Source organism: Pseudorhizobium marinum (assembly GCF_000705355.1).
GTDB classification, from domain to species: Bacteria; Pseudomonadota; Alphaproteobacteria; order Rhizobiales; family Rhizobiaceae; genus Neorhizobium; species Neorhizobium pelagicum.
Genome location: NZ_JMQK01000002.1, coordinates 55,740 through 111,583, shown reverse-complemented (window position 1 = coordinate 111,583; position 55,844 = coordinate 55,740). Strand labels below are relative to the sequence as shown.

The 55,844-nt window shown below is 65.1% G+C and carries 54 protein-coding genes and 2 tRNA genes (1 of these 56 only partly in view); 30 read left to right on the top strand and 26 right to left on the bottom strand.

Translation table 11 applies throughout. The features are described from left to right. Nucleotides 1–3: 3 nt before the first annotated feature. Nucleotides 4–1,302, bottom strand: a complete 1,299-nt coding sequence (locus tag EO99_RS0102690; protein ID WP_029617104.1) for a M16 family metallopeptidase — start codon at nt 1,300–1,302, stop codon at nt 4–6. A 27-nt stretch (nt 1,303–1,329) separates the two neighbouring features. Then, entirely contained in the window at nt 1,330–2,727 is a 1,398-nt protein-coding gene (gene thrC, locus EO99_RS0102685; protein ID WP_029617103.1) for a threonine synthase, read from the bottom strand. Between the two features lie 112 nt (nt 2,728–2,839). Between thrC and EO99_RS0102680 the strand changes: the two genes are divergently transcribed. Next, a complete protein-coding gene (locus EO99_RS0102680) occupies nt 2,840–3,409 on the top strand; it encodes a hypothetical protein (protein ID WP_051679678.1) in 570 nt (189 codons plus the stop codon). A gap of 22 nt (nt 3,410–3,431) precedes the next feature. On the opposite strand, the gene EO99_RS0102675 is transcribed toward EO99_RS0102680, so the two are convergent. Together EO99_RS0102675 and EO99_RS0102670 are read right to left on the bottom strand one after the other, a co-directional pair. After that, nucleotides 3,432–4,121, bottom strand: a complete 690-nt coding sequence (locus EO99_RS0102675) for an HAD family hydrolase (protein WP_029617101.1) — start codon at nt 4,119–4,121, stop codon at nt 3,432–3,434. A 125-nt stretch (nt 4,122–4,246) separates the two neighbouring features. Further along, a complete protein-coding gene (locus tag EO99_RS0102670) occupies nt 4,247–4,948 on the bottom strand; it encodes an ArsR/SmtB family transcription factor (RefSeq protein WP_029617100.1) in 702 nt (233 codons plus the stop codon). 70 nt (nt 4,949–5,018) lie between these two features. Between EO99_RS0102670 and EO99_RS0102665 the strand changes: the two genes are divergently transcribed. Together EO99_RS0102665 and EO99_RS0102660 are read left to right on the top strand one after the other, a co-directional pair. Further along, a complete protein-coding gene (locus tag EO99_RS0102665; RefSeq protein WP_029617099.1) occupies nt 5,019–5,348 on the top strand; it encodes an NIPSNAP family protein in 330 nt (109 codons plus the stop codon). Beyond that, nucleotides 5,345–5,692 carry an antibiotic biosynthesis monooxygenase family protein gene (locus EO99_RS0102660; RefSeq protein WP_029617098.1) on the top strand — a complete coding sequence of 116 codons (348 nt, stop codon included), beginning with the start codon at nt 5,345–5,347 and terminating at the stop codon, nt 5,690–5,692. The genes EO99_RS0102665 and EO99_RS0102660 overlap by 4 nt, the downstream gene beginning before the upstream one ends. Before the next feature lie 16 nt (nt 5,693–5,708). Here the strand turns inward: EO99_RS0102660 and EO99_RS0102655 are convergent, their stop codons facing one another. Continuing rightward, nucleotides 5,709–6,047: a HepT-like ribonuclease domain-containing protein gene (locus EO99_RS0102655; RefSeq protein ID WP_037110918.1), complete on the bottom strand. Its 339-nt coding sequence runs from the start codon at nt 6,045–6,047 to the stop codon at nt 5,709–5,711. Further along, nucleotides 6,047–6,343, bottom strand: a complete 297-nt coding sequence (locus EO99_RS0102650) for a nucleotidyltransferase family protein (protein WP_029617096.1) — start codon at nt 6,341–6,343, stop codon at nt 6,047–6,049. The genes EO99_RS0102655 and EO99_RS0102650 overlap by 1 nt, the downstream gene beginning before the upstream one ends. A 147-nt stretch (nt 6,344–6,490) precedes the next feature. Here EO99_RS0102650 and EO99_RS0102645 point away from each other — a divergent pair, with 147 nt between their 5' ends. Next, nucleotides 6,491–7,621 carry a site-specific DNA-methyltransferase gene (locus tag EO99_RS0102645; protein ID WP_029617095.1) on the top strand — a complete coding sequence of 377 codons (1,131 nt, stop codon included), beginning with the start codon at nt 6,491–6,493 and terminating at the stop codon, nt 7,619–7,621. A gap of 112 nt (nt 7,622–7,733) precedes the next feature. Here the strand turns inward: EO99_RS0102645 and EO99_RS0102640 are convergent, their stop codons facing one another. Both EO99_RS0102640 and mutY read right to left on the bottom strand, forming a co-directional pair. Beyond that, nucleotides 7,734–8,348, bottom strand: a complete 615-nt coding sequence (locus EO99_RS0102640; protein WP_029617094.1) for an HAD family hydrolase — start codon at nt 8,346–8,348, stop codon at nt 7,734–7,736. A 12-nt stretch (nt 8,349–8,360) separates the two neighbouring features. Further along, on the bottom strand, nt 8,361–9,425 hold the full coding sequence (gene mutY, locus EO99_RS0102635; RefSeq protein ID WP_029617093.1) for an A/G-specific adenine glycosylase: 1,065 nt from the start codon (nt 9,423–9,425) through the stop codon (nt 8,361–8,363). Between the two features lie 155 nt (nt 9,426–9,580). On the opposite strand from mutY, the gene EO99_RS0102630 reads away from it, so the two are divergent. The 4 genes from EO99_RS0102630 (at nt 9,581) to ppdK (ending at nt 17,246) form a co-directional block, all read left to right on the top strand. Next, entirely contained in the window at nt 9,581–10,090 is a 510-nt protein-coding gene (locus EO99_RS0102630) for a DUF721 domain-containing protein (RefSeq protein WP_029617092.1), read from the top strand. A gap of 132 nt (nt 10,091–10,222) precedes the next feature. Next, a complete protein-coding gene (locus EO99_RS0102625) occupies nt 10,223–10,921 on the top strand; it encodes a DsbA family protein (protein WP_029617091.1) in 699 nt (232 codons plus the stop codon). Nucleotides 10,922–10,984: 63 nt separating this feature from the next. Beyond that, nucleotides 10,985–14,446, top strand: a complete 3,462-nt coding sequence (locus tag EO99_RS0102620; RefSeq protein WP_029617090.1) for a chromosome segregation SMC family protein — start codon at nt 10,985–10,987, stop codon at nt 14,444–14,446. Nucleotides 14,447–14,570: 124 nt separating this feature from the next. Then, nucleotides 14,571–17,246, top strand: a complete 2,676-nt coding sequence (ppdK, locus tag EO99_RS0102615; RefSeq protein WP_029617089.1) for a pyruvate, phosphate dikinase — start codon at nt 14,571–14,573, stop codon at nt 17,244–17,246. A 24-nt stretch (nt 17,247–17,270) separates the two neighbouring features. Here ppdK and EO99_RS0102610 read toward each other — a convergent pair whose 3' ends face one another. After that, nucleotides 17,271–17,537, bottom strand: a complete 267-nt coding sequence (locus EO99_RS0102610) for a hypothetical protein (RefSeq protein ID WP_029617088.1) — start codon at nt 17,535–17,537, stop codon at nt 17,271–17,273. A 110-nt stretch (nt 17,538–17,647) separates the two neighbouring features. Between EO99_RS0102610 and EO99_RS0102605 the strand changes: the two genes are divergently transcribed. Next, entirely contained in the window at nt 17,648–18,601 is a 954-nt protein-coding gene (locus EO99_RS0102605) for a DUF1499 domain-containing protein (RefSeq protein WP_029617087.1), read from the top strand. Nucleotides 18,602–18,656: 55 nt separating this feature from the next. Here the strand turns inward: EO99_RS0102605 and EO99_RS26205 are convergent, their stop codons facing one another. Continuing rightward, nucleotides 18,657–19,070, bottom strand: a complete 414-nt coding sequence (locus EO99_RS26205) for a PRC-barrel domain-containing protein (protein ID WP_051679677.1) — start codon at nt 19,068–19,070, stop codon at nt 18,657–18,659. A gap of 120 nt (nt 19,071–19,190) precedes the next feature. After that, complete coding sequence (locus EO99_RS0102595; protein WP_029617085.1) at nt 19,191–20,117, bottom strand: MBL fold metallo-hydrolase; 927 nt, start codon at nt 20,115–20,117, stop codon at nt 19,191–19,193. 216 nt (nt 20,118–20,333) lie between these two features. Between EO99_RS0102595 and EO99_RS0102590 the strand changes: the two genes are divergently transcribed. The 3 genes from EO99_RS0102590 to EO99_RS0102580 all read left to right on the top strand — a co-directional run bounded on the left by EO99_RS0102590 (nt 20,334) and on the right by EO99_RS0102580 (nt 21,799). Further along, a tRNA-Gln gene (locus EO99_RS0102590) sits at nt 20,334–20,408 on the top strand. A gap of 83 nt (nt 20,409–20,491) precedes the next feature. Beyond that, the gene (locus tag EO99_RS0102585) at nt 20,492–21,160 is read left to right on the top strand and encodes a pseudouridine synthase (protein WP_029617084.1); all 669 of its coding nucleotides are present in this window, start codon (nt 20,492–20,494) and stop codon (nt 21,158–21,160) included. A gap of 12 nt (nt 21,161–21,172) precedes the next feature. Continuing rightward, entirely contained in the window at nt 21,173–21,799 is a 627-nt protein-coding gene (locus EO99_RS0102580; RefSeq protein ID WP_029617083.1) for a class I SAM-dependent methyltransferase, read from the top strand. Between the two features lie 9 nt (nt 21,800–21,808). On the opposite strand, the gene EO99_RS0102575 is transcribed toward EO99_RS0102580, so the two are convergent. From EO99_RS0102575 to EO99_RS0102555, 5 genes are all read right to left on the bottom strand, one after another. Then, nucleotides 21,809–22,270 (bottom strand): nuclear transport factor 2 family protein, encoded by a 462-nt coding sequence (locus EO99_RS0102575; protein ID WP_029617082.1) that lies wholly within the window; start codon nt 22,268–22,270, stop codon nt 21,809–21,811. 68 nt (nt 22,271–22,338) lie between these two features. Beyond that, complete coding sequence (cynS, locus tag EO99_RS0102570; RefSeq protein ID WP_051679676.1) at nt 22,339–22,821, bottom strand: cyanase; 483 nt, start codon at nt 22,819–22,821, stop codon at nt 22,339–22,341. 33 nt (nt 22,822–22,854) lie between these two features. Further along, nucleotides 22,855–23,748: an ABC transporter ATP-binding protein gene (locus EO99_RS0102565; protein ID WP_051679675.1), complete on the bottom strand. Its 894-nt coding sequence runs from the start codon at nt 23,746–23,748 to the stop codon at nt 22,855–22,857. A 2-nt stretch (nt 23,749–23,750) separates the two neighbouring features. Beyond that, nucleotides 23,751–24,590 (bottom strand): nitrate ABC transporter permease, encoded by an 840-nt coding sequence (ntrB, locus tag EO99_RS0102560; protein ID WP_029617079.1) that lies wholly within the window; start codon nt 24,588–24,590, stop codon nt 23,751–23,753. Between the two features lies 1 nt (nt 24,591). Beyond that, complete coding sequence (locus tag EO99_RS0102555) at nt 24,592–25,962, bottom strand: CmpA/NrtA family ABC transporter substrate-binding protein (protein WP_029617078.1); 1,371 nt, start codon at nt 25,960–25,962, stop codon at nt 24,592–24,594. A gap of 228 nt (nt 25,963–26,190) precedes the next feature. Here EO99_RS0102555 and EO99_RS0102550 point away from each other — a divergent pair, with 228 nt between their 5' ends. Continuing rightward, nucleotides 26,191–28,026 (top strand): sigma 54-interacting transcriptional regulator, encoded by a 1,836-nt coding sequence (locus EO99_RS0102550; protein ID WP_408002858.1) that lies wholly within the window; start codon nt 26,191–26,193, stop codon nt 28,024–28,026. A 13-nt stretch (nt 28,027–28,039) separates the two neighbouring features. On the opposite strand, the gene EO99_RS0102545 is transcribed toward EO99_RS0102550, so the two are convergent. From EO99_RS0102545 to EO99_RS0102535, 3 genes are all read right to left on the bottom strand, one after another. After that, a complete protein-coding gene (locus EO99_RS0102545; RefSeq protein ID WP_029617076.1) occupies nt 28,040–29,422 on the bottom strand; it encodes a M20 family metallopeptidase in 1,383 nt (460 codons plus the stop codon). 110 nt (nt 29,423–29,532) lie between these two features. Next, entirely contained in the window at nt 29,533–29,721 is a 189-nt protein-coding gene (locus EO99_RS0102540) for a hypothetical protein (RefSeq protein ID WP_029617075.1), read from the bottom strand. Nucleotides 29,722–29,813: 92 nt separating this feature from the next. Next, nucleotides 29,814–29,999 (bottom strand): CsbD family protein, encoded by a 186-nt coding sequence (locus tag EO99_RS0102535; protein WP_029617074.1) that lies wholly within the window; start codon nt 29,997–29,999, stop codon nt 29,814–29,816. A 286-nt stretch (nt 30,000–30,285) separates the two neighbouring features. Here EO99_RS0102535 and EO99_RS0102530 point away from each other — a divergent pair, with 286 nt between their 5' ends. The 5 genes from EO99_RS0102530 to EO99_RS0102510 all read left to right on the top strand — a co-directional run bounded on the left by EO99_RS0102530 (nt 30,286) and on the right by EO99_RS0102510 (nt 35,402). Next, nucleotides 30,286–31,431, top strand: a complete 1,146-nt coding sequence (locus tag EO99_RS0102530; RefSeq protein ID WP_029617073.1) for an ABC transporter ATP-binding protein — start codon at nt 30,286–30,288, stop codon at nt 31,429–31,431. Continuing rightward, a complete protein-coding gene (locus EO99_RS0102525) occupies nt 31,428–32,354 on the top strand; it encodes a carbohydrate ABC transporter permease (protein WP_029617072.1) in 927 nt (308 codons plus the stop codon). Before EO99_RS0102530 ends, EO99_RS0102525 begins: the two co-directional genes overlap by 4 nt. After that, nucleotides 32,354–33,175: a carbohydrate ABC transporter permease gene (locus tag EO99_RS0102520; RefSeq protein ID WP_029617071.1), complete on the top strand. Its 822-nt coding sequence runs from the start codon at nt 32,354–32,356 to the stop codon at nt 33,173–33,175. Before EO99_RS0102525 ends, EO99_RS0102520 begins: the two co-directional genes overlap by 1 nt. A gap of 58 nt (nt 33,176–33,233) precedes the next feature. Continuing rightward, a complete protein-coding gene (locus EO99_RS0102515) occupies nt 33,234–34,523 on the top strand; it encodes an ABC transporter substrate-binding protein (protein ID WP_029617070.1) in 1,290 nt (429 codons plus the stop codon). 78 nt (nt 34,524–34,601) lie between these two features. Beyond that, nucleotides 34,602–35,402, top strand: coding sequence for a phosphodiesterase (locus tag EO99_RS0102510; protein ID WP_029617069.1), 801 nt, complete (start codon nt 34,602–34,604; stop codon nt 35,400–35,402). A 70-nt stretch (nt 35,403–35,472) separates the two neighbouring features. Here the strand turns inward: EO99_RS0102510 and EO99_RS27290 are convergent, their stop codons facing one another. Beyond that, nucleotides 35,473–35,694, bottom strand: coding sequence for a hypothetical protein (locus tag EO99_RS27290; RefSeq protein WP_156034601.1), 222 nt, complete (start codon nt 35,692–35,694; stop codon nt 35,473–35,475). A 79-nt stretch (nt 35,695–35,773) separates the two neighbouring features. On the opposite strand from EO99_RS27290, the gene EO99_RS0102500 reads away from it, so the two are divergent. Further along, on the top strand, nt 35,774–36,838 hold the full coding sequence (locus EO99_RS0102500; RefSeq protein ID WP_051679674.1) for an AI-2E family transporter: 1,065 nt from the start codon (nt 35,774–35,776) through the stop codon (nt 36,836–36,838). Between the two features lie 18 nt (nt 36,839–36,856). On the opposite strand, the gene EO99_RS0102495 is transcribed toward EO99_RS0102500, so the two are convergent. Further along, nucleotides 36,857–37,831 carry a transglycosylase SLT domain-containing protein gene (locus EO99_RS0102495; protein ID WP_029617067.1) on the bottom strand — a complete coding sequence of 325 codons (975 nt, stop codon included), beginning with the start codon at nt 37,829–37,831 and terminating at the stop codon, nt 36,857–36,859. A 118-nt stretch (nt 37,832–37,949) separates the two neighbouring features. After that, nucleotides 37,950–38,306 carry a hypothetical protein gene (locus EO99_RS0102490; RefSeq protein WP_029617066.1) on the bottom strand — a complete coding sequence of 119 codons (357 nt, stop codon included), beginning with the start codon at nt 38,304–38,306 and terminating at the stop codon, nt 37,950–37,952. A gap of 221 nt (nt 38,307–38,527) precedes the next feature. Here EO99_RS0102490 and EO99_RS0102485 point away from each other — a divergent pair. The 11 genes from EO99_RS0102485 (at nt 38,528) to EO99_RS0102435 (ending at nt 50,919) form a co-directional block, all read left to right on the top strand. Beyond that, nucleotides 38,528–38,604: transfer RNA gene (locus EO99_RS0102485), tRNA-Pro, on the top strand. A gap of 298 nt (nt 38,605–38,902) precedes the next feature. Then, nucleotides 38,903–39,865: a prolyl aminopeptidase gene (gene pip / locus EO99_RS0102480; protein WP_037110913.1), complete on the top strand. Its 963-nt coding sequence runs from the start codon at nt 38,903–38,905 to the stop codon at nt 39,863–39,865. Then, nucleotides 39,862–41,670, top strand: coding sequence for a S9 family peptidase (locus tag EO99_RS0102475; protein ID WP_029617064.1), 1,809 nt, complete (start codon nt 39,862–39,864; stop codon nt 41,668–41,670). The genes pip and EO99_RS0102475 overlap by 4 nt, the downstream gene beginning before the upstream one ends. Before the next feature lie 28 nt (nt 41,671–41,698). After that, on the top strand, nt 41,699–43,129 hold the full coding sequence (locus EO99_RS0102470; protein ID WP_029617063.1) for a M20 family metallopeptidase: 1,431 nt from the start codon (nt 41,699–41,701) through the stop codon (nt 43,127–43,129). A gap of 80 nt (nt 43,130–43,209) precedes the next feature. Then, a complete protein-coding gene (locus tag EO99_RS0102465) occupies nt 43,210–44,826 on the top strand; it encodes an ABC transporter substrate-binding protein (protein ID WP_029617062.1) in 1,617 nt (538 codons plus the stop codon). Nucleotides 44,827–44,836: 10 nt separating this feature from the next. Beyond that, on the top strand, nt 44,837–45,913 hold the full coding sequence (locus tag EO99_RS0102460; RefSeq protein WP_081851965.1) for an ABC transporter permease: 1,077 nt from the start codon (nt 44,837–44,839) through the stop codon (nt 45,911–45,913). Nucleotides 45,914–45,920: 7 nt separating this feature from the next. Beyond that, nucleotides 45,921–46,853 (top strand): nickel transporter permease, encoded by a 933-nt coding sequence (nikC, locus tag EO99_RS0102455; protein ID WP_029617060.1) that lies wholly within the window; start codon nt 45,921–45,923, stop codon nt 46,851–46,853. Further along, complete coding sequence (locus EO99_RS0102450; protein WP_029617059.1) at nt 46,846–47,712, top strand: ABC transporter ATP-binding protein; 867 nt, start codon at nt 46,846–46,848, stop codon at nt 47,710–47,712. The genes nikC and EO99_RS0102450 overlap by 8 nt, the downstream gene beginning before the upstream one ends. Next, entirely contained in the window at nt 47,709–48,494 is a 786-nt protein-coding gene (locus EO99_RS0102445; protein WP_029617058.1) for an ABC transporter ATP-binding protein, read from the top strand. The genes EO99_RS0102450 and EO99_RS0102445 overlap by 4 nt, the downstream gene beginning before the upstream one ends. Beyond that, nucleotides 48,491–49,501, top strand: a complete 1,011-nt coding sequence (locus tag EO99_RS0102440) for a serine hydrolase domain-containing protein (protein ID WP_235776744.1) — start codon at nt 48,491–48,493, stop codon at nt 49,499–49,501. The genes EO99_RS0102445 and EO99_RS0102440 overlap by 4 nt, the downstream gene beginning before the upstream one ends. A gap of 77 nt (nt 49,502–49,578) precedes the next feature. Beyond that, entirely contained in the window at nt 49,579–50,919 is a 1,341-nt protein-coding gene (locus tag EO99_RS0102435) for an MmgE/PrpD family protein (RefSeq protein ID WP_029617056.1), read from the top strand. A gap of 20 nt (nt 50,920–50,939) precedes the next feature. On the opposite strand, the gene EO99_RS0102430 is transcribed toward EO99_RS0102435, so the two are convergent. The 4 genes from EO99_RS0102430 to EO99_RS0102415 form a co-directional block, all read right to left on the bottom strand. After that, the gene (locus EO99_RS0102430) at nt 50,940–51,875 is read right to left on the bottom strand and encodes a LysR family transcriptional regulator (protein ID WP_077067026.1); all 936 of its coding nucleotides are present in this window, start codon (nt 51,873–51,875) and stop codon (nt 50,940–50,942) included. Nucleotides 51,876–52,103: 228 nt separating this feature from the next. Next, entirely contained in the window at nt 52,104–53,555 is a 1,452-nt protein-coding gene (locus tag EO99_RS0102425; protein ID WP_029617054.1) for an amidohydrolase family protein, read from the bottom strand. After that, nucleotides 53,552–55,120 carry a gamma-glutamyltransferase family protein gene (locus EO99_RS0102420; protein WP_081851964.1) on the bottom strand — a complete coding sequence of 523 codons (1,569 nt, stop codon included), beginning with the start codon at nt 55,118–55,120 and terminating at the stop codon, nt 53,552–53,554. The genes EO99_RS0102425 and EO99_RS0102420 overlap by 4 nt, the downstream gene beginning before the upstream one ends. Nucleotides 55,121–55,214: 94 nt before the next feature. Further along, nucleotides 55,215–55,844 carry the 3' portion of an ABC transporter substrate-binding protein gene (locus EO99_RS0102415; protein ID WP_029617052.1) on the bottom strand. It continues 393 nt past the right edge of the window, so 630 of the gene's 1,023 nt are visible here — the last part of the coding sequence; its start codon lies beyond the right edge, outside the window; the stop codon is at nt 55,215–55,217.

The window sequence follows — 55,844 nt, the reverse complement described above, 5'->3', positions numbered from 1 at the left end:
TCCCTAGCCGGCGGCCCGCTGCTTCTTGGTCGCCTGAAGGGTGAGCGCTGCGGACAGTTCCTCCATCGGCGGAAGCTTCTCGATCGGACCGACGGCCGAGAGCGTTGGAACAGTGTCGAAGAACAGCCGGCCGGACAGGTCCGTCAGGCGCTCGGAGGTGATGCCCTCGAGCCGCTCCATCAGTTCATTGTTCGGAATCGGGCGCCCGTAGAGGATCATCTGCCGGGCGATCTGGCCCGCCCGTGCGGCGGGGCTTTCCTGGCCCATCAGCAGCTGGGCGCGGATCTGCGCCCGGGCCCGGTCGATTTCCTGGGTGTGGATGGTTTCCGACGCCTTGCGCAGTTCCTCGATGATCACCGGAACGAGGCTTGGAATATCTTCGCCGCCGGTCGCGGCATGGATGCCGAAGATGCCGGTATCGGAGAAGCCCCAGTGGAAGGCGTAGACGGAATAGCAAAGGCCGCGGTGCTCGCGCACCTCCTGGAACAGCCGCGAGGACATGCCGCCGCCCAGCACATTGGCGAGGATCTGCGAACAGTAAAAGTCCCGCATGTGGTAGGCCTTGCCCTCGAAGCCGAGCAGGATCTGTGCGTCCATGAGATCGCGCACTTCGCGCGTCTCGCCGCCGAGATAACGGGCCGCCTCCAGAACGGGAGGCGCGCTCGGCGTTTGCGGCAGCGTCGCGAAGCGCTCCTCCACCTGCTTGCAGAAGACGTCGTGATCGACGGCGCCGGCAGCCACGACGAACATCCGGTCGGTGGTGTAATTGCGCGACAGATAGTTGCGGATCTGCCCGGACGCGAAGCTTTGCACTCTTTCGGGCGTGCCGAGGATCGGCCGGCCGATCGTCTGGCCGAGATAGGCGACCTCGGAGAACTTGTCGAAGACGACGTCGTCGGGCGTATCGTTCGCCGCGCCGATCTCCTGCAGGATCACATGCTTCTCGCGTCGCAGCTCTTCCTCGTCGAAGAGCGATTCCGTTAGGATGTCGGCGAGAAGATCGACCGCCAGCGGAACATGGTCCTTCAGCACGCGGGCATAATAGGAGGTCGTTTCGGTCGAGGTTGCGGCATTCAGTTCGCCGCCGACGTTCTCGATTTCTTCGGCGATGTCGCGGGCGCTGCGCCGCGCCGTTCCCTTGAAGGCCATGTGCTCGAGGAGGTGGGCAATGCCATGCTCCTCTTCCGTCTCGTTACGCGATCCGGATTTGATCCACACTCCGAGGGCAACGCTCTCCAGATGGGGCATGGCCTCGGTTACGACCGTCAACCCGGAAGAAAGCCGAGTCATTTGCACATTCATTGCTTGTCTTTCTGGCACCGCCGCCACTCACTTGCCTGCTCGGGCGTGTCCGCCGATGAAGTTTTCGACGTCCTTCAGCTCTGCAGGCAGGATGTCGAAGTGCTCCTCCCTGGTCATGAGATCGGCGAGCCATGATGGAAGCGCCGGGTCAATTCCGCAAGCGGATTTTACCGGCGCCGGGAATTTGGCCGGATGGGCCGTCGAAAGCGTCACCATCGGGCTGTTGCTCCGGGCGTGCTTCCTGGCAACGAAGACGCCCGTCGCCGTATGCGGGTCGATGAGGTAGCCGGTCTCGGCCAGCGTCTCCCGGATCGTCTCGGCCACCTGCTTCTCCGTGGCCCGGGCAGCCCGGAACTCCTTGCGGATCGCCTTCAGCGCCTCCGGCTGGATTTCGAATGCTCCGGATTGCCGAAGGCTCGCCATGGCCGAGCGCACGGCGGCGGGATCACGCCCATAGGCCTCAAACAGCAGCCGCTCGAAGTTCGAGGAGATCTGGATGTCCATCGAGGGCGAGGTCGTCGCCTTGACGCCGCGCATCTCGTAGCGCCCGGTCTTCAGTGTCCGGGCAAGGATGTCGTTGTCGTTGGTGGCGATCACCAGCCGGTCGATCGGCAGGCCCATGCGCTTGGCCACATAGCCGGCGAAGATGTCGCCGAAATTGCCGGTCGGCACCGTGAAGGACACCTTCCGGTCCGGACCGCCGAGCGCAACGGCTGCCGTGAAGAAGTAGACGACCTGCGCCATGATCCGACCCCAGTTGATGGAGTTGACGCCGGAAAGCTGCACGCGGTCGCGAAAGGCGACATCGTTGAACATCTCCTTCACCAGGTGCTGACAATCGTCGAAATTCCCCTCGATCGCCAACGCATGGACATTGGCCTCGGTCGACGTGGTCATCTGGCGCTGCTGCACCGGCGAGACCTTGCCCTTGGGGAAAAGGATGAAGATATCGGTCCGATTGCCGCCGGCAAACGCGTCGATCGCTGCGCCGCCGGTATCGCCGGAGGTGGCGCCGACGATGGTGGCACGCTCGCCGCGCTCCGCCAGCACATAGTCCATCAACCGGGCCAGCAACTGCATGGCGACATCCTTGAATGCCAGCGTCGTGCCATGGAAGAGTTCGAGCACGAAATCGTTCGGTCCCGTCTGCACCAGCGGTGCGACTGCCGGATGCCGGAAGGTCGCATAGGCGTCGTCGATCATCGACCGCAGCTTCTCGGCCGGAATTTCGTCGCCGGTGAAGTGGCTCAGGATCGTGAAGGCGACCTCCTGGTAGGTCTTGCCACGCAGGTCGCGGATCTGCCGCTTGGTCAGCACCGGCCACTCGCGCGGCACGTAGAGCCCTCCGTCGCGGGCAAGTCCGGCCAGCAAGGCGTCACGGAAGCCGAGTGCGGGAGCCTCTCCACGGGTAGAAATGTATTCCACGACCTTGAATCCCTAATCGATTTTTGTTTGCGCCGCTGATATAGACCATGAAAATCCACGGCGAAAGGCCGGAAGAACTCATCTTCCGTACGCCGCAGGTGGACAGGATAAGATGTTGAGAAGGGTGAGTTCAGTGTTTGGCACGGTAACGCGCAGGCTTTTGTCGGTTTCTCTCCTGGCCCTGGTTGCCGGTTGCAACTCCTCTTCGCCCACCTCGGGGCTGACCTCTGCAGCGCCAGGCGCACAGGCCGAGACGGCGATGCCCGTCGTACAGGCCTTCTGCCCGCCGGTGGTGATGCGCGAGGAGACGGCGGTCTACCAGACCTATGCACGCGGCGGCCAGGACGACCCGGAGAAGCTGATCTACCAGGCCTCGCTGGCCGACGCGACGCGCCAGTGCACCGCCAATGAAACCACGATCACCATCAACGTCGTGGCCCAGGGCCGTGTCGTTGCGGGTCCTGCGGTGACCGCCGGCCAGATCACCCTGCCGGTGCTGGTGGAAGTCGTCGATGGCGACAACGTCATCTACTCGCAGAAGGTGAGCTTCCCGGTCGAAATGCCGGCCGCCGGTACGCAGTTCATCTTCAGCAAGCCGGATGTGCAGATCCCCAATGCGCAGGGGGGCGCCTCGCGCTTCACTCGCGTCCGACTCGGCTTCGACATTCCCGCGAAAAGATAACGCGCCGCGAAGGCGCCTGCCGTCAGACCGCGTCGGCCCACTCGCCGAGCGCCGCAACCACCGCAGGCAGATCCGTCATGCGCGCGATCACCGTTTCGGCGCCGGCCTCCGTCAGGCGGTCGGCGTGGCTCGGGTAGGTATGCGAGGCGCCGGTAAAGCCGACGACGCGCATGCCCGCCGCAGCGGCTCCGTGGATGCCGTGGACCGAATCCTCGATCACCAGCACCTTCTGCGGCGAGACGTCGAACTGCTTGGCCGCATGCAGGAAGATATCCGGCTTCGGCTTGACGCGGTCCGGCCCGAGATCCTTCGCAGAAAAGATGTGCGGCTCGAAATACGGCTTCAGCCCGACCTTCTCCAGCATCATGTCCAGCCGGTGCATGCTGGAATTGGAGCAGATGCAGCGCTGCGTCGACAGGCGCGCCAGCGCGAATTTGACGCCCTCGATGATCTTCACGTCGCGGGCAAGCCGCGCGTCGAGCAGCTTTTCCGACTTGTCGATCAGCGAGGCCGAGAGCGGAATATCGGCTTCCTTCTCCACCTGCAGCAGGATGTTGCGCCAGGTCATGCCCGCAAAGCGCTCGCCCATTTCCTCGGTGCTGATCGGATAGCCGGCTTCCGTCAGCAGGCGTGATTCCACCTGTGCCGCGATGATTTCGGAATCGACGAGCACGCCGTCGCAATCGAAGATGATGAGGTCGAAGCCGTTCATGGAAATGCCTTTTCGAAGCTGAGGCGGGTCTTTTATACGATGGGGTCCCGATGCTCAACTCTCGCGCCGGCAGGGCAGGGAAGAGCGCAGCGGGAGGCTCGGAGGGTTTTGGCCGGCTGCCGGCCTCAGGCGTCGGGGCCGATCGGTCCCGCGGGAAAGAGCGACAGGAACATCCGCTCTCCCTCGGGCTTGAACAGCACCGCGCGGCTGTCGCCGCTGCGCCGTGCCCAGCCCTCCGCCAGAAAATGCGCCAGCAATGCCTTGCCGACCACGCCCGCCAGATGCGAGCGCCGCTCGCTCCAGTCGAGGCAGGACTTGCAGAGCGGCCGCCGGGAGGAGGTCGGCGCGTTCAGGGTGATGCCGACCTCGGAAAGCCGTCGCTTGCCCTCGGGCGTCAGGCTCAGTTCCGTGCCGTCGGCGCGGATCGCGCCGCTGGCGATCAGGCTGTCGAGCATCCGGACGCCATAGTCGCCGGCGAGGTGATCGTAGCAGACGCGCGCCTTGCGCAGCGCCGGATCCTTGGGTCCCGGCCGGTGGCGCAGATGGCCCCGGCTGGCGGCAAACCCCATGATCGCCTCCAGCAGTGCGCCTGTCTGCGCGTCCGCCAGCGCAAAATAGCGGTGCCGTCCCTGCTTGCGCTGCGAGATCAGCCCGCCGTCCTCGAGCTTCGAGAGGTGCGAACTGGTCGTCTGCAGGGTCACCCCGGCCGCCTGCGCCAGCTCCGTCGCCGTCAGCGCCTGACCGCCCATCAGCGCCGTCAGCATGTTGGCGCGGGCGGGATCGCCGATCAGCGTTCCGATGCGGGCAATGTCTGGACCTTCTTTCATGGTTCGATCGTAGCCGAAGCATTCCCGCCGATCAACAGGCTATCGTGGCAGGACATCAAAGGAGACGACCATGATCACCTGCTTCATCCGCTATGAGATCGACCCCTTTCGCAAGGACGCCTTCGCGGCCTATGCCCGCACCTGGGGTGAGGCGATCCCGCGCTGCGGCGCCGGTCTGATCGGCTACTTCGGCCCGCACGAAGGCTCCGCGACGACCGCCTACGGCGTCTACAACATAGAAAGCCTCGCCGCCTACGAAGCCTATCGGGCACGGCTTGCCGCCGACCCGCTTGGCCGCGAGAACTACGAGTTCGCGCAGCGGGAGCGCTTCATCCTGAAGGAGGATCGCATCTTCCTGAAGAACCTGTCCCTGCCGCACGGCCCGCAGGTGAAGCCATGATCGCCGTCATCTTCGAAGTCCTGCCCTACATGGGGGAGCGGCACCGATACCTGGATCTCGCCGGTGACCTGCGCGCCGAACTGGAGAAGGTCGATGGCTTCATCTCCATCGAGCGCTTCGAAAGCCTGACTCTGCGCGGCAAGCTCCTCTCGCTCTCCTTCTGGCGCGACGAGGAGGCGGTCCGCCAGTGGCGCACCCTGGAGGTGCACCGGGCGGCGCAGCAGGCCGGCCGCAACGGCATCTTCGCCGACTACCGCCTGCGCATCGGCCACGTCGTGCGCGACTACGGCATGTTCGAACGCGCCGAGGCGCCGGAGGACAGCAAGGCAGTGCATGCGGCGTGATCAGGGATGCTCCGCGCTACAGCCTCGTCTTCATTGAAAGAATTGCGAACCGCAGGATTGGCAGGTCATGGATGACGACATCCCAGATCACATCGTTTACGATGCGATGATACTGGTGTCGCAGGATGTTACCCATGCCGCGTATCGAGGGCCATGGAACTTCCGGAGCCTGCTCCAGGAGCTCAGACGGTATGTGCCTACTGGCTTCCGATACGATTTCGATCGCCCGCTGTATGGCAAGTTGCAGCATGTAGTCGTTGTCGAAATCGACGCGGCCCTTTCCGACCAGCGATCGATCGATCACCGCAATCATGTCCAGGATGTCGTCAAGAAACAGTTCGATATCGCGTGCCATCAGAAGATCCGGATCGCAGAGTTTTCGATCCTGTCTTTCAGTCGAGCGTGCAAGCTGTTTCGCGTCGTCAGGTCCACCTCGGTATCAAGTTCCTCCTCGAGGAAGAGCTTGATACCGGTCAGGTCGACAAGTGAGAACTTCTTCGCCGGGTCATAATCGATAAACAGATCCAGATCGCTCGAGGCGCTTGCCTCGTCGCGGGCCACCGATCCGAAGAGATAAAGCGACGTGGCGCCGAGCGCCCGGATGGCGTCGGCCTGTGCCGTCAGCTTCTCGATCGCCTCTCTTTTCCTCATGCGCTGATTTTACAGCAGTCGCGGTCTGGTGGCCATAGCGCCAAATATTCCCGAAATCCGACGCCACCTTCAGGCTTTGGTAACCAACATAGGTAACCATAACAGTCAGTAAAAACAGTCCCGAGTAAGCGTAAGAGCGAGTATCCCATGGCAGCAGTCCTTCCGATTGCCGATCTGCGTCAGCAGGCTCGGCCATCCACCTGGCTCAATACCATCATCAAGGGCGATTGCGTCGCCGCACTCGAGGCGCTGCCCGACCAGTCGGTCGATGCGATCTTTGCCGATCCTCCGTACAACCTGCAGCTCGGCGGTGCGCTTCACCGTCCGGATCAGTCGCTGGTCGATGCGGTCGACGACGAATGGGACCAGTTCGCCTCCTTCGAGGTCTATGACGCCTTTACCCGCGCCTGGCTGCTCGCCTGCCGCCGCGTGCTGAAGCCGAACGGCACCATCTGGGTGATCGGCTCCTACCACAACATCTTCCGCGTCGGCGCCATGCTGCAGGACCTGAACTTCTGGCTCCTGAACGACATCGTCTGGCGCAAGACCAACCCGATGCCCAACTTCAAGGGCCGCCGGTTCCAGAACGCTCACGAGACGATGATCTGGGCCAGCCGCGATGCCAAGGCGAAGTCCTATACCTTCAACTACGATGCGCTGAAGGCCTCCAACGACGACGTCCAGATGCGCTCCGACTGGCTGTTTCCGATCTGCTCCGGCGGCGAACGCCTGAAGGGCGAGGACGGCAAGAAGGTGCATCCGACCCAGAAGCCCGAGGCGCTGCTCGCCCGCGTCATCATGGCCTCCACCAAGCCCGGCGACGTCATCCTCGATCCCTTCTTCGGCACCGGCACCACCGGCGCCGTCGCCAAGCGTCTGGGCCGCAACTTCGTCGGCATCGAGCGCGAGCAGGACTACATCGATGCCGCCACCGCCCGCATTGCAGCCGTCGAGCCGCTCGGCAAGGCGGAACTGACGGTGATGACCGGCAAGAAGGCCGAGCCCCGTGTCGCCTTCAACACGCTGGTCGAAAGCGGCCTGGTCAAGCCCGGTCAGGTGCTGACGGACGCCAAGCGTCGCTGGAGCGCCATCATCCGCGCCGACGGCACGCTGGCTGCCGGCGGCGATGCGGGCTCCATCCATCGCCTCGGTGCAAAGGTCCAGGGGCTCGACGCCTGCAACGGCTGGACCTTCTGGCACTTCGACGACGGCAAGGCGCTCCGCCCGATCGACGACCTGCGGGCCGTCATCCGCAGCAATCTCGGCAATCTCGGCTGACGATCCACCGGCCGCGAGCAGATATTCGCCTTCCGGTTTTTGTACCTCCAGTCCCGGAAGGGAATAAAATGACGCCCGGAGGAGGTTGACCTCCGGGCGTCATGTCTTGTCGTCAGGCGGCGATCCCGAAGGAGGCAAGGTCCGTCTTCAGTTTCGCCGCATCGGTGAAATGCACCGCCTGCCAGCCGGCGGCCCTGGCTCCCTCGACGTTGGCAAGAGAGTCGTCGATGAAGAGCGTCGACTGCGGTTCCAGGCCGAAATCCCGCGCATGCTTTTCGTAGATCTCGCGGTCCGGCTTGATCAGCGCGATCTCGCCCGAGACCGTGACGCCGCGCGGCTTGTTGAGGAACGGATACATTTCGCGGGCGTGGCGGAAGGTGTCGGCCGCGAAATTCGTCAGCATCGTCACGTCCCGGCCTTCCTCGATCAGCCCTTCCATGATCTTGACGCTGTCCTCATAGGCATAGGGCACCATCTCCGGCCAGTATTTGCGGAAGGCGCGGATCTGCTCCTCGCGCTCCGGAAACGTCCCGATCAGCAGGGCCTCGGCCTCGCTCCACGAGCGGCCGCGGTCCTGCTCCAGGTTCCATTCATGGGTGCAGACGTTGGCGAAGAACCAGGCGCGCTCCTCCGCGTCGGGAATGACCCGGCTGAAGGGGAGGTTGGGGTCGTAGTGGATCAGCACCTTGCCGATGTCGAAGACGATATGTTTGATCGGGCCTGCCATCTGGGTTCCTTGCTAGCTTGGGTGTGGTTCGAAGGCGCGTGGAATAGCCTGCGCGATTACCTTTTTCATGACGGTCGGCAGCGCCTGCGCATGAAGATTGGTCACCGGCTCCCACCAGCCCGGATCCGGAAGTCCCACCTCGGCAGTCACTGCGCGAAATACGCTGAGGCGGAGCTCGAAATGGGTAAAGACGTGGACGATGGTGCCGCAGCTTTCCCACCCGGCGGGGAAGGGCGCATGCTCGATCGTCTGGCCGCCGTCGAGCCGTGCGGTCCAGGCGGTGGTCGGCACTTCCGTCATGCCGCCCAGCAGCCCGCTCTCCACGCGCCGCCGCAGCAGGATGGCGCCCTCCGGATTGACCGCGACGAAGGCTGCACCGAACCGCACCGGCTTCTCCTTCTTCGCGGCCTTCACCGGAAAACGTTCCGGATCGTGCTCGGCAAGAGCCAGGCAGCGATCGTTGAGAGGACAGAGGGCACAGGCCGGACGCTTCGGCGTGCAGATCGTCGCGCCGAGATCCATCATCGCCTGCGCAAAGTCGCCGGGCCGATCCTGGGGCGTCAGCTCCGCCACGTGCCGCTTCATCTCCGGCTTCGAACCGGGCAGGGGCGCGTCGATTGCGTAGAGCCGCGAGATCACCCGCTCGACATTGCCGTCCATCACCGCCGAGGGCCGGTTGAAGGCGATGGCGGCAACCGCAGCAGAGGTATAGTCGCCGATGCCCGGCAGGCGGCGCAAACCCGCCTCGGTGTCCGGGAAGACGCCGCCATGCTCGCTGGCGACGGCCTCGGCGCATTTCTTCAGGTTGCGGGCGCGGGCATAGTAGCCAAGCCCCGCCCAGGCCGCCATGACGTATTCGGTGGGCGCCGCCGCGAGATCGGCGACCGTCGGCCAGAGCCCCAGGAATTTGGCGAAATAGGGCTTCACTGCCTGCACGGTCGTCTGCTGCAGCATCACCTCGGAAAGCCAGATGTGATAAGGGTCCGGCCGCAGCCCCTGTGCGGAAGCCTTGGGCGGCACACGCCAAGGCAGTTCGCGATGGTGCCGGTCGTACCATGCGAGAAGTGTCCGGTTCATGGCCTGAAGATCGTTCACGCGCGCTGGAAAAGCCTGTGCTTCTGTTCTAAAGGCTCTCTATCGCCGAGATGCCTTGGAGCGTCAACGATAGAGCCGGCCTCAGTCCCATCCAGAGAACTGCCTTAGCCGCACAGACCTTATGACGGAGATCGAGCATGGCCCGTGATGCAAAGCCGTTTCGCCCCCGGCGCGAGATGCAGATCGCCGAATTGGCCAACGGCATCATCGATCCGGTGCTGGCGCGCCGCGCCGGCATTTCCACGGCGCTCCTCGGCTCCTGGGACGAGATCGCCGGCGAGCAGTTTGCCGATTGCAGCCGCCCGGAGAAGATCGCCTGGCCGCGCCGGGATGCCTCCGACGAGGCGGGAGGTTATCGGCCGGGTGTCCTGACGATCGCCTGCGAGGGCGCGCAGGCGCTCTTCCTGACCCATGCCCAGGGCGAGCTGATCGCCCGCATCAACGCCTTCTTCGGCTTTCCGGCCGTCCATCAGATCCGCATCGTCCAGAAGCCCGTCTCCCAGACGGCGAAGCATCGTCCCCGGCCGCAGCCGTTGAAGGGCGAGGCGGCAAGACGCCTGGACGGGATGATGGAGGGGATCGAAGGCGATGCACTGAAAAAGGCGGTTGCCCGTCTCGGCACCGCCGTCCTGCAGAAGAAGCGCTGATCCCGTACAGCTGCCGTTCAGCTGGCGCGTGTCACAAAGCTTTGAAGGATTTAACTCTTCGCCACCTTGTTCCTGTCTTGAGGGCACGATACGGAATGGCGACCTTTATTTGCACTCTAAGGCAGGTGTCCGATGACGATGACCGAAACCACCATCACCCGGCGCGCACTCATGGGCGGCGTCGCAGCGGCAGCCCTGGTGCTGGCGTTGCCCCTCTCGGCGACCGAAGCCTTCGCCCAGGAAATGCCCGAGTCGCAGGGCGAAGTGGATATGACCGAGGCTCTGAAGCTCGGCCCGCTGCCGGAAATGGCGATCGGCGAGGAGAACGCCCCGGTTCAGATTATCGAGTACATGTCGATGACCTGCCCGCATTGCGCGACCTTCCACAACACGACCTTCGACGAGATCAAGACGAAGTACGTCGACACCGGCAAGGTCCGCTTCATCATCCGCGAGTTCCCCTTCGATCCGCGCGCGGCGGCCGCCTTCATGCTCGCCCGTTGCAACCCGTCGAACCCGCAGGAAGCGAGCACGCCGGAGCAGTATTTCCCGATGGTCTCGATGCTGATGAAGCAGCAGAACACCTGGGCGGCGGCGGAAGACGGCCGTGCGGCACTCCTGCAAATGTCCAAACTGGCCGGTTTCTCACAGGAGACTTTCCAGGCCTGCTTGACGAACCAGCAACTTCTCGATGATGTGAACGCAACGATGAAGCGTGGTGCCGATGAATTCGGCGTCAATTCGACGCCGACCTTCCTCATCAACGGCGAACGCTATGCGGGGGCCATGTCTGTTGAAAGCATGTCGGCTCTTATCGACAGCTTGCTCTGAGACCGTTCATGATCTGACCGGCGGCGGCACCCCTGTGTCCGCCGCCCGCCCTTGGTGCGCCGCATGAAGTTCAACAAGCTGCGCGTCCTCGGTTTCAAGTCCTTCGTCGAACCGACCGAGTTCATCATCGAGCGCGGCCTGACCGGCGTCGTCGGCCCCAACGGCTGCGGCAAGTCGAACCTCGTCGAGGCGCTGCGCTGGGTGATGGGGGAAAACTCCTACAAGAACATGCGCGCGTCCGGCATGGACGACGTGATCTTTTCCGGCTCCGGAAACCGGCCGGCCCGCAACACCGCCGAAGTTGCCCTCTTCCTCGACAATTCGGATCGCACGGCGCCTGCCGCCTTCAACGATTCCGACGAGATCCAGGTGTCGCGCCGCATCGAGCGCGAGAACGGCTCCGTCTATCGAATCAATGGCAAGGAAGCCCGCGCCAAGGATGTCCAGCTCCTGTTTGCCGACGCTTCCACGGGCGCCCGCTCGCCCTCGATGGTCGGGCAGGGGCGCATCGGCGAGCTCATCAACGCCAAGCCGCAGGCGCGCCGGCAGTTGCTGGAAGAGGCCGCCGGCATTTCCGGCCTGCATTCGCGCCGTCACGAGGCCGAACTGCGGCTGCGCGGCGCCGAAGGCAATCTCGAACGGCTGGAGGACATCACCGCCCAGCTCGAAAGCCAGATCGAGAGCCTGAAGCGGCAGGCGCGACAGGCCAACCGCTTCAAGATGCTGTCGGCCGACATTCGCGCCCGCGACGCCATGCTGCTCCACATCCGCTGGGCGCAGGCGAGTGAAGCCGAGCTCGAGGCGGAAACGGCGCTTAACCAGGCCACCATGGTCGTCGCCGAAAAGGCGCAAGGACAGATGGAGGCGGCAAAAGCGCAGGCGATTGCCAGCCTGAAGCTGCCGGAACTGCGCGAGGAGGAGGCGAGGGCGGGCGCCGCCCTGCAGCGCATCCAGATCGCCCGCACTCAACTCGACGAGGAGGCGGGCCGCCTCCTGAAACGTCGCGACGAACTGTCCCGCCGGCTCCTGCAGCTGGCCGAAGACATCCGCCGCGAAGAACAACTCGCCGCCGACAATGCCGGCTTCCTCGCCAAGCTCGACGAGGAAGAGCAGGAGATCAACGACATTTTGGCCGATCCCGGCGCAGAAGCCGAGGAGGTGCGGGAAGCCTTCGAGGCCGCAGCGGCAGCGCTGGCGGAGAGCGAGCGGCTGTTTGCCGCCGTCACCGCCGAACGCGCGGAGGCGGCCGCCTCCCGCACCCAGCTGGAGCGGCAAATCCGCGACCTCGCTGAGCGCCGCCAGCGGCTCGACCGGCAGATGCAGGATGCTGAAGCGGAACTGGAAGCGATATCGGAACGGCTGTCGGCGCTCGACGACCCGGCCGAACGCCGTGAAGTGGTCGACGCGGCGGAATATGCCGTTGAGGAAGCCGCCGCCGCGGCCGAAGACGTCGAGGGCGCCCTGGCCGGCGCGCGATCCGCAGAGGTCGAAGCCAGGCGGCCCGTCGATGCGGCCCGGTCGCAGTTGAATGGCCTTGAGACCGAGGCGCGCACGATCTCCCGCATGCTGGCGGCCGGTGAAGTGTCCGGCGGTTTTCCGGCGGTCGCGGAAGCGATCCGGGTCGATCGCGGCTACGAGGCCGCCCTTGGCGCCGCGCTGGGTGACGACCTGGAGAGTTCCACCGACCCGGCAGCACCCGCCTTCTGGACCGTCAATGGCGACGCCTCGGCCGACCCCGCGCTTCCAGGCGGCTGCGAGCCGCTGCTGTCTCGGGCCTCCGCGCCGCCGGAACTGACGCGCCGTCTGGCGCAGATCGGCGTGGTCGCCGCAGAAGATGCCGCCCGCCTGATGGCGGAGCTCAAGCCCGGCCAGCGGCTGGTGACGCCGGAGGGGGCGGTCTATCGCTGGGACGGGCATGTCGCGGGGTCCGAAGCGCCCGGTGCGGCAGCCCTCAGGCTTTCCCAGAAGAACCGCCTCTCGGAACTGGAGACCGAGCTGGACGAGGCAAGGATCATCCTCTCCGACGCCGAGGCGGCTCTCTCCGACGCCGCGGGGCGCATTGCTGCCGAGGAAGCGCGTCTTGCCGATGCCCGCGACCGCAGCCGCATCGCCACCCGCCAGCTTGCCGAAGCGCGCGAGGCGCTGGCTGCGGCCGAGCGCGCCGCCGGCGATCTGCTGCGCCGCCGCGACGTGGTGACGGAGGCCGCCAGTCAGGTCCGGTCGCAGATCGAGGACGTTCACCTTCAGGAGGAGAACGCCCGCATCGAACTCGAAGACGCGCCCGACCTCTCCGGCATCGATCAGCGCCTGCGCGACCAGCAACTGGCGGTGGCGACGGACCGCAGTGTGCTGGCGGAGGCCCGCGCCCGTTACGAAGGCCTCAGCCGCGAGACCGAAGCCCGTCGCCGCCGCCTGGCCGCCATCGCCCAGGAGCGCTCTGCGTGGCAGGCGCGTGCGGAGAGCGCCGAGAACCATGTCGCGACGCTGCGCGACCGCGAGCAGGAGGCCCGCGAGGAGATCGCCGATCTGGAGGCGGCGCCGGAAGAATTCGACGAGAAGCGCCGCAGCCTGCTGTCGGAATTGCAGAAGGCGGAGGAGACGCGCCGCACCGCCGCCGATCGCCTCGTCGAAGCCGAGACCCGCCAGCGCGACGCCGACCGCGTCGCCACCACGGCGCTCGCCGAACTGGCGGAAGCCCGCGAAAAGCGCGGCCGCGCGGAGGAGCGCCTGGTGTCATCGGCGGAGCGGCGCCACGAGGCTGAACTGCGCATTCAGGAGACGCTGAGCGTCGCCCCGCATGAGGTTCTGCGGCTGGCCGGTGTCGCTCCCGGTGCGGCGCTTCCCGATGTCCGCGACATCGAGCGCGAGGTCGACCGGCTGAAGATGGAGCGCGAGCGTCTCGGCGCCGTCAACCTGCGTGCGGAGGAGGAGCAGAAGGAGCTTTCCGACAAGCTCGACGCGCTGATCCGCGAGCGCGACGACGTGATCGATGCGATCCGCAAGCTGCGCGGCGCGATCCAGAGCCTCAACCGCGAGGGCCGTGAACGCCTGCTCGCGGCCTTCGAGGTGGTCAACGCGGAGTTCCAGCGCCTCTTCACCCACCTGTTCAACGGCGGCACGGCCGAGCTGCAGCTGATCGAAAGCGATGACCCGCTGGAAGCCGGCCTCGAGATCCTCGCCCGCCCGCCGGGCAAGAAGCCGCAGACGATGACGCTGCTTTCCGGCGGCGAGCAGGCGCTGACCGCCATGGCGCTGATCTTTGCCGTCTTCCTCACCAATCCCGCGCCGATCTGCGTCCTCGACGAGGTCGATGCGCCGCTCGACGACCACAATGTCGAGCGCTACTGCAACCTGATGGACGAGATGGCGGCCTCCACCGAGACCCGTTTCGTGATCATCACCCACAACCCCATCACCATGGCCCGCATGAGCCGCCTGTTCGGCGTCACCATGGCCGAACAGGGCGTCAGCCAGCTGGTCTCTGTCGACCTGCAGACGGCCGAACTGCTGCGCGAGGCAAGCTGAGCGCCACCGGCGCCTCGCGTCATTTGTTGCATTGCAACATAATCCCGCCGCCCTACGTTTCCAAACTGACATAAAGTCTGTATTCGTAGCAAAAAGCATGCTGCGATGGGTGGAGAGCAGTCGAATGAAGAAGTGGGCCTACCGCTTCGGTGGCGGAACGGCGGAGGGAAGCGTTGCCGATGTCGCCCTTCTGGGCGGCAAGGGAGCGAATCTGGCCGAGATGGCAAGCCTTGGCTTGCCGGTACCGCCGGGCCTGACCATTCCCGCCGACGCCTGCTCCTGGTACTTCGAGAATGGCCGCTGCCTGCCCGAGGACCTGAAGGCCCAGGTGCTCGAGGGCATCGCCGCCATGGAGGTCGAAACCGGCCGCAGTTTCGGCGGCAGCGCCAAGCCGCTTCTCCTGTCGATCCGTTCCGGCGCGCGCGCCTCCATGCCCGGCATGATGGATACGGTGCTCAACCTCGGCCTCAACGACGAGACGGTCCAAGCGCTCGGCCATGATGCCAGCGACGCGCGCTTTGCCTGGGACAGCTACCGGCGCTTCATCCAGATGTACGGCGACGTCGTCATGGGCATCGACCACGAGGTCTTCGAGGAGATCCTTGAGGACGAGAAGGCGCGCCACGGCCACGACTACGACACCGATCTTTCGGCGGTCCAGTGGCAGCATGTGGTCGCGCTCTACAAGAAGATGATCGAGGAGGAGTTCGGCGAGACCTTCCCGCAGGATCCGCACGTGCAGCTCTGGGGCGCCATCGCCGCCGTCTTCGCCAGCTGGATGAACCCGCGCGCCGCCACCTACCGCATGCTCCACCGCATTCCCGAAGCCTGGGGAACGGCCGTCAACGTCCAGGCCATGGTGTTCGGCAACCACGGATCCTCCTCGGCCACCGGCGTCGCCTTCACCCGCAACCCCTCGACGGGGGAGAAGGCGCTCTACGGCGAATTCCTGGTCAACGCCCAGGGCGAGGACGTCGTTGCGGGCATCCGCACGCCGCAGTCGCTGACGGAAGAGGGCCGGCAGGCATCCGGCTCGGAAAAGCCGTCGATGGAAAAGCTGATGCCGGAGACATTTCGCGAGTTCGTGGCGATCTGCGAGCGTCTGGAGACCCACTACTGCGACATGCAGGACGTCGAGTTCACCGTCGAGCGCGGCAAGCTCTGGATGCTGCAGACGCGCTCCGGCAAGCGCACCACGCGCGCCGCCATGAAGATCGCGGTCGACATGGTCGCTGAAGGGTTGATCGGCGAGGAGGAGGCGGTGGCCCGCATCGAGCCGTCCTCGCTCGACCAACTGCTGCATCCGACCATCGATCCGCGTGTCGAACGCACCGTCATCGGCTCGGGCCTGCCCGCATCTCCAGGGGCGGCCGTCGGCGAAATCGTCTTTACCCCCGAAGAGGCGGTGGCGGCGGAGGCGGGCGGTCGCAAGGTCATTTTGGTGCGCGTCGAGACCAGTCCGGAAGACATCCACGGGATGCATGCCGCCGAAGCGATCCTCACGACGCGCGGCGGCATGACCAGCCATGCGGCCGTGGTGGCCCGCGGCATGGGTATTCCCTGCGTCGTCGGCGCCGGCACCATGCGCGTCGACCTGCGCAACGAACAGCTGATCTGCCCCGGCGGCATCGTCCTGAAGAAGGGCGACATCATCACCGTCGATGGCTCCTCCGGCCATGTCCTGAAGGGCGCCATTGCCATGGTTCAGCCGGAACTGTCGGGCGATTTCGCCCGGCTGATGGACTGGGCCGACAAGGCCCGCCGTATGCGCGTGCGCACCAATGCCGATACGCCGCAGGACGCCCGCGCCGGGCGCTCCTTCGGCGCCGAGGGCATCGGCCTCTGCCGCACCGAACACATGTTCTTCGAGGGTGACCGCATCCATGTGATGCGCGAGATGATCCTCGCCGAGGACGAGGCCGGTCGGCGCGCCGCCCTCGTGAAGCTCCTGCCGATGCAGCGATCCGACTTCGTCGAGCTGTTTTCGATCATGCACGGCCTGCCCGTGACCATCCGCCTGCTCGATCCGCCGCTCCACGAGTTCCTTCCGAAGTCGGACGAGGAGATCGACGAGGTCGCAAGGGGCATGGACATGGAGCCGGGCCTTCTGCGCCGCCGGGTCGAGGCGCTGCACGAGTTCAACCCGATGCTCGGCCATCGCGGCTGCCGGCTTGCCATCTCCTATCCGGAGATCGCGGAAATGCAGGCGCGCGCCATCTTCGAGGCGGCCGTCGAAGCCGGCCGGGAGACGGGCGAGCCGGTGACGCTCGAAATCCTGGTGCCGCTCGTCGCCCTGCGCGCCGAACTCGACTACGTCAAGGCCTGCATCGACGGCGTCGCCGCCGAGGTTGTCCGCGAGACGGGGGTGGAGATCGCCTATCTGGCCGGCACCATGATCGAACTGCCGCGGGCAGCACTCAGAGCCCATGTGATCGCCGAGACCGCCGAATTCTTCTCCTTCGGCACCAACGACCTGACGCAGACCACCTTCGGCATCTCCCGTGACGATGCGGCCTCCTTCATCCCGACCTATCAGCGCAAGGGCATCATCGACCAGGATCCCTTCGTGTCGCTCGATTTCGATGGGGTCGGCGAGCTGATCCGTCTGGCATCCGATCGCGGCCGCCAGACGCGCCCCGACCTGAAGCTCGGCATCTGTGGCGAACATGGCGGCGACCCGGCCTCCATCACCTTCTGCGAGGACGCCGGTCTCGACTACGTCTCCTGCTCGCCCTTCCGCGTGCCGATCGCGCGGCTCGCGGCGGCCCAGGCGGCGATCGCAGGCCGTCGGGCCAAGTGACCGCAGCCGGTTTCGGCGCGGCCGTCAGTCTTCGCGGATGATGACCCGCCGCTCCACGTACATCGGTCCCCACATGGTGCGGTTCTGCTGGTCGCGCCAGCTGCGCATGTCGGCGCGGCGGTCGAGATCGAGGTCGAGCAGGCAGCGCGCCATCGCATCCGTGCCTGGCTTGAAGCCATAGCCGGCGCAGGTGCGCTGGTCGATGGCGCGGCGTTCCTCCGGCGTCACCGTCTGGCAGCCGGACAGCACGAGCGGCAGCACCGCCGCAGCGAAGAGAAGATGATGGCGCATGACGAACTCCGTATCGGCCTTGCCTTGGGCAATATGCGATTTGCATATCACCCGTCCTGTTCTACACAAGCGCGCATGAAGTGGCCAATTCCAGATGTTGTGATGATTCCATGACCGTCCGCTTTGTCCGGCCCATTTCCCGTTCCGCCTATGCCGCCCGCCGGATTGCCCTTGCGGCCTTGCTGCTGTTTGCGCTGGCCGTGATCGGGCACCGCTTCGGGCCGCTGCGCACGCCGGACATGCTGGCCCTTGTGCTGCTGTCGGCGGCGATCGCCGCTGCCGCCGTGCCGCTGGCACTGATCGGTCTCGTCCGCCTCTGGCAGAAGGGCGCCGAAGGCGGCATCGCCGCCGCCAAGGCGCTTGTTTATGCGGCCGTTCCGCTGGCGGTGGTCGCGGCCGGTGCGATCGCCTACCTCACGCAGCCGGCGATCTACGAGGTGGCGACGGATCTCGAGGATCCGCCGGAATTCCTGGCCCGTCCGGACTACGCCCAGGAATGGCTGGTGCGGCCAGCCTCCGTCAGCGCCGCCGATCGTCGTGCGCAGCTTGCCGCCTATCCCGGCCTGACCGGGCGCCGCTACGAAGGCGCCCTGGACCGTGTCCTGCAGGGTGTCCAGGCGGCAGCGCTCTCGGCGCGCGTCAGCATCCTGGATCGGCAGGGTGAGGGCCAGATGGCGCCGCAGGAGCCATCACCGCCTGTATCCGTGGACGATGTCGAGGAGGTTCTGCCGGAGGAAGGGGCTCTGCCGGTCACGGCGCCCGTTCCCCTGCCGCGACCGACTCTGCCGGGGCAGCTCGCGCCAACGGCGGAAACGCCGGATGACGCCGACGATGCCTTCCTGCCAGCTGCGCAAGATGTCTTGCTGCAGGGTGAGGTGCGCACGCTGGCACTCGGACTGCCTTTTGATATCGTCATACGCTTGCGGGAGGACGCCGAAACGACCTCCGTCGATCTCCGCGTCGCGTCCCGCTACGGCCCCCACGACCTCGGGCTGAGCGCCGAGATCGCGGAGGATTTTCTGGATCGGCTGGATGCCGAGCTGCTGGGCATCGCCGGCGGCTGAGGACGGGCCACTGCACCGTCACCCGTGACGCCGGCGATCGCCCGCTGGCTGAAGATCAGTCGTCGCCGAGGCCGATGGCATCCAGATCGACGGCGCCGGCGCCTTCCAGGATTTCGCGCGTCAGCGTCGGTGCCGTCACGCGGATGTCGTCATCGCCATCGGCGGTGATTTCCAGCGTGCTCCAGTCGACCAGCACGTCCTTTTCACCGATGCCGAGGAAACCGCCGACTTCCAGTGCGACCGCAGCGACGGTGCCGTCGACGTTCAGCAGCACGTCTTCGATCTCGCCGATGACATTGCCGTCCGCGCCGTAGACGTCTTCATCGTCAAGGTTGCCGGAGAAGACATAGCCGGGTGCCGCACCCTGGACGGCCTCCGGAAGCACGACGATCGGTGCCGTGATGGGCGCCTGGGCAAAGGCGGTTCCGGCGACGAGCACGATGGCGGCGGCGAAGGGGATCGATTTCATGACTGACCTCGTTGTTCTGGTGAATTCGCGACCGGAGCGGTCGCTCCGGGCATGGTCAGACAACGGCAGGACGGGAGAGGATGTTCCATCCCCCCGACGGAGTCGGTCGGCAGATGCCCTCTAGGCCGGGAAGAACGTGCCCGCCAGCGACGGCGGCCCGTCGCTCGTCACCTGCCCCTTTTCCACCAGATCCTCCAGGTGCGCGAGCACGGAGAGGGCGGCTGCGCCGTGAAGCCGCGGATCGGTGCGGGTGTAGATCGCCCGCACCATGTCCGGGATCACCCGGTCGCCGCCCCGCACCCGCTCCAGCACGGCCCGCTCGCGCATGCGCCGGTGGGCTCTGAGCCCGCGCAGGAAGGAGGCAGGCTCGCGCACCGGCCCGCCGTGGCCAGGCAGGAACATCCGGTCGTCGCGCGCCAGAAGCTTTTCGACGGAGGCCATGAAGTCGGCCATCGAGCCGTCGGGTGGCGCCACGATCGTGGTGGCCCAGGCCATCACATGGTCGGCGGAGAACAGGAGCCCGCTGCCGTCGAGCGCGAAGGCGCTGTGGTTGGCGGTATGGCCGGGCGTGTGGATGGCCGACAGGCTCCAGCCGTCGCCGGCGATCGTCTCGCCGTCGCCGATGGCGATGTCGGGGACAAAATCGCTGTCGGCGCTCTCGGCAAAGGGATTGACCTCGCCGGCAAACAGCGGCCGTGCCGCCCGGTGCGGCCCCTCCGCCACCGTCAGCGCCCCGGTTTCCGTCTTCAGCCGGCGGGCGAGCGGGGAATGGTCGCGGTGGGTGTGGCTGACGAAGATATGCGTCACCTCGCGCCCCTTCAGCGCCGCCATCAGCGCCTCGAAGTGCGCCTCGTCCTCCGGACCCGGATCGATGACGGCGACGGAGGAGCCTCCGACGATATAGCTGTTGGTGCCGTGGAAGGTGAAGGGCGAGGGGTTGTTGACGGTGAGGCGTTCTACACCCTCGGCCACCGGCACCGCCTGCCCGTAGGCGGGCTGGAACGTCAGGTCGAATTCCGGGTCTCCAGCATCGTCCTTCTCGGCCATCGGCATGTCCCTTTCGGCGCGTGTCCACGGACCCGCGGTGTCACAGGCTCCGCACCCTTGCGGTCCGTTGCGCAAGTGCCGGCGCAGCTAGCATGATCTGGCCCCGGAAATCTGCAAAAAACCACCCCGCCACCGATTGCCGCCGCATCGAAGCTTTGCTAGAGCAGCCCCACCCGCCAGCGACGCGCCTTGCCCGCCGCTGACGACAGGTCACGGTGGGGCGTCGCCAAGCGGTAAGGCACCGGTTTTTGGTACCGGCATTCCCAGGTTCGAATCCTGGCTTCTCAGCCAAGGCCTTAAGGCCAGAGTGCTTCGGATTGCTGGATTCACCCTTGCAACCTTCCCGACCACTCAAAATGTGATAAACGCCCGCCATGGCTGACCTTCCCGACGCAGACCCGATCTACCATCCGCCGCTGGATCCCTATCTGACGTGCCTCCACCAGGACGCGGATCTGCTGGTGTTTAACAAGCCGAGCGGTCTGCTGTCGGTGCCGGGGCGCCATCCGGCGCTGTCCGACAGTCTCCTGACGCGGGTGCAGAAGGAGTTTCCGCAGGCCCTGATCGTCCACAGGCTGGACAAGGATACCTCCGGGGTGGTGCTGATGTCGCGCAACCGCAGGGCGCACGCCTTTGTCGCGGCGCAGTTCGAGGCGCGCACCACGAAGAAATCCTATGTCGCCGAGGTCTGGGGCCGGGTGGCGGAGACGGAAGGGTTGATCGACCTGCCGTTGGCGATCGATCCGCACAACAAGCCCCGCCACCGGGTCGATCTTGAGCACGGCAAGCCGGCGCAGACGCGGTGGCAGGTCATCGGCTATGGCGAGAACTGCACGCGCTTGCGCCTGTTTCCGCAGACGGGGCGCACCCATCAGCTGCGCGTGCACCTGCAGGCGCTCGGTCACGTCATTCTCGGCGATGAATTCTATGCCGAGGGGGAGGCGCTCGCCGCCGCAGACCGCTTGCTTCTCCACGCCGAGGAATTAGGCTTCCGCCATCCTAACGGGTCCGAGGTCACCTTCACGGCCCCCACGCCCTTCTGAGAACGGACACCGGTGCAGAAACTCGAGAAAACGCCCCTGATCGTCGATTTCGTCGGCGGCGCCGTCGGCCATAGGTTTCGCGCCGGCGAGGGGCGCCGGCAGGACCTGCCGAAGGCGGCCGGCTTTGCCAGCGGCGTGACCCCAGAGATCGTCGATGCCACCGCCGGCCTTGGCCGCGATGCCTTCTTCCTGGCCTCGCTCGGCGCCTGCGTCACCCTCGTCGAACGGTCCGAGGTCATGCATGATCTGCTGGCTGAAGGCCTCGAGCGCGCGCGGGCGGAAGGCGGGCGCTACGCCGAAACGGTCGCCCGCATGACGCTGATCCATGGCGAGTCCCGCATTCTGCTGCCGCAGCTGAACCCGCAGGTCGTGCTGATCGATCCCATGCACCCACCGCGCGACAAGACGGCCCTGGTGAAGAAGGAGATGCGGCTGATCCGCGAGATCGTCGGCACGGATTCCGATTCCGTCGAGCTCATGCAGGTCGCGCTGGAGGCGGCGCAATACCGTGTCGTCTTGAAGTGGCCCCTGCGCGGCGAGCCGATGCCGGGCGTGCGCAAGCCCTCCTATCAGATCCTCGGAAAGAGCACCCGCTACGATGTCTTCGTCAAGGCGAAGATCCCGGAGACGGCGGCCTAGGTTGATCGGTCAGAGCCCGAGGTCGGAAAGACCCGGGTGGTCGTCCGGGCGGCGTCCGAGCGGCCAGTGGAACTTGCGGTCCGCACTGGCGATCGGCATGTCGTTGATCGAGGCGAAGCGCCGCTGCATCAGGCCCTCGGCGTCGAATTCCCAGTTCTCGTTGCCGTAGGAGCGAAACCAGTTGCCGCTGTCGTCGTGCCACTCGTAGGCAAAGCGCACCGCGATGCGGTTGTCGGCAAAGGTCCACAGCTCCTTGATCAGCCGGTAGTCCAGCTCTCTCGCCCATTTGCGGGTGAGGAAAGCGACGATCTCGGCGCGTCCCACCGGAAAATCCGTGCGGTTCCGCCAGCGGCTGTCGGGGGTATAGACGAGCGACACCCGCTGCGGGTCGCGGCTGTTCCAGCCGTCTTCGGCCATGCGCACCTTGGCCGTTGCCGTGTCCAGCGTGAAAGGCGGTACGAGCTTCACCATGATCCTGTTTCTCCTCCCAGAAATATGGCTTCGGTCCGGCGCCTCGGCCGGACCGAAGGTGATGGCGGCTATTCTTCCTTGAAACCATACTCCGGCACATTGCCGGTCGCGCCGTAATATTTGTAGGGCAGGAACTTGCCCGACATCACCATCTTGACGCGGTCGCCGCGCGGGTTGGGTAGCCGTTCCATGGTCATGTCGAAGTCGATGGCCGACATGATGCCGTCGCCATATTCCTCTTCGATCAGAGCCTTCCAGGCCGGACCGTTCACCATCACCAGCTCGTAGAAGCGATAGATCAGCGGATCGGTGGGCGGCATCGGCATGCCGCGCATCGGCGTTTCATTGAGCATGCGGATCTCCGGCCGCGACAGGCCGAAAAGCTCGCCGGCATTTTCCGCCTGCGGCTTGGCAAGCTTCATCTGGCCGAGGATGGCGCCGACGATCAGCACCTCCGAGGAGCCGCCGATCGTCTCGCAGATGTATTTCCAGGTCCAGCCCTTCTCGCGCTTGATGTCGAGCAGTTTTTCCGTGAGGTCTTCGCGCTTCATGGGTGTCTCCTATCGTTTGGTGAAGCTTGAGGGTCAGCTGAGGACGGCTGCCGCAGCGGGATTGGGAAAGGGGGCGTCGACCGAAGCGCTCGGACTGACGACCGGAACCTTGCGCGGGTCGTGGTCAGGAACCGTGTCGCGGAACGTCCGGCTGCGGGTGACCAGAAAATCGACGATGTGGTTGCGCATCGGGTAGTAGTCCGGGTGCCGGTGCAGATCGACGCGGGTGCGGTCCTTCGGCAGCGGATTGGCGACCACTTCGGCAAGCACGGCGCCCGGGCCATTGGTCATCAGGAAGATCTTGTCGGCGAGATAGATCGCTTCGTCGACATCATGGGTGATCAGCAGCGAGGTCTGCCCGGTTTCCAGGCAGATGCGCCGGACCTCGTCCTGCAGGGTGCCGCGGGTCAGGGCATCGAGCGCGGAGAAGGGCTCGTCCATCAGCAGGATCTTCGGGGTGATCGACAGCGCCCGGGCAATGCCGACGCGCTGCTTCATGCCGCCCGAAAGCTCCGACGGGCGCTTGTGCTCGGAGCCCGAGAGGCCGACGAGATCGATGAAGCTCCCGGCATGCGCCGCAACCTGGCTTCGCGTCCATTTCGGCCATTTGGACGAGACGGCGAAGGCCACATTGCCGAGAACCGTGCGCCAGGGCAGCAGCGCATGGCTCTGGAAGATGACGGCGCGGTCGAGGCTGGTGCCCGAAATCGCCTGGCCGTCGACGATGACCTCGCCTTCGCTCGGCGCATCAAGACCAGCAAGGATGTTGAGGATCGTCGTCTTGCCGCAGCCCGAGTGACCGATGACGCAGCCGAACTCGCCGCGGTCGAGGCTAAGCCAGAGGTCGTCGAAGATCGTCGTCGGCGGCGAGCCGGGCTTGCCGGGATAGCGACGCGCGATCGCCTCTATGGAAATGAACTTGCTCATGGCTACTCCGGAAATGTCACGAGGCGCGTCAGGCGGGCGAGGATCTGGTCGAACAGCATCCCCACCACGCCGATCACCAGGATCGCGATGATCACATTGGTGATCGAAAGGTTGTTCCACTCGTTCCAGACGAAGTAGCCGACCCCTGTGCCGCCCACGAGCATTTCGGCGGCGACGATGACGAGCCAGGCGATGCCGATCGAAATCCGCATGCCGGTCAGGATTGTTGGCGCGGCCGCCGGCAGGATCACCGCATAGGCGCGGCGGATCGGACCGACCTCCAGCGTGCGGGCGACATTGATCCACTCCTTGCGCACGGCAGAGACGCCGAAGGCGGTGTTGATCAGCATCGGCCAGAGCGCGCAGATGAAGATGACGAAGATCGCCGAGATGTTGGAATCCTTGATCGTGTAGAGCGCAAGCGGCATCCAGGCGAGCGGCGAGATGGGCTTCAGGATCTGCACGAAGGGATCGACCGCGCGGCTGACGAGCGGCGACATGCCGATCAGGAAGCCGAGCGGAATGGCAACGAGGACCGCCAGCGAATAGCCGAGCAGCACGCGGGCGATGGAAAAGCCCAGCTGGATGCCGAGACCCTTGTCGTTCGGTCCATTGTCGTAAAAGGGATCGCTGAGGTGCTCCCACAGCTTTACGCCGACATCCAGCGGCCCCGGCATGGCCGAGACCCCGGTGGTCGCCGTGGCGCCCATCAGCCGCGCATATTCCGGGTCCATGTCCGCGACCGGCCCCGTCGACTGCGTGGCAAGGTGCCACGCAGCGAGGAAGAGGGCGAGGATGAGAGCCGACAGCAGCGCTGCCCGCACGGGAAGGGATGCGGTCACCTCAGTTCACTTTCTTGATGGCGAAGCTGTCGAGATAGGCTTCGGGCTCGGCCGGATCGAAGGTCTTGCCCATCACCACGAAGGTCTTGTTCGTCTCCTTCGGCGGCGTCATGCCGAGCTCCTCCATCATCTTCGAGGTGTCGGTGGCGAGGAACACCTGGGCGGCGATCTCGTCGTAGTTGATGTCGCCCTCAACCTGTCCCCAGCGCTTCATCTGGGTCATGATCCAGACGGCGAACGACTGGTACGGGAAGGGGTCGAAGTCGACGCGGTTCGGCTGCTGCACGATGTTGCCGAGGCCGTCGGCGAAGGTGCCGGTCAGGATCTGCTCCAGCACCACTTCCGGCTGGTTGAGGTAGTTGGCCGGCGCGATGGCGGCCGCGATCTCCTTGCGGTTGTCCGCCTCATGGGCATAGGCCGTCGCGTCGATGATCGACTTCAGGAGCGCGCTGTAGGTATTGGGCATCGTGTCGATGAATTCCTTCGATGCCGCAAAGGCGCAGCACGGATGGCCATCCCAGATGTCCTTGGTCAGGATGTGGATGAAGCCGACGCCGTCATAGACGGCGCGCTGGTTCATCGGGTCGGGGCCGAGGAAGCCGTCGAGGTTTTCGGCTCGCAGGTTGGCGACCATCTCCGGCGGCGGCACGGCGCGGATCTGCACGTCGGCGTCCGGATCGATGCCGTGTTCGGCCAGATAGTAGCGCAGCAGGTAGTTGTGCATCGAATAGTCGAAGGGAACGCCGAACTTGAAACCCTTCCAGTCCTTCGGGTCGCGCCGGTCCTTGTGCTTCATCGCCAGCGTGATGGCCTGCCCGTTGATGTTTTCGACGGCCGGCATCGCATAGGGCTGCGGATTGGAGCCGATGCCCATGCTGATGGCGAGCGGCATCGGCGACAGCATGTGCGCGGCGTCATATTCCTTGTTCAGCGTCTTGTCGCGAATGACGGCCCAGCCGGCCGTCTTGATGACCTCGACGTTCAGCCCGTGCTTCTCGTAGAAACCCATGGGCGAGGCCATGATGATCGGCGTGGCGCAGGTGATCGGAATGAAGCCGACCTTCAGGTCCGGCTTCTCGATCGGGCCGGTGTCGGCGAAGGCTTCCGTGGCGGTCGCCAGCGGAAAGAACTGCGCCACGGCCGCCGCCGCCGTGCCGGCGCCGACCGCCTTCAGGAAGGCGCGGCGCGAGGCGTCCTGCGGAAACATGGCGCGCAGAACGGCGGTCGCCACAACGTTCTCGTATTGCTTGTCGGTGCTGGAGGAGACCTCCTGCGCCCGCATCTGCTGGTCGTGTTCGCTCTGGCTTGTGTGGCGGCCGCAGTTGCAGCCGGATCGAAAGACGGTACGCGCATCAAATGGATTATCGAACATTGCACTGTTCCCCTTGTGCCATTGACTGGAACCATCCTTGCAATGGGCGTGCCAAGTAGGCCGATCGCCGCGAGATCGTTGATCGGTAGGCAGTTCCGTGCGCAGCAGGTTCGGGTGGCGGGTCACGACATTTCATGATACACGAGATTTCGTAACTCAATTTCACGAGAATTCGTCATGACGCAGGCGCTCACCGGCTCGATCTTCGATCTGTCTCCGCAGCCGGAGATGATCTTCGATCCGATGGCGGACCGGGTGCTGGCCGCCAATTCCGCCGCCTGCCGTCTCCTGGGTTATGATCATGCGGCACTTCTGCAGATGACGGTGACGGAGCTGCACGACGGGCAGGTGCCGACCCTCATCGTCTTCACCCAGGCGATCCTCGACAAGGGCTCCTACTGGACGACGACGCTGCGTCCGCGGCATGCGACGGGCCGCGAGGTGGAGGTGGAATACATCGGTTCGCGTCTGCCGATCGACGGCAGCCGGCAGCTGATCATCGTCTGCCTTCACGACCTGCAGGAGCGCCGGCGCCGCTCCATCGATGCCGCAGCGGACGATTTCATGGGCGGCGGCCTGACGGAATGGCAGCGGGCCGAGCGCGTCTTTCGCGACATTGAACGGGAAAACCGCCTGATCCTGCGCGCCGCAGGGGAGGGGATCTACGGCGTCAATGCCGAGGGCAAGACGACCTTCGTCAACCCCGCGGCCGAGCGCATGCTGGGCTGGAGCGCCGAGGAGCTGGTGGCGCGCGACATTCACTCGATCATGCACCACACGCGGCCCGACGGAACCCATTACCCGCACGAGGACTGCCCGATCTACGCCGCCTTCCGGGATGGTGCGGTCCATACCGTCGTGGACGAGGTCTTCTGGCGCAAGGACGGCTCACCGGTCTGGGTGGAATATACCTCCACCCCGATCCGCGACCGTAACGTCATCGTCGGTGCCGTCATCGTCTTCCGCGACGTGACGGAGCGCCGCGAGGCCGACAGCCGCCTGCGGGCAGCGCTCGCCGAGGTCGACCAGCTGCGCGAGCGGCTGGAGCATGAGAACGCCTACCTGCAGGAAGAAATCCGCATCGAGATGAACGCTTCCGGCATCGTCGGCGCGTCCGAGCCCGTCCAGGCGGTGCTGCGGCAGATCCATCTGGTGGCGCCCACCAGCGCGACGGTGCTGATCACCGGCGAGTCCGGTACAGGCAAGGAGCTGATCGCCCGCGCCATCCACGAGGCGAGCGACCGCCGCGACCGGCCGCTGATACGGGTGAACTGCGCGGCGATCCCGCGCGAACTCTTCGAAAGCGAGTTCTTCGGCCATGTCAGAGGAGCCTTCACCGGCGCCATCCGCGACCGGATCGGCCGCTTCGAGCTTGCCGACGGCGGCACGCTGTTCCTGGACGAGGTCGGCGAGATCCCGCTGGAACTGCAGAGCAAGCTCCTGCGCGTCCTGCAGGAGGGCGTCTTCGAGCGGGTCGGCGAGGAGAAGACCCGCAGCGTCGACGTGCGCCTGATCGCCGCGACCAACCGCGATCTGAAGCAGGCCGTCCAGCGTCGGCAGTTCCGCGAGGACCTCTATTTCCGGCTGAACGTCTTCCCGATCGTCTCCGTGCCCTTGCGCGAGAGGCGCGACGACATTCCGCTGCTGGCGCAGCATTTCCTTGATCGCGAAAGCCAGTCGAAGCGCATGGACCTGCGGTTTTCGGAAGCCGATATCCGCGAGCTCTGCCGCTACGACTGGCCGGGCAATGTGCGCGAGCTTCAGAACGTCATCGAACGGGCCGCCATCCTCTCGCAGAACGGGCGGTTGACGATCGACCTCCCGGACACGCATCGCCGAGAGGTGACGGCCACCCGGGCGAACCAGAAGCCTGCGGCGGACGAAATCCTGACGGACGCGCAACTGCGCGACCTGGAGCGCAACAACCTCGTCGCGGCGCTGACGGCCTGCGGCTGCAAGGTATCCGGCCCCAGCGGCGCCGCGCGCCTTCTCGGCATGAAGCCGACCACGCTGGCATCGCGCATCAAGGCCTTCGGGTTGGAGCTGGAGGGGCTGACGCGATAGGGCCTGTAGCCGGTCACTTGGCCTGCTTCAGATCGCCCGCATGCGCCGCAATGTCGAGAAACAGTGCCGTCATGATGAGCATTCCCTCTTTCGCGATGGAAAGAAGGGCATGCTCGTTGGGCCCATGCTGCCCGCATTCGGCGTGGGAATGGGGGATCCAGATGGTGGGAAGGCCCAGAATGTCCGTGAATGCATCGTTCGGAAGCGAGCCGGCGAGGTTCGGCAGCACATGCGGCTTGCGGCCCGCCGAGGCGGTGATCGAGCGCTCGACGAAGGCGACCCAGGGATGATCGGGCGGAAAGCGGGTGGCCTTGAACGGCTCGCCTTTGGACGCCCGCACCTCGACCATCGGAAACCCATGGTCATCGAGATGGCGGCGAAGCGCCGGCAGGATCTCGTCCATCTCGGTGCCGACCACGAACCGCAGCTGGCAGGTGGCCCGTGCCGAGCCGGAAATGGTGTTCTGCGGCGCGTCGATATTGCCGGCGGAAATGGCCAGCACTGCCAGCGAATTCCAGCCGAACACCCGTTCCGAAGGTGTCAGCGTGCTCTCGCCCCAGTCCGCATCGTGCCGGCGCGGTGGCAGATCCTTCAGCGTCGCGCGGATTTCCGGCGTCAGGCTCGTCGGCCGCCATTCGGCGATCTTGATCTGGCCGCGCGCGTCGACGATCGAGGCGATGGCATGTGACAGGAGGATCACCGGATCGGCCAGCAGGCCGCCGAAGTTGCCGGAGTGATGGTCGCTGTCCCGGAGGTGGACGACGAGATCGAAGGAGAGGCCGCCGCGCGAGCCCATGAACATGGTCGGCGTATCGATGGCGAGCCGCGGCCCGTCGGAGGCGATCAGCACGTCGGCCGATAGCGCGTCCTTCTGCAGCGCGAAGAATTCGCGAAGGCCGTAGGAGCCGGTCTCCTCGGCCATCTCGATGATGATCTTGGCGTTGAAGCCGAGCCGGGCCTGCGCCCGGATGATAGTCTCAAGCGCCTTGATGTTGATGAGATGCTGGATCTTGTTGTCCGCCGTGCCGCGGCCGTAGAGCTTGTCGCCCTCGACGGTGAGCACGAAGGGATCCAGCCCTTCCCGCCACCGATGCGCTTCGCCGTTGCAGACGTCGCCATGGCCGTAGACCAGCACGGTCGGCAGGGCTTCGTCCTCGATGCGGCTCGCGATCATGAGGGGCGCACCGCCCTCGCGCGGATTGTCGAAGATCTCGCAGGAGAAGCCGATTGCCTGCAGCATCGGCTGCATGTCGGTCTCGAGATAGGCCAGGAGCGCCTCCGGCTGCCCTTCCGACTGGCTCACGGACCGGCGTGCGACAAGCTTCGCCAGATCAACGGCAAGCGCGCCGGTGGAAACATAGGTCGAAGCCTGATCAAGAATATCATGTCTATCCATCCGACTTTCGTATCCGAGGCTGCACCTTTGGACAACTGTCGTCAGGAGGGCGTTATGGCCGCCCGGGACGGAACAGGAAAAGGGAGGGATGTGCGGACTGCTGCGTTGGCCTAGCCGCCGGCCGGCTGCTCCCGGGCAGTGGGCTCCATCGTTGCATCCCCATTCTCGTCCTCATCGAGCAGCATGCTGCCGACGAAGAGATAGACAGTGATCGCAAGCACGACGCTGCCGAGGATGGCGACCGGCAGCAGGGGGGCTGCCCGTCGTTCTGGAGTGTCTTCGCGCTTCTCGATCATCATCGGACCCTCACAAGCAGTTGTCCTCCCCCACGCAAGCCTCCCCGGGGCCTGGCCAGCGGCCTGCCCCGGAAGGTGGGCGGTGAAGCGCGCGGTTACTCGGTCACCTTCTTCGCGGCGTCCTTGGCATCGCCCTTGGCCTGCTGCAGATCGCCCTTGGCTTCCTGCTTTGCGCCGCCTGCCTTCATGTCGTCGTTGCCGGTGGCGTCGCCGGCGGACTGCTGTGCCTTGCCGGCCAGCTCGTTGCCCTTGCCCTTCATCTTGTCCATCGTGCTGTTCATTTGGCTTCTCCTTTTTTGTCTGTCTGAGACCAACGACGGCGGTGGCGCATGGTTCCTGACCTTCCGTCCGGCGACCCCACGGAAAGCCGGGTGCGGCTGTCGACGCCCTGTCCGCTGCCAACCCGAAAGCGGCGGCGGTGAATATTAGAAAGATCGCGATAACTGCTTGAGACCATGGAGCAAAACGGGGAGGGATCCGTCCGCGCCGCGTCATGAAATCTTCGTGAAACCGTTGTCTCTCTGTCACCTGAAGGCCCCATACGCGCCGCTGAAACAGGAGTGCAGTATGACGCCGCAATCGGTAGAACTTCGGGGCATCGGCAAGAGCTTCGGGACGGAAAACGTTCTGAAGGGGATCGATCTCTCTGTCCGCCCGGGCGAATTTCTCTCTCTCGTCGGCATGTCGGGCTGCGGCAAGTCCACCCTTCTGCGGATGATCGCAGGCCTCGAGGCGCCGGATCGCGGCACCGTCTCGATCGGCGGCAGCGACGTCACCGACATGGACCCGAGCGAGCGCAACCTCGCCATGGTCTTCCAGTCCTACGCGCTCTATCCGCATATGAACGTCCGCCAGAACATCGCCACGCCGCTGCGCATGCGCCGCCTGCCGCTGTCGGCACGCCTGCCGTTGATCGGCGGGCTGTTTGCACCGTCGCAGACGCTGCGAGACATTGACGCAGCCGTCGAACAGGCGGCCGAGACGCTCCACATTCCCCATCTGCTGGACCGCAAGCCGGCGCAGCTGTCCGGCGGCCAGCGCCAGCGCGTGGCGCTGGCACGCGCCCTGGTGCGCTCGCCTGCCGCCTTCCTGATGGACGAGCCGCTGTCCAACCTCGACGCCAAGCTGCGCGCCCACATGCGCGAGGAACTGGCCTCGCTGCATCGCCGCCTCGGCGCCACCTTCATCTATGTCACGCACGACCAGATCGAGGCGATGACCATGTCCGACCGCATCGCGCTGATGTCGGAGGGCCGGATCGAGCAGCTCGGCACGCCCGACGAACTCTACCGCAGCCCCGCGACGCTGACGGTCGCGCGCTTCATCGGCACGCCGTCGATCAACCTCCTGCCGGTCGAGATCGACGCCCAGGGCAAAGTGACAGCCTTCGGGCAGGACCTCGGGCTGCAGACGGCGGCGGCTCACTCCGGTCCCGCAACCCTCGGCATCCGCTCGGAAGACCTGCGCCCGGCCGCAGAAGGCCTGGCCGTGCGCGTGCTGCGTGCCGAAACCCACGGTGCCGACCGCTTCGTCAGTTGCCAGCTCCTGGCCGACGAGACGGTGCGCATCACCCTGCGGCAGGCAGCCGGCGAGACGATCGAAACCGGTGCCGACGGCCTGACGCATCTCGCCTTCGCCCCCGAGCGGGCCCATCTGTTTGGCGCCGACGGCGCGCGCCGCGAACTCTCGGTGCGCGAGCGGGTGGCGGCATGACGGCGACGGACTTCCCCGCTGAGACGACCATGGCGACCGCCTCCAGCCGCTCGCGGACGGACCGGCGCATGGCCCTGCGCGGACTTGCCTTCGTCGCCCCGGCCGCTCTTCTGCTCATCGCCATCTACATCCTGCCGATGGTGGTCCTCGCCGCCTTCTCGGTGACGGACTACCAGCTCGGCGCGCTTTCCATCCGCTTCGTCGGCCTGCAGAACTTCACCGCCGCCCTCGACGACGACGTGTTCATGCGCGCGCTCGCCAACACCGTCCTCTATGCGGTGATCGTCATTCCCTTCGGCGTCTTCCTGGCGCTCGGCGTGGCGCTTCTGGTCTATAACCGCAAGCGCAGCCGCGCCTTCTGGGAAGTAGCCTATTTCCTGCCGGTGACCGCAACCCTGGTCGCCATGGCGACCGTCTGGCAGTTCCTGCTGCATCCCTCCATCGGACCGGTCAATGCCGCCATCAAATGGTTCGGCTTCGAGCCCGTGGCCTTCCTGTCGAACCCGGTACTGCTGATCCCCACCATGGCCATGATCGGCATCTGGCAGGTGCTCGGCTTCAACATGGTACTGTTCCTCGCCGGCCTCACGGCGATCCCGAAGGACCTCTACGAGGCCGCCCGCCTCGACGGCGCCAAAAACCCGATCGACCGCTTCTTCACGGTCACCTGGCCGATCCTCGGGCCGACCACGATGTTCGTCGTCGTCACCACCTCGATCTCGGCCTTCAAGGTCTTCGAGACGGTCGCCGTGCTCACCAAGGGCCGCTTCGGCTCCGAGACCCTGCTCTTCAACCTCTACCTCGAGGGCTTCGAGTATTCCAACACCGGCTACGCCGCGGCGCTGACGCTGATCTTCCTGGCAATCGTGCTGATCCTGTCGATCTGGCAGACGGTGCACATGGACCGGAAGGTGCACTACTGATGGCCTACGTTCGCAGATACCTGCCGCATCTCGTCCTCGCCATCGGCGCCTTCGTCATGCTGCTGCCCTTCTACTGGATGTTCCTGACGTCGATCCGCTCGCCGGGGGAAATCTTCGACGTCTCGCTCTGGCCGATCCCGAAAGATTTCTCGGCCGGCGAGAACTTCTCCCGTGCCGCAAGCCAGGTGCCCATGGCCCGCTTCATGCTGAACGGCGTCATCGTCTGCCTCGGCATCCTGATCGTGCAGGTGCTGACGGCGGTGCCGGCCGCCTATGCGCTCGCCAAGCTCCGCTTCCCCGGCCGCCGGCTGCTGATGACCCTGGTGATCGCCGCGCTCTGCGTGCCGATCCAGGCGCTGGCGCTGCCGCTCTTCGTCGGTCTCGCGATGACCGAACTGCTCAACACCTACTTTGCCATGATGGCGCCCTTCTTCCTGTCGGTGTTCGCGATCTTCCTGTTTCACCAGTCCTTCCGCAGCTACCCCAACGAGATCATCGAGGCGGCGCGGATGGATGGCTTCTCCGAGATGGAGATCTGCTGGCGCCTCGTGCTGCGCGGCTCGCTTCCCTCGCTTGCCGCCTTCTCGGTGTTTTCGCTCGTGGCCCACTGGAACGACCTCTACTGGCCGATGATCGTCGTCTCCGACACCAATCTCGCGCCGCCGCCGCTCGGCATGCTGTATTTCGCCGACGTGGAGTCCGGGGCGAACTACGGAGCCCTGATGGCCGGCGCGACCATTATTACTGCGCCGATGCTGGTCTGCTTCCTGCTCGTGCGCCGACATTTCATCGCGGGGATCACCATGACCGGAGTCAAGTGAACCGCGCCGCATGAAGACTGCCTCCCAACCCGATAAACCCACATACTGGAGATCTGATATGAAGATGTCTCGACGCACCGCCCTGAGCGGCCTGGCCATCGGCCTGGCTGTTGCAGGCCTCGGCAAGCCTGCCTTTTCGCAGGAAATGACGCTGGAAGTTCTCTACAACCTGCCGGGCTTCACGAAATTCCATCAGCCGCTGGCCGATGAGTTCATGAAGAACAATCCCGACATCAAGATCAACTTCCTGGCGCCTGCCGCCGGCTACAACGAAGGCCAGCAGCAGGTGCTGCGTTCGGCCGTCACCGGCAACCTGCCCGACGTCTATTTCTCGGGCTACAATCTGACGGCGGAACTCGTCCACACGCTGGCGCCGCGCAACCAGATCACCGATCTCGGCCCCTTCATCGAAGCCGAAGGCGCGTCCTTCCTCGACGACAACTACAGCCCGAAGATGGCCGCTCTCGGCCAGATCGACGGCAAGCAGTATGGCCTGCCGGTCAACGCCTCCTCGCCGATCATCTACATCAACGCCGATCTCGTGCGCAAAGCCGGCGGTGACCCGGACAACATGCCGAAGACCTTCGCCGGTCTGATCGAGCTCGCCGGCAAGATCCACGAGATGGACAGCACGGTTGCCGGCATGGGCTACGACATCAACGGCTGGCCGGACGACTGGCTGTGGCAGGCGCTGATCTTCCAGCAGGGCGGTCAGCTCGTCGACCCGGCCACCAAGACGGTTGCCTTCGACAACGAAATCGGTCTCAACGCCCTGAAGCTGGCTCGCCAGTTCGTCACCGAGGGTCACCAGACCCTGCTCGACTGGGACCAGTCGCGTCAGCAGTTCGGTGCAGGCCAGACCGGCTTCATCTTCTCCACCCCGGCACACGTACAGACCATCCAGGGTCTGGTCGGTGACCGCTTCGAACTGAAGACCGCTACCTTCCCGCTCGACAACGCCGAAAACGGCGGCGTACCGACGGGCGGCAATTCGGCCGTGATCCTGACCCAGGACAAGGCCAAGCAGGACGCCGCCTGGAAGTACCTGAAGTGGATCACCGGTCCTGAGGCGCAGAACACCATCGTACGCATCACCGGCTATCTGCCGACCAACAAGCTTGCGACCGGCGAGAACTTCCTCGCGCCTTACTACGTCGAGAACCCGAACGTGAAGACGGCGTCCCTGCAGGCTGACCGTTCGCTGCCTTGGGCCGGTTATCCGGGCGGCGATTCCGTCCGCATCTGGCGCACCCAGCGCGACATCATCGGCGCCGTCATGCGCGGTGAAGTCACGCCGGAAGACGGCCTGAAGCAGATCGTCGACCAGACCAACGGCCTCATGAACTAAGCCTGCTGCAGCAGGATCGCGACAGGGCTGCGGAGATCATCGTCTCCGCAGCCTCCTTTTTTTCGAAAGAGAACGACCATGAAGATCATTCAAGTGACGGATACCCACCTGATGCCCTCGGGCGTGGTGGTCAACGGCGTCGACCCGGAACAGCAGCTGCGCGCCGCGGTCGCCGACATCATCGAGAAGCATTCGGACGCCGACCTGCTCGTGATGACGGGCGACCTCTGCAACTACGGCGACCCGGAAGCCTACGAGCTGCTGCGCGACATCCTCGCGCCGGTGCCCTTCAAGGTGCGCCTGATGCTCGGCAACCACGACAAGCGCCCCGCATTCGTCGCGGCCTTCCCGGAGCAGCCGCGCGACGACAACGGCCACATCCAGTCCGTCATGGATACGGAATTCGGCCGCCTGCTGTTTCTCGACAGCCATGAGGAAGGGGTGATCGGCGGGATCTACGACGAGCCGCGTCTGGCATGGCTCGACCGGGCGCTCTCCGAAGCCGGTGACCTGCCGGTCACGGTCTTCATCCACCATCCGCCTATGGATGCCGGGATCGCCCATTTCAGCAAGATCGGCATGCACGACGAGGGCGCAATCATGCGGCGTCTTGCTGCCCATCCAGCCGGGGTGCGCCATATCCTGTTTGGCCATATCCACGTGCCGCTTGCAGGCACCAGCGCCGAGGGCATCGCCTACAGCTCCGGCCAGGCCTGTTCGCACCGCTTCATCACCGATCTGGAGGCATTGGACCCGTGGTGGACGAGCGGCAATCCCTGCTATCGCATCGTGCTTCTCGACGACCACGGTCTGCGCACCTATGGCGCCGAAGTGGGGCAGGTGCAGATTGAGCGCGCGATTATCTGCGAAGGTCCGTGATGTGCAACAGGCCCCGCGGTGATCCGTGGGGCCTGTTGAATGAAACGCTGAAGGCGTTTCCCGCGCGTTGCTAGAAAATCAGCATCAGCAGCAGGACGACGACGATCAGGCCGATGAGGAAAATGGCACCGATCGTGCCGCCGATGAACTTGAGCATGAGGATCTCCTTGGGCCGCTTCGCGGCGGGTTTGGTTTCAGCGTCTGCGGTAGACTGAGACGCCCTTCGCCAAGGGAACACATATCGGGCCCAGCCGGTTCCATCACTGCGGGCACGGCCCCGCAGCCAAATCATGGTCGGTGCCTCTGTCGGATCGTCCGCCGCGGCCTATATCGGCCTCTCTCGCCATGAACGAAGAAGGGCATGCAGCGCGATGATCGGATCTGAAGCGGAAGCGACGAAGAGAGACAAGTGGCGAGTGAGGCTTGCGCCGCGCCCGGTCTCGGTCTGTCTGGTGTTTGGCCTGCTGCTGCTGATGCTGGTGATGATGCCGGGCACGCTGCTGCTGATTTTTGCAGGCGGTCTGCTGGCCATCCTCTTCAGGACGAGCGGTGTCTATATCGCCAGGATGCTCTCCATTGCCCCGGGCTGGGGCGTTGCCATTTTCCTGGTTGGGCTGCTTGCCGTCATCGTCGGCGGCGGGTTTTATCTGTCTCCGGCCATTTCCAACCAGGCGGAGCAGCTTTGGGAACAGGTTCCGAACGCAGTCCGCAACCTCCGCGGCGGGCTTGAGGAATATGCCTGGGGCCGGCAGTTGATCGAGCGCCTCAACGAGGGTGGCCTCTGGCCCTCCGGTACCGGCGGTGCGGCAACCCAGGCGGTCAGTTCCGCCTTCGGCTATCTCGGCAATACCGTCATCGTCCTCTTCATCGCGCTCTATGGCGCCTTCGATCCCGCCACCTATCGCAACGGCCTTCTCAAGCTCATTGCGCCATCGGCGCGGGGCAAGGGGGAGCGGGTGCTCGACAATTCCGTCAAGACCCTGCAGAGCTGGCTGACGGCGCAGCTGATCTCGATGACCGTGGTCGGCGTTCTGACCGGTCTCGGCCTCTGGTTCATCGGCATTCCGCTGGCGCTTCTGCTGGGGCTGATCGCCGGCCTGCTCGCCTTCATCCCGAACGTCGGCCCGGTGCTCGCCGCCACGCCCGGCGTGCTGCTGGCCGTCCCGGAAGGGTTTCATTCCGTGCTGCTGGTTCTCGGCGTCTATCTCGCGGTTCAGGCGCTGGAAAGCTATGTGGTGACGCCGATCGTGCAGCAGGAGAAGGTCTCCCTGCCGCCCGTCCTGGTGATTTCCACGCAGCTCATCTTCGGCTCGCTGTTCGGCCTCATCGGGCTGGCGCTTGCAACGCCGATGACGGCGCTGTTCATGCAGCTGATCTCCGACCTCTATGTCGACGACTACCTTGAGAAGGAAGAGCGCCAGATCGTCGAGGTGTGAAGGTCCGACCGTCTCGGGTCACTGGTTGCGCAGCACCGTGCAGCTGCCGCCCGCGTCCTTGATCCGCGCACAGAGCGCCTGTGCCTCCGCCCGGCTGTCGCGGCCGATCCGGGCGGCGTAGCGGGGGCGGTAGCCGAAGTTGCCGCGCGTCTGGCGCACGATGATCGGCAGCTCTTCGCTCAGTGGATCCGGCAGCTTGGCAATCGCCCGCGCAAACAGCCGGCGCGCCACCTCCGGGTTGAGATGTGCGGCAAGCTGCACGCCCCAGGGCGCCCATGCTCCTTCGCCGATCAGCGTGCCCGGCGAGAGCCGCCGGCTGTCAGCCAGCGCCACGCAACTCTCCACGAAAGGCGTGTCGCCGTCGAGCGGCGCAGCTGCCTGCTCCGGTGGTTCGGCCGACCATTGCTCCACCGAAGCACCGGTGATCGCCAGCACATAGGCGCGCGTCTCATAGGGCAGGGTGCCGCCGGCAAGATAGGAGCGCAGCCGGGCTTCCCCGGCATTATAGGCTGCGGCAGCCAGCCCGTAGCCGCCGAAACGGTCGTTGAGGTCCGCAAGATAGGTGGCGGAAGCCTGCAGCGCCGGGAGAATGTCGAAACTGTTCTCAAGCCCGCGCAGCCTGGCCATCCCGGGCATGAACTGCGCGATGCCTTCCGCGCCCTTGGGGCTGACGGCATCGGGCCGGAACAGGCTTTCGCGCCAGATCAGCCGCGCCAGGAAATCTGCCGGCACCTGACGCGCCTCGGCGAAATAGGCGATGCCCTCGCAAAGGTCGCGGTTGAAGCTTTCCTTGCGGATGCAGAGCGCCTGCCCGGCGCCGGCCTCGGTCCAGGAGGAGAGGCAGCCATCGCCCTCTGCATCCGGACCGGCGTCGGAACCCGTGCTGGAATCTGCGTCGGTACCAGCCTCGGGTTGCGAGGACGCCTCCATGGCCGAGACGTCGGGAACGGCTGCTGCCAGGAGCATGGCGAGGAAGATCGCTGAGCGTTTCATCGCAGGGGCATCCTCGCTTCGTCCTCGGCCTGTTCAAGAGGCAAAAGCTAGCGCCCTGGCGGCAAAAAAGAAGCCCGCCGGTGAGGGCGGGCCTGAAGCGTGGAATTCGGGTGCCGACCTACTCCGCCATCAACAGTTCCTCGCAATAGCTCGGGCCAGTGGCGCCCTGGCGGTCGGCAGTGATGCGGATGTCGCGGATCGTATAGTCGGCATCGACCGTCAGCTGTGCGGCGCAGCTGACGTTTGCTGTCCGCCCGTTGGCCAGCTTGATGCGGTTGTAGCCGCCGCGCCAGTTGTAGAGCGTCGTGGCGCCGACAGGGGTGTCGCTGATCGGCGGGCCGTAGGCGGCGAAATACTTCCCGGCGGACTGACCGACCCAGCGGGCCTCGATCGGAGTGGCGGGCGCGCTCGTGGTGGTGCAGGCAGACAATGCAATGGCGAAAACGGCAGTCGATGCGATGATGCGGAGGCTCATGACCCTCAAACCCTTGGTTGGTGGCGCCGGCGGCGTCTGCGGCTGCCCTAGCAGATTTCCGGAAGCCGTCACGACCGCTCGTCCACCCGCCGCGCAAAATTTCGCAACCGCCACATTTTTGTCACGTCGGGCGCGACGCCAGACTATAAAACACTGCCGGGAATTTCATTTCGACCGCTTGCCGAAGCCGAACGGCTGGTCTATAGAGGCGCCGCTGGTCACGGAGTGTAGCGCAGCCTGGTAGCGCACGTCGTTCGGGACGACGGGGTCGCAGGTTCAAATCCTGCCACTCCGACCAGCGAAAAGCCTTTTCCCGACGGCTTCCAAGCTTCATGTAGGCTGAATTCCGGTGCTTCTGGACCCGCTGTCCGCGAGCGTAACGGTCAAGGGGCCGTCCGCCGCCGTCCGAGTGACATCATCCCATGGAAGCCTTGTTCCCCGGTGCCCGCTGGCGAGGCAAGGCGGATTCTATTCCAAACCGGAATGGGTCATTTCGTTTTCTCATTAGACATGTGCGCTTCGATCGTCCCATTATGCCCATAACATCGGCGTGTCTATAAAATAGGCAAAACTCCGAAGTTGGAAGGATGACGGGGATGCAGGAGCAGGGTTTGGAGCGCGGCTTCTATGTGCAGGCAGACTCGCTCCACCACCTGTATGTTGAGGAACACGGCAGCCAAAGCGGGATTCCGGTCGTGGTTCTTCACGGCGGTCCCGGCGCGGGAATGTCCCGCAAGCAGATCGAGACCTTCGATCTCTCTGCGTTCCGCATCATCATCTTCGACCAGCGGGGAGCCGGACGGTCCACACCGCATGCGGACCTTCGCGACAACACGACGCCGAAGCTGATTGCCGACCTCGAAACCCTGCGGGCGCATCTCGGGATCGAGAACTGGCTGGTGTCCGGCGGCTCCTGGGGCAGTTGCCTGGCGTTGGCTTATGCGCAGGCTCATCCCGACCGCTGCCTGGGATTGCGGCTCCATGGCATTTTCCTGGCCGGCAGGGAGGACATCGACTGGTGGTTCAACGGGCTGCGCGCCATCTTTCCGGACGAATGGGAGACGTTTTCGGCATTCATTCCAGAGGGCGAACGGCATGACCTGCTGTCGGCCTATTACCGCCGGTTGACGAGCGGCAACGCCGACGAGGAGGCAGCCGCCGCACTCAGCCTGCGCGGCTTCTCGGCCAGGACCCAGACATTCCGGCCCGATGCGGATCATGTCGCGGCCCTGATGGAGCCGAAGGCGGCGCTGGCTGTTGCGCGCCTGTTCACCCATTACTGCATCAACGGAGCTTTCCTCGCGCCCGGCCAATTGCTGGCTGGGATCGAATGTATCCGGCACCTGCCCTGCGAGATCGTGCAGGGCCGCTATGACACCGTGACGCCGATGGCTTCTGCCCGGCGGCTGCACAGGGCCTGGCCGGAAGCCGGCTTCACGGTCGTCACCGAAGCCAATCATCAATCGACCACAGGGCCGCTGTTCGAGGAACTCAAGCGCGCATCCGAGCGGTTGCACGCAAAGCTCAGCATTGGCGGTCAAGGAAGCATGACGGCATGACCCAATCGTTCGACCCATCCGCAATCGACGCCTTCGTGCAGATCCGTTCCGCGAAGTCCCCGGCCGTGTCGCCGGACGGCCAGTGGCTGGCGTATCTTTCCGACGCAAGCGGTTTCAACCAGCTGTGGATCACATCCTTCACGGGGGGAGCGCCGCGGCAGGTCACGGACATGCCGGAGCCGATCGGTGCGTTTGCGTTCAATCCGAAAGGCGCGGGCATCCTCTTCACGATGGACACCGGCGGCGACGAACGTCACCAGCTGTGGCTTTTGCCGGATCTCGATGCGCAGCCCGTGGCGCTGACGCAAGCGGCTTCGGTGGTCCATCTCTGGGGTGCCTGGTCGCCGGATGGTACGCGCATCGGCTATGCTTCGAACGGACGATCGCCCCACGACATGGACGTCCATGTCATGGATGTCGCGACGCGCACGGTCTCGACGGTCCTGACCGGCACCGGAATGCGGGAGGTGCTGGCCTTCTTCCCGGACGGCCAGTCGTTGCTGGTGCGCGAGTCGCTGCGGTCCGGAAATGATCAGGACATCTACCGCCTGGATATCGCCAGCGGCGAACGGATGCCTTTCCTGGAGCATGCCGGCAAGGCCCGCTATCTCGCCGCGCGCCTGTTCAAGGACGGCAGCGGCGGTCTTACCGTCTGCGACCAGGACAGCGACGCCATGAGGATCGGCCGGTTTGCCGCCGACGGCACCGGCTTCGTGCCAGTGGTCGACCTGCCGAGCCGCGATGCCGAGGCATTGGCGCTGTCGCCCGATCAGCAGCGCGTCGCCTTCGTCGTCAACGAGGAAGGCTGGAGCCGGATCGGCCTGTGTGGTCGCGACGGCAGCAATCTTCGCCTGCTGGATGCGCAGCCGTCCGGCGTCATCACGTCCCTGGCGTTCACGCCGGACGGTCGCTCCCTCGTCTTTCCGCTCGAGGGGGCCACGAGGCCGCCGGCGATCTGGAAGTTCGATCGTTCGACGGAAACTTTCGAGCCGCTGGTTTCTGCCGAGACGACGGGACAGGACACGGCCTCCTTCGTCGAGCCGGTCGTCGAGCGGTTTGCCAGTTTCGACGGGCGCAAGGTGCCGGCCTTCGTCTACACGCCGCCATCGCCGCCGCCGCCGGCGGGTTACCCGGTGCTCTTCATCGTCCACGGCGGTCCGGAAATGCAGTGGAAGCCGGATTTTCGCGCCGACGTGCAGTTCCTGCTGAGCCAGGGGGTCATGGTGGTGGCGCCGAACGTGCGCGGCAGCACCGGCTACGGCCGCGCCTTCCATGAACTCGACGACCGCGAGAACCGAATGGATTCCGTCGCCGACCTGCGCGAAATCCGGATGGCGATCGGCGCCCGCGCCGATGTTGACGACAGCCGCATCGGCGTCTTCGGCCGGTCCTACGGCGGCTTCATGGTTCTGTCGGCGCTGACGGAGGACCCGGATCTGTGGAAACTCGGCGTGGACTTTTACGGTGTCGGCAATTTCCTCACCCATCTGCTCGCCACCGGTCCCTGGGGCCGGCAGCAGCGCGCTGCCGAATATGGCGAGCCCGCCGTGATGCGCGAGGCGCTGGAGCGGTTTTCGCCGATCAACCGCATTGCCCGGATGAAGGCGCCGCTTCTCATCGTCCACGCCAACCGCGATCCCCGCGTGCCCATGGGCCAGAGCGAGGACATCTACTCGTGCCTGAGCGGTCTCGGGCACGACTGCCAGTACCTGCGCGTCGACCATGAAGGCCACGGCTTTGCGCGCCGGGACAATCGCCTGAAGGTGTTTTCCACCTTCGCCCGCTTCCTCGCACACCATCTTTGACAGCAAGCCTTACCGGAGAATTTGAGACATGCAGAACAGTGAGCCGATCTGGGATCTGGTCGATGAGCACAGGCCCGAATTCGAGGCCTTGAGCGATCGGGTCTGGGGTATGCCGGAAATCGCCTATACCGAGTACAGCTCGGTGGCCGAACATGCCGCCATGCTGCGCCAGCAGGGTTTTCGCGTGACGGAGAACGTCGCGGGCATCCCGACGGCGGTCATGGGCGAGGCGGGCGAGGGCGGACCGATCATCGCCATTCTCGGCGAATACGACGCGCTGCCGGGCCTCAGCCAGGAAGCCGGAATAGCCGAACCGAAGCCGCTGCCGGGCAATGGCCATGGCCATGGCTGCGGCCATAACCTGCTCGGATCCGCCGCCATGCTGGCGGCGACGGCCATCAAGGACTGGCTGGCCCAGACCGGCAAGCCGGGACGGGTGCGCTATTACGGCTGCCCGGCGGAAGAGGGCGGTGCGGCCAAGTCGTTCATGGCCCGCGAAGGCGCCTTCGATGGCGTCGATGCGGCCATCACATGGCATCCCGCCGCCTTTACCGAGGTTGCCAAGGCACGATCGCTTGCCAATACGCGCATGGATTTCCGTTTCACCGGGCGCTCGTCGCATGCCGCAGCGGCACCGCACCTCGGGCGCTCGGCACTCGATGCCGTCGAGCTCATGAATGTCGGCGTCAACTATCTGCGCGAACACGTGCCGGACTCCAGCCGCATCCATTACGCCATGCTCGATTCCGGCGGTATCGCGCCCAACGTCGTGCAGGCGAAGTCGGCCGTGCGCTACGCGATCCGCTCGCGGGACCTCAAGGGCATGCTGGAGCTCAACGAGCGCGTCAAGCAGGTGGCGCTGGGCGCCGCGATGATGACCGGCACGACGGTCGACATCTCCATCATGAGCGCCGTTTCCAACCTCCTGCCCAACCGTCCGCTGGAGGAGGCCATGCATCGCACGCTCGAGCGTCTGGGGCCCGTCGCCTTCGATGCCGAGGATAAGGCATTTGCCGCCCAGATCCAGGCGACGCTCAGCGACGAGGACATCGACAACGCCTATCTCCGCATTGGCCTGCCGCGGCAGGACAACACCCCGCTCTGCGACTTCATCGTCCCGTTGGACGTGGACGGTGAGCCGATGATCGGTTCGACGGATGTCGGAGACGTCAGCTGGCTCATGCCGACCGTGCAGGCCCATGCGGCGACGATCGCCATCGGCACGCCCGGCCATTCCTGGCAGGTGACGGCGCAGGGCAAGACGCCGGCCGCGCACAAGGGCATGGCGCATGCCGCCAAGATGATGGCCGGCACCGCCATCGACCTCTTCAGCGACAGCGATCTGCTGGCCGCCGCCAAGGCCGACCATCAGGCGCGGGTCGGCAGGACCTCCTACGTGTGCCCGATCCCGCCCGAGGTGCAGCCACCGCTGCAGCCGCGCCCGATGCAGGCCGCCTGACACTGGAATACCCCGGGGTCGCCAAAGACCCCGGGCTGGACATCAGAGCTTGAGATTCAAAAACAAGGGGAACTGTAAGCATGATACCGAAGAACCTTTCCAAGAACCGCGCGGTCGCTGTCGTTACCGCCGCCGCACTTCTCTCTTCCATCAGCCTGCCCGCGCTGGCGGCAACACCCGATTCCGCGCTTGTCATGGCCTGGAATATCGATGCCATCAGCACCTTCGACCCCGCTCAGGTCGGCGAGGTCGTCACCAACGAACTGCTGCAGAACACCTGCGACTCGCTTGTGGATTTCGATCCCGCCGACGAATCCAAGGTCGTGCCGCTCCTGGCCAAGAGCTGGGACGTTTCCGAGGACCGCAAGCAGATCACCTTCCATCTCAACGAGGGCCTGACATTTCCGGGCGGCGCGCCGGCCACGGCCAACGAACTGGCCTGGTCGATGCAGCGCGTCGTGCTGCTCGGTTACGGCAATGCCGCCACGCTGACCGAATACGGTTTCACCAAGGAAAACGTGAAGGAGCGCATCACGGCCACGGACGACAACACGCTGGTCCTGACGCTCGACAATCCCTACCCGACAAACCTCATCCTGCAGGCCATCGGCGCCAACCGCGTTTCAGCGCTGCTGGACCAGAAGACGCTGACGGAAGAAGAAGTCGATGGCGACCTCGGCAACAAATATCTCGCCACCAATACCGCCTGCGTCGGACCTTACAAACTGGTGCAATGGAACGCCGGCGAGTCCATCGTCCTGGAAGCCAACGAGGACTACTATGGCACTCAGCCGAAACTTCAGCGCGTGCTGGTGCGGCACGTGGCGGAGCCCGGCACGCAGCGCCTGCTTCTCACCCAGGGCGACATCGACATTGCCCGCGATCTGTCGCCGGATGATCTTGCCGATCTCGACGGCAAGCCGGGCCTCAAGGTGGAACGGGTCCTGAAGCCTCAGCTGTTCTTCTGGATCTTCAACTCCCTCGATCCGGTCTTCAAGGAGGAAAAGGTCCGTCTCGCGATGCGGTACCTGATCGACTACGAGGGTCTCGGGAAGTCGGTGATGACCTATCTCGGCGTGCCGCGGGCAAGCTTTGCCCAGCTCGGTGCCACGGGTGCGCTGGACGCTGCGGAAGGCCAGCCCTTCACGCTCGACCTGGAAAAGGCCAAGGCGCTGCTGACCGAAGCCGGATATCCGGATGGTTTCGAAGCGAGTGTCCTGTTCGGCACGCTGCCCCACTCTGCCCCGATCGCCCAGAGCATCCAGCAGAATGCCTCCAAGGTTGGCGTCAAGCTCAACCTCGAACGGATGGCCAATGCCCAGCTGTTTGCCCGCATCCGTGGCCGTGAATTCCAGAGCGGCATGCTGGCCTGGCAGACGGGCGTCCCCGACGCCCACGGCAATGCCTCACGCTTGGTCTACAACCCCGACAACAGTGCGGAAGCCAAGCTGACGCAGATCCCCGCCTGGCGCGCCGGCTTCCAGAACGAGGAGTTCAACGCCCGCGTCAAGGAAGCTCTGCTTGAAAGCGATCCGGAGAAGCGCAACCAGATCTACTACCAGCTGCAGAAGGATGTGATGGAGAAGGGACCGATGGCGATCATGTTCCAGATGTATAACATCCTGGGCATGAGCGATAAGGTCAAGGATTGGAGCTGGAACGGCTTCCGCGTGTATTACGACACAGCCTCCAAGTAAGGGTCGCATCATGGCGGACCACACCCATTCGGCTCCCCGTAGCGATACGGGGAGCGGGGCGAGGCCGAACCCGATCCTCGTCGTCGCAAGCCTTGTCGGCAAGACACTCGTACCGGTTCTCGTAACCCTGTTCGGTCTTGCGGCCCTGACATTCTTCATCGGCAGGATGCTGCCGATCGATCCCGTCGCCTCCATCCTCGGCGACAATGCCACCCAGGATGCCTATGAGAAGATGTCGGCAGCGCTCGGCATGGACAAGCCGCTCTGGTACCAGTTCGGCGTCTATCTGAAGGGCATCCTGTCCTTGGATTTCGGCGATGCTCTGACCACGGGCAGGCCCGTGATGGACGATATTGCCCGCGTCTTTCCGGCGACGATCGAGCTTGCCACCCTGTCGATCATCATCGGCACCGGCTTCGGCATTCCCGCTGGCGTGCTGTCGGCCATGTACCGCAATTCCTGGCTCGACAATGCCATTCGCTTCACCGGCCTGATCGGCTATTCGGCGCCGAACTTCTGGCTCGGGCTGATGGGCCTGGTGCTGTTCTATGCCACGCTCGGCTGGATCGGCGGTCCGGGACGCATCGATTTCATCTACGAGTTCGAGCTCGAACCCGTGACCGGCTTCCACCTGATCGACAGCGCGCTGGCCGGCAACTGGGAAATCTTCCGCAACGTCTTCGGCCACATCATCCTGCCGGCTTCCATCCTCGGATTCGGCGCCCTAGCCTACATCAGCCGGATGACGCGCAGCTTCATGATCGAGCAGCTCAGCCAGGAGTATATCGTCACGGCCCGCGTCAAGGGCCTCTCCTGGGCACGAACCGTGTGGGTCCATGCATTCCGCAACGTCGCGGTTCAGGTCCTCACGGTGGTGGCGCTGTCCTACGCTTTCCTGCTCGAGGGGGCTGTGCTGACCGAGACGGTCTTCGCCTGGCCGGGCTTCGGCCGCTACCTGACCAACGCGCTCCTCGTCGGCGACATGAACGCAGTCGTCGGATGCTCCCTTCTGGTCGGCGTCATCTTCGTCACCCTCAACCTCGTCTGCGATCTCCTCTATCGCGTCTTCGACCCCAGAACCCGGTGAGGCAGCCATGAGAGACCAAACCCTGACTTCCGACACCCGTTCACCCTCCGGATTGGGCGCCTGGCTGCGCGCGCCGGTTCCCACCTCACCCTTTCATGCGCGCGTACAGCAGCTGTGGCTGCAATGGCGGCAGCTGCGAGCCAACCCGACGGCACTGTTCGGGCTGATCGTCATTGTCGTGATCCTGGTGGCCGCCCTCTTCGCGCCGCTTCTGGCGACGCACGACATCTACAGTCAGAACCTCGCCGCAAGGCTCCTGGCGCCCTCGTCGGAGCATTGGCTCGGCACCGACGAGCTCGGCCGCGACGTCTACAGCCGCCTGCTGTTCGGCGCCCGCATCACACTCTATATCGCGCTCCTGACCACGGTCATCGTCGCCCCGATCGGCCTCATCGTCGGCACCACGGCAGGCTATCTCGGCGACTGGGTGGATACGGTGCTGATGCGCATCGTCGACGTGTTCCTGGCCTTCCCCAACCTCATCCTGGCGCTCGCCTTCGTCGCGGCCCTCGGCCCGGGGATCGAAAACGCCATCATCGCGATATCGCTCGCCTCCTGGCCGCCGATCGCGCGGCTGGCGCGCGCCGAGACCCTGACGATCCGCAATTCGGATTACATCGCCGCCATGCGCCTGCAGGGAGCATCGAGCCTGCGCATCATCTTCGGCCATATCATGCCGATGTGCATCCCCTCGGTGGTGGTGCGCGTGACGCTGAACATGGCCGCCATCATTCTGACCGCCGCCGGACTTGGGTTCCTCGGCCTTGGCGCCCAGCCGCCGAGCCCGGAATGGGGCACGATGCTGTCCTCCGGCCGCGAATTCGTGATGACCAGCTGGTGGATTGCCGCCATTCCCGGATTTGCCATCCTCCTCACCAGCCTTGCCTTCAACCTTCTGGGCGACGGCCTGCGCGATGTACTGGATCCCCGTCATGGATAGACCACTGATCGACGTCAAGGATCTGAGGATCAGCTTTCACAACGCCCAGCGCAGCCATGACGCCGTGCGCGGCGTGTCGTTCACCATCGGTCGCGAGAAGGTCGGCATCGTGGGCGAATCCGGTTCGGGAAAGTCGCTGACCGGCCGCTCGCTCCTGAAACTGACCCCGCAAGGCGCCGAGCTCAGCGCCACGCATATGCGCTTCAAGGATGTTGACCTTCTCGCCGCCAGCGAGAGGGACATGCGAAAGATCCGGGGAAAGCATATCTCGATGATCCTCCAGGACCCAAAGTACTCCCTGAACCCGCTGATGCGCATCGGCGCCCAGATCGTCGAGGCGTATCGTCTGCACCACAGCGCGCCGCGCGCCGAAGCGAAATCCAAGGCGCTGGCCATGCTTGAGGCGGTCCAGATTCGCGATCCGGAACGCGTCTTCAAGCTTTACCCGCATGAAGTCTCCGGCGGCATGGGGCAGCGCATCATGATTGCCATGATGCTGATCCCCGAACCGGACCTCATCATCGCCGATGAACCGACCTCGGCGCTCGATGTGACGGTGCGCCGCCAGGTTCTGACCATCCTCGACGAACTGGTGACGCGCCGCGGGACAGGCCTGATGTTCATCAGCCACGACCTCAACCTCGTCGCCAGTTTCTGCGACCGGGTTCTGGTCATGTATGCGGGCCGTATCATGGAGGATCTGCCGGCCTCCGAGCTGCACAACGCGCGCCATCCCTATACGCAGTCGCTGCTGGAAAGCCTGCCGCGTCTCGATGCCGCCGTGGACGAGCTGAAAGTACCTGTCCGCGACCCGTCCTGGCTCGACGGACCAGTCTACCGGAATGGAGTTCTCGCATGAATCCCACGAGACCTCTCGTCGAGGCCGTCAGCCTTTCCGTCAGTTTCGGCGCCCGACATGCCCGCACCCGTGTGGTGGACGACGTGTCGTTTCGCATCAACAAGGGAGAGGCCTATGGCCTGATCGGTGAATCGGGCTGCGGCAAGTCGACGATCCTGCGGGTGATGTCCGGCCTCAACCATGAATACGATGGCGCCGTGACGCTTGCCGAACGGGAGCTGCCCAAGACGCGCACGAAGGATTTCTTCCGGCGTGTCCAGATGGTGTTCCAGGATCCCTACGGCAGCCTGCATCCGCGCAAGATCGTCGAAAAGGTGCTGGCAGAGCCACTCGCCATCCATGGCATAGACGGTGCCTCCGAGCGCATCGCCGCAACGCTGGACGCCGTCGGTCTCGGTCCCTCCTTCCGCTATCGCTATCCGCACGAGCTGTCGGGCGGCCAGCGCCAGCGGGTGGCGATCGCCCGGGCACTGATCACCGAGCCCGAGATCCTGCTCCTCGACGAGCCCACTTCGGCGCTCGACGTCTCGGTGCAGGCGGAAATCCTCAACCTTCTGAAGCGACTGCGGATCGAGCGCAATCTCACCTATCTGATGGTCTCTCACGACCTCGCCGTCATCGCCCATATCTGCGAGCGCGCCGGCATGATGTACAAGGGGCGGATCATCGAGGAGCTGACCGCACAGCAGATCCGCCAGTCGCAGGCGAAGGAAGATTACACCCGGGCGTTCCTGCAGGCGACCGTCGAGGCCGTCGCCAGGCGCGACGAGGATCGCGCATGAGCACTCAGCCGCAACGGGCAGATGCTGTCATGACATGGGAGCATGTCGCAGATCCGCGAGAGGCCGGCCTGAGCAAAGCCGGTCTCGATGCGGTGCAGGGCATTGCCGCGTCGCAGGCAACCGACATGCTACTCGTCGTTCGCCATGGCAAGATCGCCTTCTCCATCGGCGATCCGACAAGGAAGTTCCTCTGCCATTCCATGCGCAAGAGCTTCCTGGCCGCCCTGATCGGATGGGAAGTCGAGAGGGGTAGAATCGACCTTTCCGCCACGATGAAGAGCCTCGGCATCGACGACCGCGAGGGCCTGAGCGACATCGAGAAAGAGGCGACCGTCTACGATCTTCTGACGGCGCGCTCCGGCATCTATCATCCGGCGGGCTACGAAACCCCGTGGATGCGGCGCATCAAGGAAAGGCGCCATTCTCACGCGCCGGGCACGCATTGGTGCTACAACAACTGGGATTTCAACGCGCTGGGGACGATCTTCGAGAGGCTGACCGGGGAGACCGTCCACGACGCCTTCGCCCGCCGCATCGCCGGCCCGGTCGGGATGGAGGACGTCTCGCTCTCCGGTGACGCGCCGGACGGCTGGCACGAAAGCTTCGAGATCAGTGAACACCGCGCCTACCCCTTCCGCATGTCGAGCCGCGATCTCGCCCGCTTCGGCCAGCTTTTCCTGCAACAGGGCATCTGGGGCGCGACCGAAGTGCTGCCGGCCGGTTGGAGCCGGCAATGCACCATGCCCTATTCGCATGCCGGAACCCATGGCGCCTACGGCTACATGTGGTGGCTGGAGCGCGAGGGCGTGTTCCTGCCGGGTGTTGTGACGCCGAAGGGCAGCTATGCGGCCATGGGTGCCGGTGGCCACTACTGCCTCGTGATGCCTGCACTGGACATGGTGGTCGTCCATCGCGTCGACACGGAGACCAAGGGCCGCGGGGTCAGCGCCTTCGGCATGGGCCGGTTGTTGCGGCAGCTGCTCGCGGCCGTGGATGATCCCTCCTGAAGCCACATGCCGATCTCGCGCCCGGCTCGGGCGTGAACCCGTTCGCATGCTTCCAACGAGAAAACGACGAGATTGCAATGAGTACTGTTATCGAAGCCATCGCTGCCTGGTGCGCCGCTCCTCCGGCGATCTCGGACAACGCCAGGCGCCTGGCACGCGAGGCGATCGCAGACACCATCGCCTGCCTCTACGCCGGGCGCTCCGACGCCAGCACGCTTGCCGTCGCAGGCGCCTTCGGCTGGCAGCTCGCGGGGGAAGCACCGCTCGTCACCGGCGGCCGCCAGTCTCCCTCGGTCTCGGCGCTGGTCAACGGCACGGCCGCCCATGCGCTCGATTACGACGACAACTTCCGTCCCGGCATGAGCCACGCCTCGGCGGTGATCGTGCCGGCACTGCTGGCTGTCGCCGAGCGGTCGGGCGCCAGCGGTCGTGCCTTCGTGGACGCCTATCTCGTTGCCCTCCAGGCCCAGGCCTTCGTGGGCAGCGGCGTTGCCGGATCGCATTACACCGCCGGCTGGCACGGCACCTCCACAGTCGGCAGCATCGGCACGGCCGCAGGCGTCGCAAAGCTTTTGGGCATGGACGCCGATGGCATTGCGCGCGCCCTGTCGCTTGGCGCCAGCATGGCGTCCGGCACGAAGGGGCAGTTCGGCACGCCGGCCAAACCCTTCCATGCGGGCATGGCGGCGCGCAATGCCGTCGAGGCGGCGTTGCTGGCCGCCGAGGGCTTGCGCGGTCGTCTCGACATTCTCGAGGGTGCGCAGGGCTTTCTGGAAATGTTCGGTGGTGCCAGACCGAAAGGCTACGACGTCGCGGGTATCGCCGGCGACCGCGAGCACGTCATCGAGACGGATGGCCTGATGCCCAAACTGCACCCGTGCTGTGGCTCCACACATCTGATCATCGACGCCGTCCTGGAGCTGATGCGCGACGTGCCCGTCGACCCGGATGCGATCGTCTCCGCCGAGTGCCATGTCGGCATCGCCAATTTCCGCAACCTCGCCTATCCCGAGCCGCGCGACGAGATGGAAGCGCGCTTTTCCATGCAGTACTGCCTGGCGCTGGCGCTGCGCAAGAAGCAGCTCTCGCTCTCCGATTTCACCCTGCCGACCGTCGAAATCCTCGCCCGGGACCCGCTCTTACGCAAGATTTCGATGACCCATTACAGTGCGGCCGAGGAGGAGCGGGCCACGAGCTATCTGCCGCACCGGCTGCGCATCACGCTCGAGGATGGCAAGACGCATGAGGTGGAGCGCGCCTTTGCCCGTGGCGGCCGCGCCGATCCGTTTTCGGATGATGACCGGCGGATGAAGTTCGTCGATTGCCTCGAAGGGATCGAAAGCCCCATGTCCATCTATGCCGCCATCACTGCCCTGGACGAGCAGCCGGACCTCGATTTCCTGTCCGTTCTGTTCTAGAGCCTGGACCGGCGTCCGTGCTAGGCCGCGGGCAGGATGACCCGGTCGGCGAGCAGGCCGACCTCTTCGGCCTGCTTCCAGAACTGACCCGCCTGCCTGCAACGCTGGCGGTAGGATCGATAGAGCCTGATTTCGACCTCCATGTCGAAGGACGGATCTCCCGCCCGGACAAGCTGCCCCGTCTCCAGCTCATGGACGGCAAGGCTTTCCGGTATCCATGCAACGCCGTGTCCCGAGACCGCCATGGCCTTCAGCGCCGCCGACATCGCATTCTCGTAAACGGTGTTCAGGCGGAGCGCCTTGCGTTCGAAGACGGTCTTCGGCAGGGCCTGGGCAAAGAAGGAACTGTCCCGGTAGCTCAGGTAGTTGACCAGCCTGCCGTCGGCCCGCACGTCGTGCAGCGGCTCGCCATTGTCCGACGGCGCTGACACGGCGATGACCAGTTCGGACCCGAGCGTCAGATAGTCGTGCTCGCACAGGTCTCGGATGGCGGGAACGGAATCATGCGCATAGATCAGCAGGAAGTCGCATTCGTTGCGAAACAGGGTCGCGACGTTGTTGGAAAATGAGGAATAGGCCTCGGTGAAGCGAGTGCGGAACGGCCCTCCATGCGCTTCGATCTTCTCCATCCAGGCGGGGAAGAAGGTCAGCACGAGCGTGCTCATGGTGGCGAAGGAAAGAACGTCTTCTGCCGAGGCGTGAGCTTCGATGGCCTCCTCGCGCAAGGCGCGGAGCATGTCGACGCTCTTGCGCGCCTTGGGCAGAAAGCTGTCGCCCGCGAGCGTGAGTTTGACCGGATAGGTCGAACGATCCACCAGCGGCACGCCGACCCATTGCTCCAGCTGCCGGATACGGCGGCTGAGTGCGGACTGCGTGATGTTTCGGTCATCTGCGGCAAGCGTGAAGTTCATGAAATGCGCCAGGCTGACGAAGTCTTCGAGCCACTTCAGTTCCATCCAGCTTTCTCCAATCAAATCGCAACAGAGTTAAACTGACGTTGGGTCGCAGGACAATGCCATCCTTGCTGACCGCGTCGCTGTGCGGTCACCGCAGATACCTTTCTCCCATGGCTTCGAAGGGGCAAGCCCGACCGGGTGGATTCTGGGGGTTTCCAACAGACTGTCAGGTTTTCAGGTCTTTGCGGCATCGCAAAGGCGACGTATCGCCTGACGCGGCTGCGCGAACTAGCAGCAGCCGATGAAGGCCCCGTTCCATTCGGCGAGTGCGGCCTCGATCCGGGGCCAATCCCGGGTCAGGGCGGCGTGATCCTGCATCGACTGGCGGTAGCTGCTGCGCAGCTGGTTTTCTGCGGCCTGGAGGTCGACGTTGGGCAGGTTGCCGTTGGCGACGATGGTTTGCCCCGCGACGATCACCTGCAGGACATGCCTTGCGGTTGCACGCGCAAAGAAGAGGTCGACCGGTTCCACCTCCATGATCCTGTCGCGATCGAGGCGGTCGTAGTCGAGCTGGAGAAAGTCCGCCGGTTCTCCGACGGCAATCTTGCCGGTCCCGGGCATGCCGATCGCCTGCCGTCCGTGGGCAATGCTCTGCAGGAGAAAGTCCGGCCGCGACCAGGTCTGCGCAAAACCCGTATCGCCGTGCAGGGCGTTGGCGAGGCGGATCTCGCGGATCATGTCGTCGTCCTCGTCGAAGGCCTGCCCGTCGACGCCGATGGCAACGCTGCAGCCGCGCTGCCAGGCGTCGGCGACGGGTCCGAGCCCGGAACGGAGATGCAGATTGGATCCGGAGTTCGTGACGATGCGGCAGCCCGCTTCAGCGATCATGTCCAGTTCGTGCGGGCGGGCATGGACGCAGTGCGCGAGCGTCAGCCGCGGCGAGAGCAGCCCGATATCCTTCAGGTAGGTGACGATCCCTTGCGGGAACGTGAGATCCGCCCATCGCCTCTGGTAGGGCGTCTCGAGGAGATGCATGTGGACCCTGCGGCCGGTTTCGGCAGAACGCCAGGCAACGGCCCGCAGCAGTTCGTCGGAGCACCATTGCACCCCGGCCGGTCCGAACTGCACGTCGACCATCGGTCCCTGGATGGCTTCGGCGATCTGTTCCGTCGTCTCGATCAGGCGCGCGGGAGAGAGCGGTGGCCGGCAATAGGTATCGCGCAGCAGGGCTGCGATATCCGCCGGCAGCTTGTCGAGCAAGGCCGTTTCGTCGCCGTAGACGAGCGGGTTGCGGTCGCGGATGGCCGGCGCAAAGGCAATCCGCAGTCCAACGTCCTGGGCTGCCCGTGCCACCTCGCGGGCCTCGTCGACGGGATCGCGCTTGCCGCTCGGCCGTGTGTAATGGACCATGACCGCGCCGCAGCCCGACAGGGCCGCGCGTGCGAGCGGTGCCACGGCAGCCGTGTAGGCATCCGGCGGCGTGGCCAGGATCGTGCGCGGCAGCCATGCCTCCAGAGGCAGGAAGGCTGTCCCGAAGGATGACATCGGCAGCGGCCGGACATGGTCATGGGCGTTGGCCAGCGCCGGCATCACCAGGGTCCGCCCGGTCGCGACCGTCTCCGCACCGGCATCTTCCACGGCCGTGATGACGCCGTCCTGCCAGCGGATGCGGCGGTTCTGCTGCGGGCCCTCAGGCTCGCCGATCGTGTGGGAGGCTAAGAGTTCTCCGGACCTGCTCATGCATGCCGACCGGGTGTTCCGGTGACAATCGCGGCGCCGCCTTCCCCGCGGGGATCATGGGCGCCTTCCACCGTTCCATCGGTGGCCAGGCGGATCACGCCTGCCTGACCGAAAATCGGGGAGAGGGCGGGAAGCATGGCAACCTCGTGGCCGAGCGCCGAAAGCGCGCCGGTCTGTTCGGCACCGAGCGAGCCTTCGATCTTCAGGCTGTCACGGCTGTCGGAGAAGGTCCGTCCCAGGAGGAAGCGCGGCTGGGCTAGCGCCTGCTCGGGCGTCATGCCGTCGTCGAGCAGGCTGGTCAGCAGCACGGACAGCGTCTGCGGCTGTCCGTCGGCGCCCTGCGTGCCGTAGAGGAGGCAGGGTGCTCCGTCGCGGATCGCGATCCCCGGGTTGAGGGTGTAGAAGGGGCGCTTGCCGGGCGCGAGGCAGTTGGGGTGACCGGGTTCAGTCGAAAAAGCCGCGCCGCGGTTTTGCCAGAGGATGCCCGTTCCGGGAACGGTGACGCCACTGCCCCAGTCGAAATAGGTGCTCTGCAGGACGCTGACGCAACGCCCCGCAGAGTCGGCGACGGCAAAGAAGACGGTGTCTGCAGTATTGCCCGGATGGGGCCAGGGCATGGCGGATGCGGGATCGATGTTGCGCGCGGCGGCGTCGAGCGTGCCCGCTTCGAGCATGTCTGCGGCCGGGTCATTTTTTCCGGTATCGAAATCCGGATCGCCGATCGATGACCGGTTCAGGAATGCTTGCTTCGTCGCCTCCACCAGCAGATGCATGCGGGCGGAACTCGCCGGGTCGGTCTCTGCGAGATTGAAGCGGGAGAGAATGCCCATGATGGCGAGCGTCGCGCAGCCCTGCGTCGGCGGCGGCGGCGCCAGGAGCAGCGTGCCGCGGTAGTCGAGCGCCAGCGGATCGACCTCGCGCGTGCGGGTGGCGGCAAGATCCGCGGCATTGAGCGGCGAGCCTGCTTTCGCGAGACCGTCGGCGATCGCTTCAGAGAGGGGGCCGTCGTAGAAGCTGCGGTACCCGTCGTTTGCAAGGCACCGGAGGCTTGCGGCCAGCTCCGGCTGGCGCAGCAGGCCCGCGTCGCTGCGATGGTCGAAGATCTCGGCAAATCCTGGCCATGCGGGATGCTCTCGCGCCCGAAAGTCCAGCCAGAAATCCTGGGATCCGCTTGGGACATAGCCGGCATCCGCCAGTTCGATGGCAGGCGACAGGAGGTCCGCAAAGCGTTCGCGGCCATCCCAGTTCGCTTCGCTGAAGGCGAGTGCATGACCCCAGCTGTCGACGGCGCAGGCGGAGGTCAGCATGGAGGACGGGCCGCGGGTGGGGATGGCTCCGCTCGTGGCAGTGACCCCGGCGGCAGCCTGGCCGATGCCCAGAAAGCAGCGCTGCCGTCCCTCCCGGTCGCAGACAAGCCAGACGACATCGCCGCCCAGGCCGCAGAAATGGGGCATGACCACCGCCAGTGTCGCGGCGACGGCGACAGCCGCTTCGATGGCATTGCCGCCGCGCGCCAGCACGGCTCTGCCAGCTTCGGTCGCCAGCGGGTGGGGGCTGACGACCATGCCTGATCCCGATGGGTGAGGGCCGACTGACTGCATGTGGCGTGCTCGTTCGAGTTGGGGCCGGCGGCAGGATGCCGCCGGCGAGGTCAGGAGATCAGTTCGCCGTGTAGGTGAGCTTGCGCTCTTCGATCGGCGGCAGGAACTGGCGGTCGAAGATCTGCTCCGCCGTCGGCTTGGAGGGCAGCTGATAGCCTTCCGCCACGATGTCGATCGAGCGGGCAAGGCGGCTGTCATCGAGATCGCCGAGGCCGAGCTTTTCGACTTCCGGGGAGACGATCAGGTTCTCGTAGGAGAATTTCAGGCGATCGTGCTCGAGGTCCCGCTTCACGAGGTTGTCGAAGGCGACGACGGAATCCATTCCCTTTTCGGTGTCGAGACCGATTTCGATCGCCGCCTTGTTGACGGCGCGCACCAGGCCGGCGACGGCCTCGGGGTTCTCGGCGATCAGCTTCTGCGAGACCATCAGGCCGTTCGAGTAGAGATCAAGGCCGTGATCCCCAAACAGCAGCCAGTTGTAGTCGTTTGCCGGATCCTGGCGGTTGTTGATCAGGTTGAACCAGCTGGTGATGTTGAACACCAGGGCGCCGTCGATGTCGCCCTTGATCAGCATCGGTTCCTGCAGGTTGGGACCCATGTTGTCGATCTGGACCTGGGTCATGTCGACGTCGTTGAGGGTGGCGAGAACGGTCACCAGCCGGGTCGTGGGGGTGCCCTGTGCGCCACC

Coding starts and splice junctions, on each gene's coding strand:
- EO99_RS0102660 (WP_029617098.1), top strand. CDS start 5,345: ATGATCGCCGTCATCTTCGAAGTCCTGCCCTACATGGGGGAGCGGCAC.
- EO99_RS0102420 (WP_081851964.1), bottom strand. CDS start 55,120: ATGGTCGTCAGCCCCCACCCGCTGGCGACCGAAGCTGGCAGAGCCGTG.
- EO99_RS0102470 (WP_029617063.1), top strand. CDS start 41,699: ATGCAGAACAGTGAGCCGATCTGGGATCTGGTCGATGAGCACAGGCCC.
- EO99_RS0102585 (WP_029617084.1), top strand. CDS start 20,492: ATGGCTGACCTTCCCGACGCAGACCCGATCTACCATCCGCCGCTGGAT.
- EO99_RS0102655 (WP_037110918.1), bottom strand. CDS start 6,047: ATGGCACGCGATATCGAACTGTTTCTTGACGACATCCTGGACATGATT.
- cynS (WP_051679676.1), bottom strand. CDS start 22,821: ATGAAGCGCGAAGACCTCACGGAAAAACTGCTCGACATCAAGCGCGAG.
- EO99_RS0102450 (WP_029617059.1), top strand. CDS start 46,846: ATGGATAGACCACTGATCGACGTCAAGGATCTGAGGATCAGCTTTCAC.
- nikC (WP_029617060.1), top strand. CDS start 45,921: ATGAGAGACCAAACCCTGACTTCCGACACCCGTTCACCCTCCGGATTG.
- EO99_RS0102625 (WP_029617091.1), top strand. CDS start 10,223: ATGACGATGACCGAAACCACCATCACCCGGCGCGCACTCATGGGCGGC.
- EO99_RS0102515 (WP_029617070.1), top strand. CDS start 33,234: ATGAAGATGTCTCGACGCACCGCCCTGAGCGGCCTGGCCATCGGCCTG.
- EO99_RS0102630 (WP_029617092.1), top strand. CDS start 9,581: ATGGCCCGTGATGCAAAGCCGTTTCGCCCCCGGCGCGAGATGCAGATC.
- EO99_RS0102460 (WP_081851965.1), top strand. CDS start 44,837: ATGGCGGACCACACCCATTCGGCTCCCCGTAGCGATACGGGGAGCGGG.
- pip (WP_037110913.1), top strand. CDS start 38,903: ATGCAGGAGCAGGGTTTGGAGCGCGGCTTCTATGTGCAGGCAGACTCG.
- EO99_RS0102620 (WP_029617090.1), top strand. CDS start 10,985: ATGAAGTTCAACAAGCTGCGCGTCCTCGGTTTCAAGTCCTTCGTCGAA.
- EO99_RS0102490 (WP_029617066.1), bottom strand. CDS start 38,306: ATGAGCCTCCGCATCATCGCATCGACTGCCGTTTTCGCCATTGCATTG.
- EO99_RS0102675 (WP_029617101.1), bottom strand. CDS start 4,121: ATGAACGGCTTCGACCTCATCATCTTCGATTGCGACGGCGTGCTCGTC.
- EO99_RS0102510 (WP_029617069.1), top strand. CDS start 34,602: ATGAAGATCATTCAAGTGACGGATACCCACCTGATGCCCTCGGGCGTG.
- EO99_RS0102500 (WP_051679674.1), top strand. CDS start 35,774: ATGATCGGATCTGAAGCGGAAGCGACGAAGAGAGACAAGTGGCGAGTG.
- EO99_RS0102610 (WP_029617088.1), bottom strand. CDS start 17,537: ATGCGCCATCATCTTCTCTTCGCTGCGGCGGTGCTGCCGCTCGTGCTG.
- EO99_RS0102690 (WP_029617104.1), bottom strand. CDS start 1,302: ATGAATGTGCAAATGACTCGGCTTTCTTCCGGGTTGACGGTCGTAACC.
- EO99_RS0102495 (WP_029617067.1), bottom strand. CDS start 37,831: ATGAAACGCTCAGCGATCTTCCTCGCCATGCTCCTGGCAGCAGCCGTT.
- EO99_RS0102425 (WP_029617054.1), bottom strand. CDS start 53,555: ATGAGCAGGTCCGGAGAACTCTTAGCCTCCCACACGATCGGCGAGCCT.
- EO99_RS0102680 (WP_051679678.1), top strand. CDS start 2,840: ATGTTGAGAAGGGTGAGTTCAGTGTTTGGCACGGTAACGCGCAGGCTT.
- EO99_RS0102535 (WP_029617074.1), bottom strand. CDS start 29,999: ATGAACAGCACGATGGACAAGATGAAGGGCAAGGGCAACGAGCTGGCC.
- EO99_RS0102565 (WP_051679675.1), bottom strand. CDS start 23,748: ATGAGCAAGTTCATTTCCATAGAGGCGATCGCGCGTCGCTATCCCGGC.
- EO99_RS0102645 (WP_029617095.1), top strand. CDS start 6,491: ATGGCAGCAGTCCTTCCGATTGCCGATCTGCGTCAGCAGGCTCGGCCA.
- EO99_RS0102595 (WP_029617085.1), bottom strand. CDS start 20,117: ATGGCCGAGAAGGACGATGCTGGAGACCCGGAATTCGACCTGACGTTC.
- EO99_RS0102530 (WP_029617073.1), top strand. CDS start 30,286: ATGACGCCGCAATCGGTAGAACTTCGGGGCATCGGCAAGAGCTTCGGG.
- EO99_RS0102540 (WP_029617075.1), bottom strand. CDS start 29,721: ATGATGATCGAGAAGCGCGAAGACACTCCAGAACGACGGGCAGCCCCC.
- EO99_RS0102430 (WP_077067026.1), bottom strand. CDS start 51,875: ATGGAACTGAAGTGGCTCGAAGACTTCGTCAGCCTGGCGCATTTCATG.
- EO99_RS0102475 (WP_029617064.1), top strand. CDS start 39,862: ATGACCCAATCGTTCGACCCATCCGCAATCGACGCCTTCGTGCAGATC.
- EO99_RS0102650 (WP_029617096.1), bottom strand. CDS start 6,343: ATGAGGAAAAGAGAGGCGATCGAGAAGCTGACGGCACAGGCCGACGCC.
- EO99_RS0102545 (WP_029617076.1), bottom strand. CDS start 29,422: ATGGATAGACATGATATTCTTGATCAGGCTTCGACCTATGTTTCCACC.
- EO99_RS27290 (WP_156034601.1), bottom strand. CDS start 35,694: ATGATTTGGCTGCGGGGCCGTGCCCGCAGTGATGGAACCGGCTGGGCC.
- EO99_RS0102665 (WP_029617099.1), top strand. CDS start 5,019: ATGATCACCTGCTTCATCCGCTATGAGATCGACCCCTTTCGCAAGGAC.
- EO99_RS0102435 (WP_029617056.1), top strand. CDS start 49,579: ATGAGTACTGTTATCGAAGCCATCGCTGCCTGGTGCGCCGCTCCTCCG.
- EO99_RS0102525 (WP_029617072.1), top strand. CDS start 31,428: ATGACGGCGACGGACTTCCCCGCTGAGACGACCATGGCGACCGCCTCC.
- EO99_RS0102555 (WP_029617078.1), bottom strand. CDS start 25,962: ATGTTCGATAATCCATTTGATGCGCGTACCGTCTTTCGATCCGGCTGC.
- ppdK (WP_029617089.1), top strand. CDS start 14,571: ATGAAGAAGTGGGCCTACCGCTTCGGTGGCGGAACGGCGGAGGGAAGC.
- EO99_RS0102445 (WP_029617058.1), top strand. CDS start 47,709: ATGAATCCCACGAGACCTCTCGTCGAGGCCGTCAGCCTTTCCGTCAGT.
- EO99_RS0102440 (WP_235776744.1), top strand. CDS start 48,491: ATGAGCACTCAGCCGCAACGGGCAGATGCTGTCATGACATGGGAGCAT.
- EO99_RS0102550 (WP_408002858.1), top strand. CDS start 26,191: ATGATCTTCGATCCGATGGCGGACCGGGTGCTGGCCGCCAATTCCGCC.
- EO99_RS0102640 (WP_029617094.1), bottom strand. CDS start 8,348: ATGGCAGGCCCGATCAAACATATCGTCTTCGACATCGGCAAGGTGCTG.
- EO99_RS0102605 (WP_029617087.1), top strand. CDS start 17,648: ATGACCGTCCGCTTTGTCCGGCCCATTTCCCGTTCCGCCTATGCCGCC.
- EO99_RS0102575 (WP_029617082.1), bottom strand. CDS start 22,270: ATGGTGAAGCTCGTACCGCCTTTCACGCTGGACACGGCAACGGCCAAG.
- EO99_RS0102465 (WP_029617062.1), top strand. CDS start 43,210: ATGATACCGAAGAACCTTTCCAAGAACCGCGCGGTCGCTGTCGTTACC.
- EO99_RS26205 (WP_051679677.1), bottom strand. CDS start 19,070: ATGAAATCGATCCCCTTCGCCGCCGCCATCGTGCTCGTCGCCGGAACC.
- mutY (WP_029617093.1), bottom strand. CDS start 9,425: ATGAACCGGACACTTCTCGCATGGTACGACCGGCACCATCGCGAACTG.
- EO99_RS0102520 (WP_029617071.1), top strand. CDS start 32,354: ATGGCCTACGTTCGCAGATACCTGCCGCATCTCGTCCTCGCCATCGGC.
- EO99_RS0102670 (WP_029617100.1), bottom strand. CDS start 4,948: ATGAAAGAAGGTCCAGACATTGCCCGCATCGGAACGCTGATCGGCGAT.